The following is a 55,351-nucleotide window of genomic DNA, read 5'->3' as shown; positions in this document are numbered from 1 at the left end:
GCGCGGGCGCCGACGGGCCGGGGCGCCGGCGGACGGCGCCGCGGACGGGGGCGCGGCCGCTCCCGATGACGAACTGCCCGCGGCCGGGGGGCCCGAGGCCGGGACCCGGCCGCTGGCCGCCCTCGCCCTGCCCCTGGCCGCCGCCGTCGTCCTGGCCTCGGCCCCCGCCCCCACCCTGGGCTGGCCCTGGGACTGGCTCTTCCCGGGCGGCGGGGGCGAGGAGCAGCCCGCCGACGACCCCTCCGCCTCACCCTCCCCGTCACCGTCCCCCTCGCCCGGCGACCCGGGCGGCGACCCCGCCCCGGAGGAGCCCGGCACCGAGGACCCGGGGGAGGAGCCCGGCGAGGAGGAAGGGGAAGAGGAGGCCGGCGAGGAGACCGAAGCCGACCCGGCCGAGTGCGAGTTCCGCACCGGCGAGGGGGCGCTGGCCCGGAGCGAGGACGAGTTCGTCGAAGCGGTCCTGGCCTGCCAGGCCGCGCGGGAGGCCGACGAGCTCCCCGAGGTCCCCGCCGACGCCGACTACGACTGCTCCCGCGGCTCGGTCCGCACCTCCGGGCTGACCGCCGACGTGCTGACCATGAGCGGCGCCCGCTACGACGGCGTCGTGGAGTGCCCGACCGCGAACGGACCCCAGCGCTACATCCGGCTCACCATGGACCGGGCCGAGGTCACCGGCGGGGACCTGTGGTTCGAGGAGCACGGCACCCGGATGAGCCTGGGCCTGCCGTCCATGACCCTGGACGGCGACGTCGTCATGCACGTCACCCGGATGAAGGTCAACATCTTCGGGATCCCCCTCCCGATCACCTTCACCCCGGACTTCCCGCCGCCGCTGCTGCTGCCGTACATGTTCGTGACCGAGGTCGACGTCTCCAGCCCGATGGCGGGCACCGACCGGATGAACATCACCGGCCTGAACGGCCGGTTCGCGGGCTGACACCCGCACGACACGGCGGGGGCGCCGCGCGGACCGCGCGGCGCCCCCTGTCGTGTTCCGGGCCCGGGTCAGCGGCCCTCGGCGATCAGCCGGCTCGGCCGCCCCACGTGCGACACGTACAGGGCGTCGCGCGCCCGCGTGCAGGCGGTGAACAGCAGCGTCCGCTCCTGCTGGAAGGCGTGCTCCAGGGCGACCTGGTCGCCGTCGGCGGCCTCGATCGCGGCCTTGGGCGGCAGCAGGTGGTCGGCGACCCCCACCAGGGCCACGCAGCGGAACTCCTGGCCCTTGAGCCGGTGCAGCGTGCCCACGCGCACCGCCCCCGTGCCGCCGGACTCCTCCAGCGGCGCGGTCGGGATGCCCCGGGCCGTCAGCTCCTTGGCGATCCCGCGCACCACCCAGTGGTTGCGCCCGGCCACCGCGATCTCGGTCGGGTCGACCCCCGCCTCCAGCCACACCCGCACCCAGTCGCCCAGGGCGGCGAGCTCCTCGGCGCGGTCGGCGCAGCCGCGGACCACCGGCGCCGGGCCGCGCAGCAGCGAGCGGTAGCCGGCCAGGGTGTCGGCGTCGTCGTCCATGCCCAGCGCCGCCCTGCGGCCCAGGATGGGCATGCTCCAGTCGAGGATCTCCTGGGTGACCCGGTAGCCCACCCGGAGCCGGTGGCCGCGCCCGCGCACGTTGATGCCGAGCGAGGCCAGCGAGACCCGGTTGTCGGACACCCGCTGGTGCGGGTCGCCCACGATGAACAGGTCGTCGGGGCCCTCGGGGACGGCGGCGCGCAGCATCCGCCACTGGGCCGGGTGCAGGTCCTGCGCCTCGTCGACCACCGCGTGCCGGAACAGCGGCGCCCCGCGGCCCAGGACACGGGCGGCCTCCGCGGCCAGCTGCGGGTAGGACCACAGCCCCTCCACCCGCATGGCGCCGACGTAGCGCCGGATGGTCTCCCACACCTGGCGCCGGTGCTCGGGCGCCAGGTGCTGGACACGCCCGCTGCGCTCGCAGCGGATGTACTCGGGCAGCAGCTCCATCCCCTTGGCGAGGATGACCTGCTCCCACTCGTCGACCAGGAAGCGGCCGGAGAAGGGCAGCCCGTCGGCCAGCGCCAGCGCGCGCCAGCGGCGGGCCAGGTCGTCCTTGCCGATGAGGCGCGGCGGGACGCCGTGGGCCTGCACCACGGAACGGGCGAGGCTGTCGATGGTCGCCACCCGGACCCGGGCGCGCACCCCGGGATCGGGCAGCAGCTGGTCGAGGCGGTCGGACAGGGACTGGGCCAGGGCCCGGTTGTAGGTGGTCAGCAGGACCGACTCGCGGTGGTCCTCGGGGTGGGCGGCGGCGTCGCGCTCGGCCAGGTGGGCGGCCCGGTGCAGGGCGATGACGGTCTTGCCGGTTCCGGGGCCGCCGGTGATCTGCACGGCGCCGTTGTAGTGGGCCTCGGTGATCCGGTGCTGGTCGGGGTGGAGCGTGACCTGCCACTGCCGGAAGGGCGCGCGCAGGGCGCCGGCCAGCTCGGGCGGGCCGCTGGGGCGGGGGTCGGCCGGGGCGCCGCCGCCGAGCGGGACGATCTCCGGGGACGCCGGGACCAGGCGGCGGGCGAAGCGCAGCGCCTCCTCGCGCGGCAGCACGGTGAGCAGGCGGTAGCGGGTCCGCGGGTGCTCGGCGGGGTCGTCCCCGGACCCGTCGTCGGGCTCGTCGCCGGCGGGTGCCGGGACGACGACGCCGGACCAGTCGGGGTCGATGCCGACGATCCGGACCCGCGGGTCGGCGGCGTCCGCGACGGGCTCCAGGTCGGGCCGTTCCCCGGCCTGGTAGGCGCGCATCACGGCCAGGGTGTTGAGCTGGACGTCGGGCGTGAGGCGGGTGAAGTCGCTGAGGAAGGTCGGGGCGATCGCAAGGGCGGACACGTCGTGGGTCTCCTCCGGTCTTCGACCAGGTGATGGCTCGGGGTCTGAGGCGTTCGGAGCGGGCGGTGTCGGGGCGGAGGGGCCGGGCCGGCGATCCCTCTCACCTGTGAACATGCTCTCTGCGGAATTCCGGCAAACGCCGCTCGCGGGCCGATTCCCGTCAGGTTTCCGGGGCTTTTCGGGAGAGGCGTCGTCCCAGGTGGGAGGGGGTTCTACGGAAGCCTGTTCGAGTACCGTCCCGAACATTTCCGGGATGCGCGGAGACGCGTCCGCTGACCTGCGGTTCCGTGGCGTCCCGCAGTGTCCTCAAAGGTGTTTAGATGCTGTCCGAAACCCGGTGACGCAGGGCGACAATGCCTGATCCGGGCGGGGGGCATGGGAAGGCCGGTGCGGGATGGGCCGATGAGAACCGGCGGACCGAAAATCGAACGGAAGAACGGTCATCCGGTAACGCATGTGTACAGACGTGTCTTCTGGTGGCATTTCACGCAGTGGCCGGTTTCGGACACGCTCTGTGCAGAGCCGTCCGGGCACGAGATCGTGTAACGCACAGGGGAGACGGCCGCGTGCCATCCGTGCGGTCCAGGACTCTGCCGGGGTCCGTCCTACCCCGGCAGAGTCCTGACCACCCGCGGGCGTGCGCCGCGGGTGCCCACTCTGCGGCGCGGCGCCCTGGAGCGCCCGCCACCACCCTCACCGGTACCCCGGCCCCGCCCGCCCCAAAGCACGCAGGGCGGGGCATTCCCATTCCCTTCGCGAGGCGGCCGTGCTCTACGGTGGTGGTCACCAGGACGACGAAGGGAGCGGTGCGGTCGTGGTCTCCGACGAAAGCGCCCGTATGCGGGTCTCCGACGCCGAACGCCAGCAGGTGGCGGAGGTGCTCAGGGACGCCGCGGCCGAGGGGCGCATCACCCTCGACGAACTCGACGAGCGGCTCGAGGCCGCCTTCAACGCCAAGACCTACGCCGACTTCGAGCCCATCACCGCCGACCTGCCCGGCGCGCCCGGGGCGGCCACCGGCCCCGTCCCCGTCGCGGCGGACGACCGGCCGGCCGGCCGCGTCCACCCCGAGGACATCATGGTCGTCCGGTCCGACGGCGACACCGTCGTCCGCAAGGGCCGCTGGCAGGTGCCCCGCCGCATCGAGGTCCGCAACAAGTACGGGGGCACCCGGCTCGACTTCCGCGAGGCGGACATCCCCCACGACCGTATCGAGGTCCACCTGGAGGTGTCCTGGGGAGGCGCCGAGGTGATCCTGCCCGAGCGGGCCACCGCCGAGGTCGACGTGGACACCTCCTGGCTGGGCAGCCTGAAGGTGGACGCCGACGCCATCCCCCGCCCGCCCGCCCCGCACTTCGTCATCACCGGCACCTGCCACGGCGGAACCCTCCAGGTCGGCCACCGCCGCCCCTTCTCCTGGTCCTCCCTCTTCGGCGTGTGACCGCCCCGGCCCCCACGGGCCGCGGACCGCGGGGGCCCGCGGGCTGCCATCATGGGGTGCGCCCCCGCGCGGGGGCGCGGGAACGGACGGAGGGCCGACGGTGTCGGTGTGGATCGTGGCGGCCGGGGTGTGCGCGGCCGCGTTGAGCCCCTACATCTGGCTGACGGCCGCCTCCGTCGGCCGCCTCCGGACGGTGGAGACCGTCCCGGACCGGCCGGTGGCGGTCGTCCTGGGCGCGGCCGCCTGGGCCGACGGCCCCTCGCCCCTGCTGGCCCGCCGCCTGGACCTGGCCGTGCGCCTGTACCTCGGCGGCAGGGTGGAGCGCGTCATCGTCTCGGGCGACAACCGTGAGGTCTCGCGCCGCGAGACCGACACCATGGCCGCCTACCTCGTCGCCCACGGGGTCCCCGCGGACCGGATCGACGCCGACCCCCACGGCTACCGCACCTGGGACACCTGCGTGCGGGTCCGCGACCTGTTCGGGGTCCGCTCCGCGACCATGGTCACCCAGTCGTTCCACCTGCCCCGCACCGTCGCACTGGCCCGGGCCGCCGGGATCGACGCCGTGGGCGTGGGCGATCCCAGCATGGGGGCCCGCCGCCGCTCCACCGTCATCGGGTACGCCCGCGAGGCCGGGGCCGCGGTCAAGGCCCTGCGCGACGCCGTGCTGCGGCCCGCCCCCGCCCGGACCGGCCCCTGAACCCGGCGATACTGGGGGCATGAACGCGACCCCGAACGACGCGCACACCGGTCCCGAGAGCGTGGACTGGACGGCCCTGGCCCCGGAGGGCGGCGAGCGCATCGCCTCCCTGCTGGCCGAGGTCACCGGCAGCGACACGGCCCTGTCCGAACTGCACGACATCATCGAGTTCCCCGCCCCCGGCCACCGGGCGGCCCCCAGGGCGGTGGACTTCCTCGTCGACGCGGCCTGCTCCGAGCAGACCCCCGCCACCGACCGGTGGCGCCCCCTGAGCCTGCTGCTGGAGCTGGTCTCCGCGCACGCCGAGGACCACTTCCCCGAGCCCCGCGATCTGGCGCAGTGGCGCGACGAGGTGGCCTGGATCACCTCCACCGACACCGGGAAGGCCGTCGAGCAGTACCGGACCTGGGTGGAGGAGGCCCCCGACGAGCAGCAGCGGCGCAGGATGCGCAACCGGCTCGCCGTCCTGGAGCTGCCCGACGGCCCCGCCCTGCTCCAGGCCGAGCTGGACACCTTCGAGGCGATCCGCGCCCGCGTCCCCGACCTGCTGGAGCTGCTCAAGGGCGCGGCGAACCGCGGCGGCATGGACCGGGCCGGGGAGTGGGTCTCCTACCTGCTGGCCTTCCTCACCCCCGACGCCGACCGGATCGTCGCGGGCATCACCGGTGCCTCCCAGATCCTGCTCGCCAAGGACCTGCGCCCCACCCGCCAGGCGCCCTCCAGCCTGCGCGACATGATGGACCAGGCCCTGGCCGGGGGGTCCGAGCCGCTGCCCGCGGAACTGTTCGCGCTGGGCGCGCTGGCCGGGCCGGACGACATCGACCTCACCGTCGCCCTCACCCACCAGATGGCCGGCGGCAACCTGTACAACTCCTTCGCCGCGTCGGTGGCGCTGGTGATGATCCACGGCGGCAACACCCCGCGCGAGGCGCTGCGCCGGATCGGTCGCGGCGGCGGCACCACCAGCGGCTACGAGGGCCTGTTCAACGAGTCGTGGCCGCACTGCGGCGAGCGCTCGCCGCAGGTTCTGGGCTTCCTGGCCCTGGGACGGGCCGGGAGCCGCGCCCGCCGCCTGCGCCTGGACATCCTGCCCGGCCTGATCAAGGGCGAGGAGGACTCGCGCGCCCTGGTCACCGCGGCGGGGCTGGAGCTGGTCCTGGGGCCGCGCACCCAGGGGTTCACCCTCGAGGACCACCTCAACGCCGAGTACGACGAGGAGACCCTCAAGGTGATGTGGGCGATCGCCGAGCTGCCCGCCCAGGCCTGGGAGGACGCGGAGTTCCGGGAGGTCCTGGCCGCCTGGGGGCTTCCGGAGGACCCCGAGGAGTTCCGCACCTCGGTGGGCGTGGAGCTGGAGCCCGAGGTGGTGGAGCCGCAGGCCCCCGCCGCCCCCGAGCCGCCGCAGCAGCAGGGCGGGCTCTTCGGCCGCCTGTTCGGCGGCCGCTGACCTCCGCCGGACCCCGCGGGAACCGCGTCGCGGCGGCCCCCGTCGAAACCGGCACGGCCGGAGCGGGGACGCCCCGGCCGTCCGGCGGCCCCCCGCCGTCCGCCGCCGCCCCTCGGGGCCGCGGCCGACGGGTCCCCGCGGGGCCGCGGGCCCCCTCCGGACCGGAGCCGCGTCCGGCCCCGGGGGCGGCTGCCACCGCCCCCGGGATGGGGAGTCCCGCCCCGGGCGCTCAGCCCCGTTCGAGGGCGGTGCCGATCAGCCCCAGCGGCGGGGAGCCCAGGTCCAGCAGGGCCCGGTGGAACCGGCCCAGGGAGAACTCCGACCCCCACCGCTCGCGGGCCCGCTCGCGCAGCCGCAGGATCTCCAGCTTGCCCCACGTGTACCGGCCGTAGGTGGGGTCGAACGTGGCCCGCCGCGCCTCCGACAGCGCCGCCGGGCCCTGGAGCGGGGTGTCCTCGGAGAACAGCGCCGCCGCCTCCTCCACCGTCATGGTCCCGGTGTGCATGCCGATGGCCACCGACAGCCGGGTCACCCGGATGAGGGCCTCCACCCACACGCCCGCCTCGTAGTGGTCGGCGGTCCACCCCCCGACGCCGCAGCGCTCGGCGGCGTAGTCCCCGAAGCCCTCCTCCAGCATCATCTCCTCGGCGTAGTGCGCCCAGCCCTCGGCGAACGCCATCGAGTGCAGCGCCCGCCGCACCGGGCCGGGGGCGCGCCGCAGCGCCCGCCCGTGCGAGAAGTGCCCGGGGGCCACCTCGTGCACGCTCACCGCCGGCAGCGTGGTGTCGCTGAACATCTCCAGCCACTCGGCGGTCTCCGCCGCGTCCCAGGCGGGGTCGGGCGGGGTGATGTAGTAGAACGACGGGGTGTCGGCCTCCCACGGCCCGGACCAGGCCATCATCGCGGTGGCCCAGCGGTGGGCGGGCGGGGACAGGTCCACCCGGCACTCGCCGTCGCCGTAGGGGGCCAGGCCGCGCTCGGCGGTGAACTCCAGCGCCAGCTCCGTCCAGCGGCGGGCGGCGTCGAGCACCCCGTCGCCGTCCGGGCCCTGCGCGGTCAGCTTCCTGACCGCGGTCATGACGTCCTCGCCGGGGGCGATCCGGCCGACCGCCTCGGCCAGCCGCGCCCGCAGCCGGTCGCGTTCGGCCCGCGCCCGCTCCGCCAGCTCCGCGGGGTCGACCTCCAGGGCCTCCCCGGTGCCCATGAGCCGGGCCAGCCCCTCGGCGCCCAGCGAGGCGTCCTCGGGCCCCTCCTCGGCGGCCCGCTCCACATGGGCGACCAGGCGGGCGTGCGCGGCCAGCGCGGTCTCGCGCAGCGGGGCGGGCACGTCCTCGGGCAGCCCCTCGGCCAGCCCGCGGACGGCGCCGACCAGGGAGCGCGCCACCGGGGCGGGCATCCGGTCCAGAGCGGCGATCGCGTTGTCCACGCCGCGCGGCCACTGCGCCAGGTGGGCGTCCCGGGCCCTGCGGCGCTCGGCCTCGGGGGCGTAGTCCCGGTCGTAGCCGGAGACGTCGAGCTCGCCCAGGTGGTACAGGGGGTTGGCGCGGTACTGCAGCGCCTCGCCCAGCGCGTACCGGGCCTCGGCCTCGAACGCGGCCAGGTGCGCTTCGTCGTGGGGATCGTCCAGCGGCGCGCCGCCCAGCGCCGCCAGGGCGGCCTCGACGCCGGCGGGGGAGAGGTCGGCGATGCGGCCGTCGTACTCGTGCATGCCCGCTCCGTCGCGCATGGCGCCGGGCATGAGGTCGGCCAGGGCCCGCAGCCGGGCCGGGATTTCATGGTTCTCGGGGTGTGGCATGCCCCGACCTTAGAGCGCGGGCCGCGAAAGCACACCCCGCTGTGCGGAGGGCGGAACCCCGGGCCCCTCCCAGTCGTCTCCCCGGATGTGACGACCTCCGAAGAAGCCTCCGCCGAGTCCTCCGACGCAACGGCCGGGAAACGGCCGCGCCGCCGCCGGCTCCTCCTGCTTCCGCTGTTCGCGCTCGCCCTGGTGGCGGCGTTCGCCCCCTTCGTGTGGGTGGTCGCCGGGACCTCCGGGTACCGCCACGCCACCGTCGCCGACGTGCCCGAGCGGCCGGTGGCGCTGGTCCTGGGCGCCGGGGTGCGCGAGGACGGGCTCCCCACCCGGGTGCTGGCCCGGCGGCTGGAGCTGGCCGCCGACCTGTACTTCGCCGGCAAGGCCGAGGTGCTGCTGGTGAGCGGCGACAACAGCGTGGAGCACTACAACGAGACCGACACCATGCGCGACCACCTGGTGGCCGCCGGGGTCCCGGCCGAGCACATCGCGGCCGACTACGCCGGGTTCTCCACCTGGGAGTCGTGCGTGCGCGCCCGCGAGGTGTTCGGGGTGACCGAGGCGACGGTGGTCACCCAGGACTTCCACCTGCCCCGGGCGGTGCGCCTGTGCCGTGCGGCCGGCATCGACGCGGTCGGCGTCGCCGACGCCGCCGCCCGGGAGCGGGTCTGGGCCACCCGCTACGGCTGGGCGCGGGAGGTCCCCGCGGCGGTGGCGGCCCTGGGCACCGTGGTGTTCCGCCCCGACCCCACCTTCCTGGGCCGCTACGAGACCGCCGTCGACGACGCGCTCGCCGCCGCCCGGAAGGACGGGGAGTAGCCGGGGTCCGGGCCGCTCCCGGCGGATCGTTCCGGGGCGCGGCCGTCGGGCCGCCTCCCGCCGGCCGCCCGTGCCCGGCCGGCCGGCTCCGGGCCGGCCCCGCCGGGCGTCCCGCGAGAGATCGCCCGAGGGCCGCCCCCGGCGCCCGGCGCGAGCGCCGGGCGCCGGGGGCACCCGCCGAACACGCCTAGGACAGCCCGGCCAGGGCGTCGCGGACCCGGCCCCGGGCCCCGGCCAGCGCCTCCCGGGCCTCGGCGGCCGGCACCCCGGCCAGCAGCGACACCAGGGCCGTGCGGGTGTCGCCGCCGGCCTCGGTGAGCGCCCGCGCGCAGTCCTCCTCGCCGGCGCCGGAGGCCTGGGCCAGGATGGTCACCACCCGGCCGCGGAGCTTCCCGTTGCTGGCGTCCACTCCCACCATGAGGTTGGAGTAGGTGCGCCCCATCCGGACCATCACGGCGGTGGAGAACGCGTTCAGCGCCAGTTTCTGGGCGGTGCCCGCCTTCATCCGGGTCGACCCGGCGATCACCTCGGCACCGGTGTCCACGCCCACGTGCACGTCCACGTGCTCCGCCAGCGGGGCGTCCGGGTTGGCGCTGATGAGCACGGTCGCGGCGGACCGCTCCCGGGCCGCCTCCAGCGCGCCGCCCACGTACGGGGTGCGGCCGCTGGCCGCCAGCCCGACCGCCAGCGAACCGGGGGTCAGCCCCGAGGCGTCCGCGCGCCCGGACTCCCAGTCGTCCTCGATGCCCTCCACCGCGCGGACCAGGGCCGCCCCGCCGCCCGCGTGGTGGGACACCACCCATTCGGGGGGCACCCCGTAGGTGGGGGGCAGCTCGGCGGCGTCCTGGGCGGCGATGCGCCCGGAGGTCCCCGCGCCGAAGTAGTGGATGGCCGCCCCGCTCTCCAGGGCGGCCACCCCCAGCTCCACGGCCCGCGCCAGCTCCGGCAGCACCGCCTCCACCGCGGCGGGCACGGTGGCGTCCTCCGCGTTGATCCGCCGCAGGACGTCCAGGACCGACAACCGGTCGATGTCCAGGGTGCGGGGGTTGCGGGCCTCGGTGGGGGCGCGCACGATCACCGTCTCGCCCGGGGGCGCCCCGGGGTCCGACGGGCCGTCCGGGGTCCGTTCCCCGCCGTAGTGTTCCACAGCGCTCTCCTGTTCGGTCCGCACCCGCTGTCGTTCCTTTCCGGTCGGTCCCCGGTCCGCCGCCTCGGCCCCGCCCGTCATCCGCCGACCCCGGGCGTGTGCTCCGGGCCCGGGGAATCCCGCCCGCGCCTCACGGCCGGTCGTCGGCGGCCCTGTCGTCGGGCCGGCCCCGGCGACGCTTGCGGTCGTCGCTGATGCGCAGCCCCCGCACCGCCTCGGCGGTGGTCTCCAGGGCCGCCCTGCTGTCGGCGTACCGGCTCTGGGCCAGCCCCACGAACAGGCAGTCCACCACGGTCAGCTGGGCCAGCCTGCTGGCGGTCGCCCCGGACCGGAAGGTGGTCTCCCGGGCCGCCGTGGTCAGCACGTGGTCGGCGAACCCGATGGCGGAGCGCGGGAAGTTGGTGATGGCCACGGTGCGCGCGCCCCGGCGCCCGGCCTCGGTCAGGGCCTGCACGGTGTCGATGGTGGCGCCGCTGTGCGAGATGCCGATGGCCACGTCGCGCTCGTCCAGCAGGGCCGCGCTGGTGAGCATCACGTGCGCGTCCGACCAGGCGAACGACGTGAGCCCGATCCGGTGCAGCTTCTGCTGGAGGTCGGCGCCCACGAACGCGCTGGCCCCCACCCCGTAGACGTCGATCCGCCGGGCGGACGACATCGTGTCGATGACGGTGCGCAGCACGTCGACGTCCAGGGCCGCGCCGGTCTCCTCGACCGCCCGGGCGTCGGTGTAGGCGATCTTCTGGACCACCGTCACCAGGGTGTCGTCGGGGTTGATGTCCCCGTCGGGCTCGGGGGCCCCGGTGGTGCGGGCCCCGCGCGCCTGGCCGGCCTCGGTGGCCAGCGCCAGGCGCAGCTCCCGGTACCCGCTGAAGTCGATGGTCCGGCAGAAGCGGATGACCGTGGCTTCAGAGGTCGCGCAGTCCTTCGCCAGTTGTGTGATGGAGGAGGCCGCCGCCCGCTCCGGGTCGTCGATGATGCGCTGGGCGACCCGCCGCTCGGCCGGTGCCAGCGAGGGCAGCAGCGAGCGGATGCGGAGCACGGTGGTGGGGACCTGTGGGATCCCCGGTTCCACCCGGCCTTCCGTGGGCTTCGGAATGTGCGCCATGGAGGAAAGTTTCTTTCGGTCTCGGGGCAGAGTCAACGCGCGGAAGGGAAAAAGCGGGAGAATCCAGGATTCCAAGCGGTCGGCCCCGCGGCAAGTACCGAAGTCCCCGGACCTCGGGTTTCCCGGCTGAAGTGGGAGAAGGCGCCGGAAGGCGGCCGGCGCGGCCGGGGGAGCGGCGCGGGCGGACCCGGCACACGGCCCGTGCGCGGTGTCCACCGCGCACTCGCGCGCCGGGCCCGGGAGGGCCATCGCGGCCGCGGGGAAGTACCGGTCGTTCCGGCCCGCCGGTGACGAGTCTGGCGGCGGGCTCTTACGTTCGCCTTTCACCGGAGTGAACGGTCGCGGGGTCTTGTGATATCGCCCGAATTCGTTTGCAGCGGTGCTCATGGGTCACATGAGTCGCTAGTGTCGACCCCATGACACAGAACAACGATCCGAATCAGGACCCCGCCGGGGCCACACAGCACTTCCAGCGTTTCGTCGACGAGAACCCCGAACCTGAGGCGCCCGAGCGCCGCCCCGTCCTGCCGATCGTCCTCGCGGGCGTCGGCGTGATCGCGGCCGTCGCGGTCGTCGTCGCGCTGGTCCTGGCCTTCTCCTGACCCTCGCGGGCGACCGGACAAACGGTTCGCGACCACTCCGCGAGTCCTGCTAGAGTTAACGACGTCGCCGGGGAGCACGGCCCACAGGGCCCGGATCCCCGGGAACGACCGGCGTCATTAGCTCAATTGGCAGAGCAGCTGACTCTTAATCAGCGGGTTCGGGGTTCGAGTCCCTGATGACGCACGGCGAACGGCCCCGGCAGAAGGCTCGGCCTTCCACCGGGGTCGATCACGTGGCGGTCCTCCGACCGCTCCGCAGTGGCCCGTATCACGGGCCGGGCGGTGCGGCGGCCCCCGAGGGGTCGGGTAGGATCGACCGGGTCGCGGTGCGGACGTCGGTCCGCGCGACGACGGGCGTCATTAGCTCAATTGGCAGAGCAGCTGACTCTTAATCAGCGGGTTCGGGGTTCGAGTCCCTGATGACGCACACTGCGGGAAGGCCCCCGGTCGGGTACCGGGGGCCTTCCGCATCCCCGGGGTCCCGGACCCCGCTCCGGGGGGCACGGGAAATGTCGTGGCCCCGTGCTGTGCTGTACCGCATCCCCCACGCGCCCGAAGGAAGCAGGCCGGCCGGACCCCTCGGCCCCCCACCGCTTTCCGGGCATATCCCACAAACGGATTGACACCGGCCCCGACCTGGTGAAATGTTGTCTCGCCGCCGTTTCGGGCCGGCCCTTCCCCTGAACCACTTCCGGAGTATCCCCATGTCCCTGTCCCCCTTCCGCGCGCTGGCCCTGTCCGCTCTGGCCTGTGGCGCCGCCCTCTCCCTCACCGGCTGCGGCGCCATCGTGAACAACCTCCTGGGCGGCGCCCCCGCCGAGACCGCCCCGGACGGCGCCGCCGGCGGCTCCGAGGAGACCTCCCTCCTGCCGGAGAGCGACGACGTCTTCACCCTGGCCGTCGGCGACTGCTTCACCGAGGCCGAGTTCAACACCTCCTTCACCGGCGACGAGGTCAGCGAGGTCCCGACGCTCGACTGCGCCGAGGAGCACGACGCGGAGGTCTACCACATCGAGACGCTGCCCGAGGGCGCGTTCCCGGGTGAGACGGCCATCGAGTCCTCCGCCACGGAGGCCTGCGAGACCAACTTCGAGACGTTCATCGGCGTTCCCTACCTGGAGTCGGAGCTGTACTACAGCTACCTGACCCCGACCGAGGACGGCTGGAACACCATCGACGACCGCGAGATCGTCTGCTACATCGTCACCAGCGGCGAGATGGTCACCGGCACCCTCGCCGGCGCCGCCCGCTAGGTTCCCTACCGGTCCGCCCCTATCGGGCGGACCGGTATTTTTCCGTCCGGACCGGGAACCACGGCCGTTCTCCGCGCATCTGGATAAGTGTCGCCGGGTCCGTCGGCGACAGGTAACGAAGAACCCCTGTTGGAGTCGCCATGTTGTCGGAATTGCGCCGTTCGCCCTATGGGCGCCTCGTGCTCGGCCCCCTGGTCGTCGGCGCGGCACTGTCGCTGACGGCGTGCAGCCCCGAAATGCTGCTGCCTCCGGCGCTGCGCCCGGGAGCGGAGGTGGCGCCGTCCCCCGAAACGACCGAGACCCCCGCGGAGACTCCGGTGGAGACCCCCGCGGAGACCCCGGTGGAAACCCCCATGGACCCCGAGGACACCGATGTCTTCGACATCTACCTCGGCGACTGCCTGACCGAGTTCGGCTCGGACGAGGACTCGATCTCCTCGGTGCCCAAGATCGACTGCGCGGAGCCGCACGTCTACGAGGTCTACCACGTCGAGAACATCAACGAGTCCGGCGACTACCCCGGTGAGACCTCCGTCTCCGACTCGGCCAACGAGCTGTGCGAGGCGGCGTTCGAGCCCTTCGTCGGCACCGGGTACTACGACTCGGCCCTCTACTACACGCCGCTCTTCCCGACGGCGGACGGCTGGGCCGCGGGCGACCGCGAGGTCCTGTGCCTGATCTACGACCCCGCGGGCGACACCACCGGCACCCTGGCGGGCGCCAACCGGTAGGACACCCGTTCCGGCGTACGGCCCGCACCGCCCACCGGCGGTGCGGGCCGTTCCCGTGCGGGGGTCAGCCGATCCCGGGCAGCCGGGCCGCGAGCGGGTTACCGCGCTCGGACATGATCCCGGCGACGACCGCGCCGGCCGCCTCCGCCTCCTGTGTCCTCAGGGCCGACGGCGCGTCCTGCGGCCGGGGCAGCCCGGCGCAGGTCGCGTCCCGCGGGGCCGCGCCGTCCACCAGGTAGGCGTCCACGGCCGCGGTCACGCAGTCGTGGCCGGGCATCCCGTAGAACCCGTGCCCGCCCTCGTCGGTGACGGTGACCAGGGCGTTGCCGAGCCGGTCGGCCATCCGCGGCCCGCCCTCGTAGACGGTGTTGGCATCGAACTCCGCCGCGATCACCAGGCCGGGGGCGTAGCCCTCGCGCTCCAGCTCCACCAGAGGCTCGGCCGGCGCCCGCGAGGCGAACGCGCAGGGCTGCGGCGAGTCCCAGATCGCCCCGATGCCGTACGGGTTGTACTCGCGCGCCTCGCGCATGTCCCGGTAGTAGCCCGACAGGCGCGACGGCCACTCGGCCTCGCAGCTCACCGCCATGAGCAGGGAGTCGTTGGAGAGCTCCACCTCCGGGTCGGGGTACTCGGGGAGCTCGTACCCGGGGAAGGGCACGTCGTTCACGAAGAACCCGAGCTCGACCGAGATCAGGTCCCAGTACATCTGGTTCCGCGACGCCGAGCCGATGTAGAAGTCGAAGTCGTCGGCGGTGAAGGGCGTCCCCTCGGGCATGCCGGGGACGTCGTCGCGGGGCTCCTCCTCCAACCGGGCGCGGGTCTCCTCGACGGTGGCCAGCACCTCCTCGGGGGTGGACCCGAACCCGTACTCGTCGTGGCGCTCGGCGACCCACGCGGTGTACCGGTCCACGTTGGCCTTGTAGCCCCGGTTCTGGGTGCGGAAGAGCTCCCGCCACATGCCGTCGGGCAGGACCGAGGAGTCCAGCACGCTGAGGTCCAGCCTCTCGGGGAACAGGCTCCCGTACACCGCTCCCAGGTAGGTGCCGTAGGACACCCCGTAGTAGGAGGTCCGCTCCTCGCCCAGGGCGGCGCGGATCACGTCCATGTCGCGCGCGGTGTTCGCCGTGGTCATGAGCGGGATGAGGTCGCCGTGGGCGCTCTCACACGACCGCTGGACGGAGACGGCCGCCCGGGTGACGGCCGAGAACTCGTCGTCGTCGGGGCGCGAGGGCGGGAGGGGGAGGTCCGCGCCGCAGTCGAGGTAGGGGGTGGAGGCGCCGCTGCCGCGCGGGTCCATCCCGATGATGTCGTACACCTCGGCGATGCGCTGGGTGCCCAGCCCGTAGCCGAACCCGAGGTCGGGGCGGGGCTCGATGGGCATGTAGCGGCCCGAGCCCCCGGGCCCGCCGGGGTTGGTCAGCAGGATGCCGCGCCGCCGATCGGGGTCGGTGGCGCGGTGGCGGCTGATCGCGATGGACGCCCGCTCGCCGCCGGGGTCGGCGTAGTCGAGGGGCACCTCGATCCAGGCGCAGTCCAGCCCCTCCAGGAGCCGTTCCTCACAGGGGGCCCACTCGACCTCCTGCTCGTGGAACGCGGCCAAGGGGTCGGCGGGCTCGGCGGCGGCCGGGGCGGCCGCGGCGAGCGACAGGGTCAGAGCGGACACCAGGGTGCCCACGGCGATCGGTGGGTGTGCTCTGCGCACGGGGGTTCCCTTGCTGTTCCGGCCCGGGCCGCGGGGGCGGCGCCGAGGGAGCGTGCATCGGCCCGGTAACCGTATGTATTTCCGGTTCGCGTAGAACACCGACGAAAGTCATGTATCGCGGAACGTGGCCTGATCCGGCCATGAAGTGAACGGGGGTTCATCCCCATATGTACGTTTCGTGACTTTTGCGATGCCGATCACATCGCACAAAGGACGCCATTTGGTCACGGGGGTGGTATCCGCCACACCCCGCGGGCTACCTTGTCGTTCTATTAGGAAACTTTCCTAATAGAACAGGTCGGGCGCATTCCGCGCACCCCGGCCCTTCCCCCCGTATCTTCCGACCCCCGTTACCGACGAGCCCCCGCTCCCCTCCGACAGCCCCCCTCCCGCTCGAAGGAGACTCGTGGCCACCGAAATCGCGGCATCGCCACCGCCGCCGGAAGCCGGGACCACGGCGCCGCCCGGCGGCGCCCCCCTCTCCCTGCCCCTCCGGATCTGGCGCCACTACGCCCTGGTCAAGGTCCGCAAAGCGGTCGTCGTCGTCTTCGTCGTCGCCAACGTGACCTTCTTCCTCGGCCGCGCCATGCCCGGAGACCCCATCGACGTCATGGCCGGCCGCCTCACCCAGGGCGGGATGAGCCTGGAGGAGGCGCGGATCATCGCCGCCAACTCCCTGGCCTACGACCCCGACGCGCCCCTGTGGTCGCAGTGGTGGGACTTCATCGTCGGCCTGGTCACCTTCGACATGGGCATGACCATCAACCGGCCCGGGTTCACCGTCGCCGAGTCCATCGGCGCCTACCTGCCCTGGACCCTGTTCAGCATCGGCGTGGGCACCCTCGTCTCCATCACCCTGGGCCTGGCGCTGGGCATGGTGATGGCCTACCGCCGCAACCGCCTGCTGGACCACGTCCTCAGCGTCGTCGCCTCCGTGCTGGGCGCCATCCCCAACTACCTCATCGCGATGCTGCTGGTCGTCGGCGGCGGCATGTACCTGAGCTGGTTCAACCCCATCGCGCTGCGCGGCACCCTCAGCCCCGGGGTCGAGCCCGGTTTCAGCGCGGAGTTCGTCGGCGACGCCCTGTACCACGCCGGACTGCCGATCTTCACCTACGTGCTGGCCATCATCGGCACCTGGATGCTCGTCATGAAGGCCTCCACCACCGAGGTCCTGAGCGAGGACTACGTGACCGTCGCCCGGGCCCGGGGCCTGCGCGACCGCCGCATCGCGACGTCCTACGTCGGGCGCAACGCCATCCTGCCGCTGGTCGCGCAGATCGCCATCTCCTTCGGGACCCTCGTCGGCGGCGCGATCTTCGTCGAGCAGGTCCTGGTCTACAAGGGGGTCGGCGGCCTGCTGCTGGACGCGGTCAACTACCGCGACTACCCGCTCCTCCAGGGCCTCCTGGTCGTCCTCACCACCTGTGTGGTGGCCGCCAACCTCATCGCCGACCTGCTCTACAGCAGGCTCGACCCGCGCATCCGGAAGTAGGAGACCATGGCAGTCAGTACCGCCGCCCCCGGCGGAGCCGGGGTCTGGGGCGCCATCTGGCACGGCGTCACCCGCAGCACCAGCGGATTCGTCGGGCTGTGCATCGTCGTCGGCGTCCTCCTGTTCGCCTTCGTCGGCCCCTTCTTCGTCGACACCGACAACCCGACCGACGTCACCAAGATCTGGGGCCCGATCACCGCCGAGCACTGGCTCGGCACCAACCACGAGGGCAAGGACACCTTCGTCCAGCTGGTCCTGGGCGGCCGCGAACCCATCTGGGTGGGCATCGTCGCCGCGCTGATCACCGTCGCCATCGCCGTCGTCCTGGGCGGGATCGCCGGCTACGTGCGCGGCCGGATCGACCACTTCCTGCTCCAGCTCACCGACATCACGATGACCATCCCGTTCATCGTCCTGATGCTGGTCGTGGCGTCCTTCTACCGCACCGCCTCGCCGATGGTCGTCGCCTTCATCATCGGCCTGGTCACCTGGCCCTACCTCATGCGCTCCATCCGAGCCCAGGTGCTCACCCTGCGCGAACGCGAGTTCGTCGAGGCGGCCCGGCTCCAGGACCTGGGCACCGCGCGCATCCTCTTCGCCGAGGTGCTGCCCAACATGGCCGGCTACATCTTCGTCAACTTCATCATCGCGATCACCAACGCGATCTACGCCGTCGTCGGCATGTACCTGCTGGGGCTGCTGCCCAGCACCGCCGCCAACTGGGGGCTGATGATCCAGCAGGCCTGGGACAACAACGCCTTCCTGGTCCCCACGGCCGCGCCGTTCCTGGTCGCCCCGATGGTGATGATCATGCTCTTCCAGATCGGCCTGGTCACCATGACCCGGTCCCTGGAACAGGCCCTCAACCCACGACTCCGGGACAGGTGAGCCACGTGACCGCTTCCCACGCAGCGCCGGCCCCGGCCGAGGGGCCGCTGCTCTCCGTCCGCGGCGTCGACGTCGGCTACCGCACCGGTCGGCGCACACAGGTGACCGCCGTCCACGGCGTCTCCTTCGACCTCTACCCCGGCCAGTCCATGGCCCTGGTGGGGGAGTCCGGCTGCGGCAAGACCACCCTGGGCCTGGGGCTGCTGCGCCTGCTGCCGCGCACCGGCGTCGTCTCGGCCGGGGAGATCCTCTTCCGCCGCAAGGACGGGCGCACCGTCGACGTCCGCTCCCTGGCCAGGGAGGACCTGCGCCGGTTCCGCTGGAGCGAGGCCGCCATGGTCTTCCAGGGCGCGATGAACGCCTTCAACCCGGTGCTCAAGATCGAGGACCACTTCCTCGACACCTTCCGCGCGCACGAGACCGGCCGCGCCCGCCGCCGCTCCGCGGTCCGCGAGGAGTCGGCCGCCCTGCTGGAGATGGTCCGGCTGGACCCGGCCCGGGTCCTGGACGCCTTCCCGCACGAGCTGTCCGGCGGCATGCGCCAGCGCGCCCTCATCGCCCTGGCCCTGGCGCTGAAACCGCAGCTGCTCATCCTGGACGAGCCCACCACGGCCCTGGACCTGCTCACCCAGCGGGCCATCGTCGAGCGCCTGTCCGAACTGCGCGAGGAGCTGCGCTTCTCGATGGTCTTCATCACCCACGACCTGGGACTGGCCGCCGAACTCGCCGACCGCGTCGGGACGATGTACGCGGGCCGCCTCATCGAGACCGGCACCACGCGCGACATCTTCTACCGGCCGCGCCACCCCTACACCTCGGCGCTGATCAACTCCGTGCCCCCGGTCAGCGGCGACCTGGTCGTCCCCGAGTCCCTGCCCGGCGGCCCGCCCGGCCTCTCCTCCCTGCCCCCGGGCTGCTCCTTCGCCCCCCGCTGCAGGCACGCCGCCGAGCGGTGCCGCGAGACCCGCCCGGAGCTGGAGGTCCTGCACACCCGCGGCGACGGCCTCAGCCACGCCGCCGCCTGCCTGCGCACCCGCGAACTCGCCGCTGAGGGGGTCACCCGTGATTGACCGTTCCGTGCCCGCGCCCGCCCCGGCCGCCGGGGCGGCCGCCCCCGGCCCCGACCCCGCCCCGGTGCTGAGCCTGCGCGGCGTGCACCAGGTCTTCCCCAGCGCGCGCGGCGACGTGCCCGCCGTCGCGGGGGTCGACCTGGAGGTCCGCCCGGGCAAGGCCCTGTGCCTGGTGGGGGAGTCCGGCTGCGGCAAGACCACCACCGCCCGGATGGCCGCCGGGCTGGCCGACCCCACCGCCGGGTCGGTGCTGTTCCGCGGCCGCGACATCACCGCCATGGACAAGAAGGAGCGCTCGGGGTTCCGGCGCGCGGTCCAGTACATCCACCAGGACCCCTACGCCTCCCTCAACCCGGTGCGCACCGTCTACTCCACGGTCTCCGCCGGGCTGCGCCGCCACCGCATGGTCGCCGACCACAGGGAGGCCCGCAGGGTCACCGCCGAACTCCTGGAACGGGTCGACCTCACCCCGGCCGCGGACTTCATCGACAAGTACCCCCACCAGATGTCCGGCGGCCAGCGCCAGCGCGTCGCCATCGCCCGGGCCCTGGCGATGAACCCCGAGGTGATCATCGCCGACGAGTCCACCTCCATGCTCGACGTCTCCATCCGGGTCAGCCTGCTCAACACCCTGGGCCGGCTGCGCGACGACCTGGGCGTCGGCTTCCTGTTCATCACCCACGACCTGGCGGTGGCCAAGTACTTCGCCTGGGAGGGCGAGATCGCCGTCATGTACCTGGGCAAGGTCGTCGAACACGGCCCCACGCCCCGGGTGGTCAACGATCCGCGGCACCCCTACACCCGGGCGCTGATCTCGGCGGTCTGCGAACCCGACCCCGACCTGGCCCGGACCAAGGAGCGGATCCGGCTGCGCAGCGCGGACATCCCCGACCTGACGGCCCTGCCCCCCGGGTGCGACTTCCACCCGCGCTGCCCCCTCTACGCCCCGGGGGAGTGCGACACCCGCCGACCGCCACTGGTGCGCGGCCATGACCGACTGCTCGCCTGCCACGTGGCCGGCCAGGGGTGAGCGGATGCTCCTCATCGGCCGTTTCGGCCTCCTCGTCGGAGCCTTCCTCGCCCTGGCCGCCGGCCTCACGGCCCTGCTGAATCCCCCCGGCACAGCCGAGTTCGTGATCAGCGCCGTCACCGTCGTGATCGGCCTGACCGTGCTCTCCCTCGGACTGCTCGCCGTCCTCATCGAAAGGAAGCGCCAGGAATGACCCCCACCCCCGACCGCAACACACTCCTACAGGACCTCAGCCGCAGGAGACTCCTCAAGGCCGTCGGCTTCGGCGCGGTCGGCGTCGCCGGAGCCAACGTCCTGGCGGCCTGCGCCGGCGGAGACAACGCGTCCAACGCCGTCCCGGGCCAGTTCACCGGCGTCTACGACTACGACATCGACGCACAGACCCGCAACGTCGCCGTGGAGGACGGCGCGCTGCTCATGAACTCGGTCTACGCCGACCTGTTCCTGCCCGCGGGCGGGTTCTACAACTGGAAGACCCACGAGTGGGACTACCTGCTCATGGAGAACGCGGTCTGGGAGGGCGACGACCTCATCGTCAGCCTGCGCCCCGGCCTGAAGTGGAGCGACGGCACCGACCTGAACGCCGACGACCTGCACCAGAACTTCGCCATCCGCGTTCTGGAGGCCCCGGCCTGGTCCATCGGCTTCCCGCAGATCACCGAGCTGGAGAAGCTGGACGACCTCAGCGTCCGGGCCCGCTTCGACAACCCGTTCCCCGGTATCGAGCTCCAGGTCATCGACCACCGCCTCTTCTCCAAGTCCACCTACGGCGACTTCGGCGAGCGCGCCATCGCGATGGTCGCCGACGGGGTCCGCCAGGGCGACGACGAGCACAACGAGTTCAACGCCGAGTTCATCGCGTTCAACCCCACCGACGTCATCTGCAGCGGCCCGTACAAGTTCGACCCGGCCCAGACCGCCGACGCGCGCATCACCCTGGTGCGCAACGAGGACGGGTACCAGGGCACCGAGGTCGCCTTCGACGAGGTCGTCATCCACAAGGGGGACAACCGGCAGGCCTCGCTGCTCATCCAGCAGGGCGAGGTGGACTACTCCACCCTGGCGACCTCCGCCGCGGACCAGCAGGCGTTCCAGAGCGTGGAGGGCCTGCGCTGGATCGAGCACCCCGGCTACGACGGCTGCGGCCTGATGTTCAACTACCAGAAGAAGCCGGAGCTGAAGGACGTGCGCGTCCGCAAGGCGCTGGCCCACCTGCTGGACAGCGACCAGATCGGCCAGGTCGCGCGCGGCGAGGCCTACACCCGCGTCAACTACTACGCCGGCCTGGTGGACATGCAGGCCGAGCAGGTCTTCAGCCAGGAGGAGCTGGCCGGGTTCGCGACCTACGACCTGGACCACGACAAGGCCACCGAGCTGCTGGAGGAGGCGGGCTGGACCAAGCAGGACGGGATCTGGCACCTGCCGGACGGCGAGCCGGCCTCCTTCGAGGTCGTCGGCGTGGTCGGCTGGGGCGACTTCGAGCTCACCGCCACCCAGGTCGAGGAGGCGTGGAACGACTTCGGCATCCAGACCACGGCGTCCAACGTCCCCGCCGACAACCCCTGGGGCATCTGGGCCGCCGGCGACTTCGAGGTGGCCGTGCGCCACTGGGGCAACCCGGAGATCCCGTCCTACTGGGGCGCCTTCCAGATGAACTTCCTGGTGGAGAACGCGCGCACCGGGGACACCCCGGGCCAGGACTTCGACCTCAAGGTGGACAGCCCCAGCCAGGGCGAGGTGGACCTGGAGGCCCTGGTGGAGGTCGCCAAGACCGCGCCCACCGAGGAGGAGCAGATCGAGGCGGTGAGGACGATGGCGATCGTCTTCAACGAGCTGCTGCCGCGCATCCCCGTCTGGACCTACAAGTACCTGGCCCCCGCCCTGGAGGGGGTCCGTGTGGCGAAGTTCGACGACGACCACCCGGCGTCGCAGAACCAGATCTACATGGACAACCACGTCATCCTGTCGCTCATCCAGGGCGACCTGAAGCCGGTCGAGTAGCCGCCCGCCGGAGGTGGGAGTGACCTCCGGGGCACCCGGGGCGGGCCCTGCGCGGGCCCGCCCCGTTTTCGCTCCGATGTCGGGACCAAAGTCCCGACCTTGGACACGGAAAGGGGTGTCATGTCCGCAGTGGGGCTTTTGTGGATGTAGTCTCCGAAGACACCGGGAAGTCACGGCGTTCCCGGCGTCCCCCGCAGCCCCCGGCCCCCGGATGTGGAAGGTCCCCAGCCATGGACGCAGTTCCGTCCGCCCCGGCGCGACACCCTCCGCGGAACATGCGCGCCCGCCGGGAACGCGGATCCGAAGGGGAATGCGGCCCGGGGCCGTGTCCGGAGGGCGACCCTGGTCCATCGTCGGTCATAACCTGACATAAGTGGCCAAAGGGTCGCCTGAGCAGTTCTCCGCTCTCCCCTGTCGTCCCTGGTCAAGAGGGATGATGGAAGCCCTTTTCCGATGCTTCTCCGATTCTTCTGCCAAGCCGGTCCGCCTTTGTTAGTCTGGCGAACCGAACGACGATTACCGGTGGAAGTGCAGGAATTGTGCGGGCCGTGGGTGCTTGTCCCCCGTCAAGCGGGCCCCATCCCCGCCCCGCGCGAGCGGGGCCGGACCGCCCCCGAGCCGAGGAGACGAGACAGTGGCACAGGCGCCGCCGCCGGCAGAGGGCTCCGTCCCCCGATCCCCCGAGGGCGGGGCGAAGGCGTCGGCGCAGGAGCCCGCAGACAGGCGTGAGGGGCGTTTCCGCCGGGCCATCTACCGTATGGTCCGTATCCAGGAAACCCGCTCCATGGAGACCGAGCAAGGAAATCCCGTGCATCAGCCCGTGCATCCGCACTCGCAGGAACCCGGCCGCCCCGCGGACCGGGACGGCGGCCGGCACACCGCCTCCCCCCGTGCGGGGGAGACGACGGCGGGCGGAGGCGAGAGCGCCCCCGCGGACGTCCCCTCGGTGGAACGACCCGTCGGCCCCTTCTCCGGCTCCGCCGAGAACGGCTACCGGCCGAGCCCGCGCGCCGGCGCCCCCAACCCCTACACTTCGGTCCGACGCGTCGAGGTCGACGACGTCGCACCCGATGCCGTTCCCGTCGGCCAATGGCGCGGCGCCGGCCTCGACGAGCCCGAGCCGCGCACACCCGAAGTCACCGCTCCGCCGGAGCACACCGCGTCCGAGGAGGAGGCCCCGGTGCACCAGACCCCGCCCGCGTCCGAGGAACCGGGACCGCCCCCCGCCGCCGCCGCGTCGGAGCCCCCCCACACGGAGCAATTCGAGGCCCCTGTGTCATTCACCCCTGCATCCTCCTCCGCGGAGTCACCGCTGCCCGAGCCCGCGCGCCGGGACTCCCCCCGGGGCGACCGCCGCGGCCACCGGCCCGAGGGCGGCACCCCCTACCGCGAGCCCCGCGCCGCGGCCGAGCCCGCCACCGACGGGCGGCACCGCCAGGAGGCCTGGCGCGACCAGCGCGCCGAACCCGACCGCTACGAGGAGCCCCGCCGCGCCCCGCGCGGCAACCCCTACGACCCCGGTTACGCCGACCGGGTCTCCGGCCGCGCCGACTACGCGTCCCGGCCGGAGCCGGAGTACGGCGCGCCCCGGCCGGAGTACGGCGCGGACGGGCACCGCTACGAGGACCCCCGCCGCGCCCCGCGCGGCAACCCCTACCGCGAGCCCTACCCGGTGCACGACCACCGCGGGGCCCCGCACGACCCCTACGGCGACGACCACCGGTACGGGCCCGACCCCCGCGCGCCGCGGCCGGAGGCCTACCGGAACCCGCCGCCCGCCCACCCGCGGGGCGAGTACCCCTACCCGCAGCCGCACATGGCCTACCCGTACCCGGTGTACCCGGCCCCGGTGCCGCCGCCGATGGCCTACCCCAACGTGTACCCGGCGCCCTTCCAGCCGCCCGGCTACATGGTCCAGGGCCAGCCGGTGTTCTACCCGGGGCAGGCCAACCCCTACGGCCAGCCGGTCCAGCACGTCATCGTGTTCACCGCGGGGCAGCCGCCGCAGGTGATCACCGCCGACACCGCCGCCACCCTGTTCGCCGAGCAGGCGTCGGCCGCCGAGGTCCGCGAGGAGGACAAGGCGCTGACCCGCGCCGAGCCGCGGCAGGAGGAGCCCGCCGAGGAGGAGGACACCGCCGCCGCGCCGGCCGCCGAGCCCGAGGCCGAGGCCGCCTCCGTCACCGAGCCGGTCGCCGAGGTCGCGCCCGCCCCGGCCCCCACGGTCCCTGCCGCCGGGCCGGAGCCCGAGGCGGCCGCGCCGCCGGCGCCGGACACCCCGCTGGTGCGGGAGGACGGCAAGGGCCTGCTCAACGAGGCGCTGGCGGGCCTGGCCATGCGCGACCTCTCCCTCGTCGACGCGCTGCTGGAGATGGTCGAGGAGCTGGAGTCCGACGCACAGGACCCCGACCTGCTCGACAAGCTCTTCCAGATCGACAACTTCGCGACCCGGATGCGGCGCAACGGGGAGAACTTCCTGGTGCTCACCGGACATGACGGCGGCGAGTCCGACGCCCACGACGAGATCGTCCCCCTGCTCGACGTGGCCCGCGCCGCGGTGTCGGAGATCAAGGACTACCCCCGCGTCAAGCTGGGCAAGCTCCCGCAGACCTCCATCACCGGTATGGCGGCCGACGACATCAGCCACCTGCTGGCCGAACTCCTCGACAACGCCACAGCCAACTCCCCGGAGCACTCCCAGGTCGTCATCAGCGGCCAGACCCTGGACGGCGACGACCTCATGATCGTCGTCGAGGACGAGGGCGTGGGCATCCCGGACAAGCAGCTGGCCGAGCTCAACGAGCGGCTGTCCGGCGAGCCGGTGCTGGACGAGGAGGCGCCCCGGCACATGGGCCTGTACGTCGCCAGCCGCATCGCCAAGAAGCACGGCCTGTCGGCCAAGCTCGAATCCCGCGCCTTCCGCGGGGTGAGCGCCTACGTGATCGTCCCCAAGGAGCTGCTGCGGGTGGCCACGCCGCGGACCCCGGGACAGGCGCGCACCTCCACGGTCCCCGCCTCGACGGTCCCCGCCGTCCGCCCGGCCCCGGCCGCCGCGCCCCCGGCCGCCGCGCCGGCCCAGGGCTCGCCCAACGGCACTCCCAAGAGCGCCTCCGGCGCGTCGGGCGGCACCTCCGCGGTCACCGCCGCGGGACTGCCCCGGCGCAGCGCCACCCCGCACGGCTCCCCGCTGCGCATGATGCCGCGCCCCGACCCCGGCGCGACCCCCCCGGCGCGCGGGGACACGCCCCCCAAGCTCACCGGAGAGGCCCGGGCCGAACAGATCCGGGACGAACTGGGTGACTTCCTCGAAGGCGAACGCGCCGCCCTTGAGGGTGAGGAACTGGACGCGACCACGGACGACACGGGCGGGAAGGCCGACGAATGACCGGCCGCACCCCCGGCGCGCGCACCCCGGTGTCCGCGCAGATCCCCCGAACCCCTAAGACACTCGGCCGAGGCAGGTAGAGCATGACTGAACCCGTGAACGACAGTGTTGAGAACTTCTCGTGGCTCATCGACCGGTTCGTCCGCGACGTGCGCGGTGTCGAGCACGCCGTCGTGGTCTCCTCCGACGGCCTGGTCCTCACCCACTCCAGCGACTTCCCCGAGGAGCACGCCGAGCAGCTCGCCGCCATCGCCAGCGGGCTGCACAGCCTGGCCGTGGGCGGGGCGAGCCTGTTCCAGCGCGGGGAGTGCGAGCAGCTGCTCGTGCGCTTCAACCACGGACACCTGTTCATCATGGCGATCAGCGACGGCTCCTGCATGGCGGTGCTCACCGCCCCCGGGACCGAGCTGAAGATCGTGGGCTTCCAGATGGCCAAGCTCGTCGAGAACGTCGCCCACGTCCTCACGCCGCAGCTGCGCTCGCAGCTGCGCGAAGTCATCCAGAACTGACGACGGTGACCCGTTACGGTTCAGCAGGAATGAGGTTGCCACGTCAATGAGCTTCCGCAGGCGAAGGAGTAACCGCGTTCGCCCGTTCACCTTCACCGGTGGGCGGACGCGGTCTCGGCATCCGCTGATGGTGCAGACCCTGGTCTCGACCTCCGAGCCCGGGCAGGAGCCCCCTGGCACCCTCATGCCGGAGTCGATCAGTATTTACAAGCTGTGCCGGGAGACCCGGTCGCTGGCCGAGATCTCGGCCGAGTTGGGCATCCCCCTGGGCGTCACCCAGGTCCTGGTCAGTGACCTGGCCGAGCAGGATCTGGTGTACATCCACCCGACCATCACCGGCAGCAGTCCATCGGAAAACCAGGTTCTGGAGAGGGCTCTTCGTGGTCTCGAACGACTTTTCCAGTGACAAGCGGTCCAATCGCAAGAAGATGTCGAGCAAGATCGTCATCGCCGGCGGCTTCGGCGCCGGCAAGACGACTCTGGTGCGCTCGGTGTCGGAGATCCCGCCCGTCACAACCGAGGCGATCATGACCGAGGCGAGCATCGGTCACGACGACACCTCGATCACCCCCGACAAGACGACCACCACCGTCGCGATGGACTTCGGCCGCATCACCATCGACGACGAACTCGTCATGTACATGTTCGGCACACCGGGCCAGGCGCGGTTCTGGTTCATGTGGGACGATCTCGTCAGGGGCGCCGTGGGCGCCGTCGTCGTGGTCGACTGCCGTCGGCTGGCGGACTCCTTCGACGCCGTCGACTACTTCGAGACGAACAAGCGCATCCCCTACATCGTGGCGCTGAACCGGTTCGAGGGGCAGCTGGACTACACGGCCGAACAGGTCCGGGAGGCCCTGGAGGTCAGCCCGGAGGTCCCCATCATCGACTTCGACGCCCGCCAGCGGCTGTCCGGGGGAGAGGTCCTCAAGGCCCTCCTGCGGTACGCCCTGGAGCACAACCGCGCCAGCGAGCCCGTCGCCTGACGGGCGGGGAGCCGTGACGCACGGGTCCCCACCGACCCCGTTGGTCCCCCAGGAAAGTTAGCGACAGATGCGCAAGATCCTCATCATCGGTGCAGGCCATGCCGGCCTGCACTTGGCTCACGGCCTGCTGACCGAAGGCTACGACGTCACGGTGATCACGGGGCAGTCCTCCATGGAGATCCGCACCGGAAGGGCGTCGATCTCGCAGTTCACGCTTCCGACGGCGCTGAACTACGAACGCGGCCATAATCTCGACTTCTGGAGTGCCCTGTCGCCGCAGATCAGGGACCAGCGGGTGCACCTGTACCCGGGGGCGGACCGCCCGGTCCTGTCTTTCGCCGGCCGGACCGGCAAGGACAACGACTACATGGTCTCGGTCGACCGCCGTGTGAAGATGGCGGACTGGCTGGAGTACTTCGAGGACCGGGGCGGCAAGGTCGTCATCCACGGTGTCACCGTCACCGACCTCGACTACTTCTCCCGGATGTTCGACCTGATCATCGTGGCCGTCGGCCACGGCGAGCTGGGACAGCTCTTCGACCGGGACGAGAGCCGGTTCAGCGGGGCCCGGCCGCGCTCCATCGCCCAGGCGTACATCTACGACGTCTGGCCCGAGGACGGCGCGGACGAGAACATCGGCTGGGCGGCGTCGGCGGCGGAGGCCGGCAACATCGGTTTCCTGCCGATCCTCAGTCAGGAGGGTCCCTGCCATGCCATGTTCATGGTGGACAAGCGCGGCGGGCCGATGGACGCCTGGCCCGACCGTCCGGGGCCTGAGGAACAGCTGCGCCGGATGAAGGACCTGACGCGCCAGTACACACCCGAGTACTTCGAGCGGATCAAGGACGCCGTCCTGATCGACGGCAAGAACAGCGCCCTGATCGAGGATCTGACCCCGCAGGTCCGCAACCCGGTGGGCACCCTGCCCTCCGGGGGCAAGGTGCTGGGCATGGCCGACGTGGTCGTCACGATGGACCCGTACGTGGGGCAGAGCTGGAACAACTCCACCCGGTGCGCCAAGGCCTACCTGGAGAGCATCATCGAGCACGGCGACCGGGAGTTCGACGAGGAGTTCCTCGTGCGGACCTTCGACCGGTTCTGGGAGTTCGGTCTGCACAACCAGCTCTGGTCCGAAATGAATTCCACCATGTGGGATGCCGGTGACCTCCCGCCGCACTTCTACGAGCTCATCGACGGGGCACAGAAGTTCCCAGAGGTGGCGGACCGGTGGATCCAGGGGTGGGACTACCCGCCGGACTACGGGGAATGGCTGCTCGACCCGGAGAAGGCCCTGGCCTATCTCGCGGAGGTCCGAGCGCGGCACGGGGCTTGACCCCGCGCGTGGCGCTCCCGCCCGATGCCCTTGCCGGCATCGGGCTTTTCCTGTTTCGGACGGGTCTTCGGGTTACGCCGTCAACACAATGACCATCTTGCCTGACCGAAATGGGGAGATTCATTGGCATGCATCGTGAGCAGCGGTTATGATCCCTGATCTAGAGGTCTGTAGCTGTAAGTGACATGTGTATATGATTGGGTTTTATGTGCCTTTTTAGTCATATTGCGCATGTCGCATGCGCATTTGCCTGTACCTGTTCGGCTTCTTCCGGCGGAGCGACCACACCCGACCCTCTCTTCCCATTCGTGTCCGCCGCGCCCCTCTTCCTCGCTGAGCCCCTGGCGATTTGATCCACCCGCTCTCCGAACAACCACCCTGACCTGTGAAAACTTACAACTGCCCGTGCATGTGCGCATTACATGCACTGTGTGCCCCCGCACGATCCCATGCACGGGCAGGACGAGAACGTGAAGCGTGATCGGAGCGAACGAGATGAGCAGTGACGGTCCGTCCGGTCGGCTGAGGGATTCCGACTCCCCGATCGCAGTGGTGGGACTCGCGCTCCGCCTCCCCGGCGCCTCCACCCCCGAAGCGTTCTGGCGGATGCTGTGCGAAGGACGCGAGTCGATCACCGCACCCCCGGAACGCCTGGGCGTGTCCTCCGCGAACCGCGACCACTACTGGGGCGGCTATCTCGACCGGCCGGAGGAGTTCGACGCCGCCTTCTTCGGGATCTCCCCCCGTGAGGCCCTGGCGATGGACCCCCAGCAGCGCATCATGCTCGAGCTGAGCTGGGAGGCCCTGGAGAGCGCCCGGACGGCGCCGGACTCCCTGCGCGGCTCCGAGACGGGTGTGTTCACCGGCGCCATCTCCTCCGACTACTCGCTCCTGCGGAGCCGGTCCGACGGCGGCGCCCATCACACGATGACCGGCACCCAGCGCGGCATGATCGCGAACCGGGTCTCCTACACCCTCGGCCTGTCCGGCCCCAGCCTCACGGTGGACAGCGGCCAGTCGTCGTCCCTGGTCGCCGTGCACATGGCCGCGGAGAGCCTGCGCCGGGGCGAATGCTCCCTGGCACTGGCCGGAGGCGTCAACCTCATTCTGGCCCCGGAGAGCACCGAGGACGCGGCCCTGTTCGGCGCACTGTCCCCGGACGCCCGGTGCTACACCTTCGACGCGCGTGCCAACGGCTACGCCCGGGGTGAGGGCGGGGCAGTGGTCGTGCTCAAACCGTTGGAGCGGGCCCTGGCCGACGGCGACCCCGTCCACGCCGTCCTGCGCGGCGGCGCCGTCAACAACTCGGGCCAGACCTCCTACCTGGCGCGCCCCGAGGCGCCCGGGCAGGAGGCGGTCCTGCGCGCGGCCCTGCGGCGGGCGCAGGCCGAACCGTCGCAGGTGGGCTACGTCGAGCTGCACGGCACGGGCACCCCCGCGGGGGACCCCGTGGAGGCCCGGGCCCTGGGCTCGGTGTTCTCCCCCGGCCGTGAGGACCCCCTGCACGTGGGATCGGCCAAGACCAATGTCGGCCACCTGGAGGGCGCCGCGGGCATCGTCGGCCTGGTCAAGACGGTGCTGAGCCTGTCCCACGGTCAACTGCCGCCCACCCGGAACTTCTCCGAACCCCACCCCGACATCGACCTGGAGGCCCTGCGGCTCAGCCCTCAGACCCGGCGTGAGCCCTGGCCGGTGGACGCCCCGCTCGCGGGTGTGTCCTCCTTCGGTGTGGGAGGCACCAACTGCCACCTGGTCCTCGGACCGCCCCCGCCGGCCAAGTCCGACCGCTCCGGCCCGGCCGCGGGGGAGGGGGCGCTGTCCCCTGTTCCCTGGGTGCTGTCCGCCCGTTCGGAGGAGGCGCTGCGCGCGCAGGCTTCGGCACTGCACTTCTTCGTCTCGTCCCGGCCCGGACTGCGGGCGCAGGACGTGGGCCTGTCCCTGGCCACGACCCGCACCGTGTTCGAGCACCGCGCCGTCATCTTCGCCCCGGTGGACGACGGATCGCGCGAACCGGAATCGATCCCGCCCGCACCGGTACCGGTCGAAGGCTCACATTCCCGGCCGGTACTGGTCTTCCCCGGACAGGGCGGGCAATGGGAGGGGATGGCCCGCGACCTGCTGGACGGCGACGGTGTCCTCGCGGCGGGGTTCACACGGCGGCTGCAGGAGTGCGAGAGGGCCCTGGAGCCCTTCGTGGACTGGTCGGTGGCGCAGGTGCTGCGCGGAGACCCCCAGTCCCCGGCGCTCACCGGTCCGGAAGCCCGGGTGGACGTGGTGCAGCCGGTGCTGTGGGCGGTGATGGTGTCCCTGGCCGGGGTGTGGTCCGACCTGGGAGTCGAGCCCGCCGCGGTGATCGGGCACTCGCAGGGCGAGATCGCGGCCGCGTGCGTGGCCGGGATCCTGTCGCCGGAGGACGGGGCGCGTGTGGTGGCCCTGCGCAGCCGTGCGCTGCGGGCCCTGGCCGGGAGCGGCGGCATGGCCTCGCTCGGGGTGTCCCCCGAACGCGCGGCCCGCCTGGTCGAGAGCGTGCCGGACCTGTACCTGGCCGCCGTCAACGGCCCCTCGTCGGTCGTCGTCTCGGGCGGCCGGGAGGCGGTCCGCCGGGCCGTGGAGCACTGCGTCGACGCCGGGGCGCACGGCTCCCTGGTCGACGTCGACTACGCCTCCCACTCCGCCCACGTGGAGCGGATCCGCCGAGACCTGGCCGAACTGCTCGGAGAGGTCGAGACCCGGCCGGCGCGGGTGCCGTTCTTCTCCACTCTGACGGGTCGCGCCCTGGACCCGCAGGCGCCGGCCCTGGACGCCGGGTACTGGTACCGGAACCTGCGCGGTACCGTCCGCTTCGCCGACGCCGTGCGGGCGGCGGTGGAGGACGGACACAGGGCCTTCCTGGAGGTCGGGCCGCATCCGGTCCTGTCCTTCGGCATCACGAGCACCCTGGCGGAGGCGGGGGTCGAAGGGGTGGCCCTCAAGACCTTGAAGCGCGACCGCGGGGACCAGGCACAGATGCTCGCGTCCGCCGCCCTGGCCTTCACCGCCGGAGTGGACGTGGACTGGGGGGGCCTGTTCCGCGGGACCGGCGCGCGCCCGATCGACCTGCCCACCTACCCTTTCCAGCGCACCCGCTTCTGGCCGGGGGAGGCGGTGCCCGGGACCGGGGCCGCCTCCCGCGGAGGAGCCGCACGCGCGGGGAACAGTACCGCGGAGCTGGTCACGGCGCTCACGGCGCGCGTGCTGGAACGGGCTTCCCTGGCCGCCGACGACGAGCGCAGGGCCTTCCGCGACCTCGGCTTCGACTCGATCATGCTGCGCGAGCTCGCGGCCCTGATCACCGCTGAGACCGGAGTCCACCTCCACGACACCGTCCTGTTCGACCTGCCCACTCCCGCGGCCCTGACGGAGTTCCTGGTCACAGAGATCGGGGACCGGGCACCCGAGCCGTCCGGAGACGGGGGCGCGCAGCCCGCCCCCGCCGACCCCGTGCCCGCGCCCTCCGCGATCCCGGCTCCCGCGCTCTCCGCCGCCCCGGAGCCGGAGGACGACCCGATCGCCATCACCGCCATGTCCTGCCGGCTGCCGGGAGGCGTGCGCTCCCCCGAACAGCTGTGGCGGCTCGTCGAGGAAGGGGTGGACGCCATCGGCGACTTCCCCGACGACCGGGGATGGGATCTGGAGGGTATCTACCATCCCGACCCGGGGACCCCCGGCCGCACGTACACGCGGTCGGGCGGGTTCCTCTACGACGCGCCCCTGTTCGACCCCGGCTTCTTCGGTATCAGCCCGCGCGAGGCCGACGCCATGGACCCGCAGCAGCGCCTGCTGCTCGAGGTCTCCTGGGAGGCGGTCCGCCGGTCCGGGCTGAGCACGGACGACCTGCGCGACCGGCAGGTCGGAGTGTTCGTCGGCGCCATGCCCGGGGACTACGGGCCGCGCCTGGCGGACCCGGGCGCCGGCACCGACGGCGGTTACCGCCTGACGGGCAGCACCCTGAGCGTGGCATCGGGACGCATCGCCTACTACCTCGGACTGCACGGCCCGGCGCTGACCATCGACACCGCCTGCTCCTCCTCGCTCGTCGCGCTGCACCAGGCGGCGGGGGCGATCCGCCGGGGCGAGTGCGAGATGGCCCTGGCCGGGGGCGTCACCGTGATGTCCACCCCCGGCATGTTCCTCGAGTTCTCCGCGCAGCGCGGCCTGTCCCCGGACGGCCGCTGCCGCGCCTTCGGAGCCGGGGCGGACGGCACCGCCTGGGCCGAGGGGGCCGGCATGCTCCTGCTGGAGCGCGCCTCCAGCGCCCGCCGGGCGGGCCGTCCCGTCCTGGCCCTGGTCAGGGGTAGCGCGGTCAACTCCGACGGGGCGAGCAACGGGCTCACCGCACCCTCTCGGGAGGCCCAGGAGAGTGTGATCCGCAGCGCGCTGGCGGCGGCCGGAGTGGCGCCGGAGGAGGTCGACGCCGTAGAGGCGCACGGCACCGGTACACGGTTGGGGGACCCGATCGAGGCCAAGGCGCTGATCGCGGTGTACGGGCGGGCGCGCGGTGACTCCGGCGAGGACCTGCGGCTGGGTTCGCTCAAGTCCAACATCGGGCACGCCCAGGCCGCGGCCGGTGTGGCCGGGGTGATCAAGATGGTGGAGGCGTTGCGGCACGGGCGGCTGCCCCGCACCCTGCACGCCGACCGGCCCACCGACAAGGTGGAGTGGGACGGCAGCGGTGTGCGTCTGCTGCGCGAGGCCGAGGAATGGCCGGACACGGGCAGGCCCCGTAGAGCGGCGGTGTCCTCCTTCGGTATCAGCGGCACCAACGCGCACGTGGTGCTGGAGGGCGTCGCCGACGAGGGAGCGCCCGTCGTCGCGCCCGAGGACCCCTTCCGGCGCGAACGCCATTGGGCGGGCACGGAGCCGTCGGCGGCTCCGGCCGGGCCGCCGACCGCGTCCGGGGCCCTGCTCGACGGAGGGCTCGAGCTGGCCGACGGGCGGACGGTGTTCGGCGGGCGCCTCGTCCTCGCCGAACACCCGTGGGCCCGTGACCACGGTCTGTGGGGACGGACGGTCCTCCCGGGCACAGCGTTGGTAGGGCTGGTCGCGCACGCGGCCGCGCACACCGGCGCCGCGACCGTGGCCGAACTGGCCCTGGAGGCACCGCTGGTCCTGTACGGGGGCACGGGCCTCCGAATCCAGGTCACAGTGGACGGGGAAAAGGACGGGCTGCGCCGGGTGAGCGTCCACGCGCGCCCGGACGGTGCCGCGAACGCCCCGTGGACCCGGCACGCCTCCGGGGCCCTGGAGTCCGGCGGCGAGCCCGCCTCCGAGCCCGTCGATACCGCCCCGTGGCCCCCCGCCGACGCCGAACCCGCGGCCGCCCGTCCCGACTACGCGCTCCTGGCAGGACGGGGACACTTCTACGGTCCCTCCTTCCGGGGGCTGCGGGAGGTGTGGCGGCACGGCGGCGACATCCTGGCCTCGGTGGCTCCGCCCGGGGCCGACGCCGCGGGCTTCCCCGGCCCCCACCCGGCCCTGCTGGACGCCGCGCTGCACGCCGTCCTGCTGTACGGGCGGACGGGCGGGGAAGTCCCGCTGGTCCCCTTCTCCTGGTCGGGGGTGCGCGTCCACTCCCCGGGTGGGAAGGGGACTCCGGGAGCCCCCCTGCGCGCCCGCATCTCCGAGATCGGCCCCGACCGCTACCGCGTGCGCCTGAGCGAGGGGGACGGCACCCCCGTGGTGACCGTCGACGAGCTCACCCTGAGGCCGCTGCACGAGGGCGCCCTGCCGCCGCGCGATCCCTCCGAGGTCCCCGGCCTGTACGAGACGGTGTGGGAGAAGGCCCCCGTCCCGACCCCCGGTACGACGGTCCCCGCCGACACCCCGGGCCTGGACGCGCTGGACCCGGACCTGCCCGTACCGCCTGTGGTCTACACCGAACTGCCCGCGGGTCTCGTCTACTCCGGCGACCCGGTCCCCGACGCCGTCCGCAGGGGACTGGAATCGGCCCTGGAAGCCGTCCGGTCCTGGCTGGCCGACCCCCGGACCGAGCACGCGCGCCTGGCCGTGGTGACCTGGCGGGCGGTGGCCACCGACCCCGGGAACCGGATCGCGGGTCTGGCCGCGTCCCCGGTGTGGGGGCTGCTGCGGGCGGCCCAGCGCGAGCATCCGGGGCGCCTGGTCATCGTGGACTCCGACGGCTCCGAGGAGTCCCACCGTGTCATGGCGGAGGCCGTCGGTTCGGGCGAGCCCCAGTTGGCCCTGCGCACGGGCACCGTACTGGTGCCCAGGCTGGTGAAGGCGGCGGACGCCGGACGGGACCCGGCTCCGCCGGGAGCGCCGTGGCGCTTGGACACCCGGGGGCCGGGGTCCCTGGAGGACCTGGTGCCGGTACAGGCACACGAGGCCGCCCGGCGCCTCGGACCGCATGAGGTCCGGATCGCCGTGCGCGCCGCGGGAGCGAACTTCAAGGACGTGGTGGTCGCCCTCGGCCTGGTCGAGGGCGAGACGGGTATGGGCATCGAGGGGGCCGGGATCGTCCTGGAGACCGGTTCCGAGGTGGCGGACCTGGAGCCGGGGGACCGTGTGACCGGCCTCTTCGACGGCGCGTTCGGTCCTGTGGCGGTCGCCGACGCCCGCAGGCTCGCCCGCTTCCCCGACGACTGGACGTTCGAGCAGGCCGCGGCCGTCCCCGTCGTCTTCCTGACCGCCTACTACGCGCTGGTGGACCTCGCCGGTGTGCGCCCCGGGGACAACGTCCTGGTGCACGCGGCGGCGGGCGGCGTGGGAACGGCCGCCGTGCAGCTCGCCCGGCACATGGGCGCGCGCGTGTTCGGGACGGCCAGCCCGCACAAGTGGGCGGGCCTGGCCCCCTACGGACTCACCGAGGACCGGCTGGCCTCCTCCCGCGACCTGGATTTCGAACGGCTCCTGCGCGCGGCCAGCGGCGGGCGCGGCATGGACGTGGTCCTCAACTCCCTCAGCGGAGAGTTCGTGGACGCCTCCCTGAGGCTGCTGCGCTCCCCGGCCGACGGCGGCGGGCCCGGCGGCCGCTTCGTGGAGATGGGTCTGACCGACGTCCGCGAGGTGGAGGACGTCGCCGCCGCCTATCCCGGCCGCGAGTACCAGTCGTTCAAGCTGACGGAAGTCGATCCCGAACGGATCGGTCAGATGCTGAGGCGGATCCTGGAGCTCTTGGCGGGCGGCACCGTCGCGCCGCCGCCCGTGACCGTTCACGAACTGAGCGAGGCCCAGGACGCCCTGCGCTCCCTGCAGCGCGGCGACAACATCGGCAAGCTGGTGCTGACCGTGCCCGCTCCCTTCCCCCAGGAGCGCACGGTCCTGATCACCGGCGGCACCGGCACACTGGGACACCGGATCGCCCGTCACCTGGTCACCGGCTACGGGGTGCGCTACCTGCTGCTGACCAGCCGCAGCGGTCCGCGGGCCGAGGGACAGGACGAGCGCACCGCGGAGCTGGAGGAACTGGGCGCACGCGTCCGGGTCGAGGCCTGCGACGCCGCCGACCGGAAGGCGCTGGCCGACCTGCTCGGCGGTATCCCGGGGGACCGCCCCCTGGGCGCGGTGGTGCACGCCGCCGGTGCGCTCGACGACGCCACCGTCACCTCGCTCACCCCGGAGGGGCTCGAACGGGTGCTCCGTCCCAAGGTCGACGCCGCCTGGAATCTGCACGAACTGACCGCCGGCACCGATCTGGCCTCGTTCGTGCTGTTCTCCTCCGCCGCCGGAGTGCTGGGCAACCCCGGCCAGGGCAACTACGCCGCCGCCAACGTCTTCTGTGACGCGCTGGCCCACCACCGCCGGGAACGCGGTCTGCCCGGGGTCTCCCTGGCCTGGGGCCTGTGGGCCGGAGGGAGCGGTATGACGGACCACCTGGACGGGGCCGACCTGGCGACCCTGGGGCGCGGAGGTCTGCTGCCGATGGCGCCCGAGGACGCGCTGGCCGCGTTCGATACCGTGCTGGCGTGGAACCTGGCCAACAGCGTTCCCGCACTGTTGGACCCGGCCGGGGCCGCCGGCATCGGCGTCCTGCGCGGCCTGGTCGAATCCGTGGAGGAGAACGGAGCGGACCACGACGGGGCCCCCGGCCGGTCCGGCGGGCCGTCCGGGGAGGCCGACCCCGCCGCCCGCTTCCGAGGGATGGACCCGGAGGAACGCGAGCGCGCCCTGCTCAAGGAGGTGTCCGTGCACACGGCCGTCGTGCTCGGCCACGGCCCGGGGGCCGACGCCTCGCGCGTCGCGGTCGACCGGCCCTTCAGCGCGCTGGGCCTGGACTCGCTCACAGGCCTGGAGCTGCGCAACCGGCTCGCGTCCTCGGCCGGGGTACGGATACCGGCCACCGCGGTCTTCGACCATCCGACCCCCCGCGCCCTGGCGCGGTTCCTCGACGGCCTGTTGGTGCCCGCGCCGACGGCGCCGGACGGTGGGGGACAGCACGCCACCCGCCCCCCCGAACCCCGGGACGGCGCCGGCACCCCCGAGGGCGGTATCGACGCCATGGGGGTCGACGAACTCGTGAATCTCGCTTTGCAGGGGGAGACCCCCTCACTCGTACGCGGACAGGAGAGGGCAGATGGCTTCCGGTGACGACCGCCTGATCGAGGCACTCCGGTCGGCTCTGAAGGAGAACGCCCGACTGCGGCAGGAACTCGACCGGGCGGCCCCCGGCGAGCCGATCGCCATCGTGGGGATGGGGTGCCGCCTTCCCGGAGGCATCGACTCCCCGGGAGAGCTGTGGGAACTGGTCGAGGAGGGCCGTGAGACGGTCGGCCCGTTGCCCGACGACCGCGGGTGGGACCTCCCCGGTCTGCTGGGCGAGGAGGGAACGGAACCGCGGTCGAGGATGCGGCAGGGCTCCTTCCTCCAGGCGGCGGCCGACTTCGACCCCGGGCTCTTCGGCATCTCCCCCCGTGAGGCCGAGGCCATGGATCCGCAGCAGCGGCTGCTGTTGGAGGTGGCGTGGGAGACCCTGGAGAACTCCGGGATCGCCCCTCTCTCGCTGGCGGGCGGTGACACGGGTGTCTACGTCGGCACCCTCACCCCGGAGTACGGCCCCCGGCTGTCCGAGGCCCCGGACGACGGGCTGACCATGACGGGGACCGCGCTCAGCGTGGCCTCCGGGCGGATCTCCTACAGCCTGGGGCTCACCGGCCCCGCGATCACCGTGGACACCGCCTGCTCCTCCTCCCTGGTGGCCGTGCACCTGGCCGTGCGTGCGCTCCGGTCGGGGGAGTGCTCACTGGCCCTGGCCGGCGGGGCGACGGTGATGTCGTCCCCGGGCCCGCTCACGGAGTTCACCCACCTGCAAGGGCTGGCGGCCGACGGCCGCTGCAAGGCGTTCGGGGCGGACGCGGACGGCGCCGGCTTCTCGGAGGGCGTGGGCCTGGTGGCGCTGGAACGCCTGTCCGACGCGCGCCGCCGCGGCCACCGGGTCCTGGCGGTCATCCGGGGCGGGGCCGTCAACCAGGACGGCGCCTCCAACGGGCTCACCGCACCCAACGGACCCTCGCAGGTCAAGGTGATCCGCGCGGCGCTCGAGGACGCCGGGCTGACCCCCGGGGACATCGACCTCGCGGAGGCACACGGTACCGGCACCCGGCTCGGCGACCCCATCGAGGCACAGGCACTCCTGGAGGCCTACGGGCAGCGCCCGGCGGACCGGCCCCTGTGGCTGGGCTCCCTCAAGTCCAACCTGGGCCACACTCAGGCGGCGGCCGGCGTCGCGGGCCTGATCAAACTGGTCCAGGCCCTGCGTTACGGCGTGCTGCCCAAGACCCTGCACGCCGACGAGCCGACCCCGTACGTGGACTGGAGTTCGGGTGCGGTGCGCCTGCTGACCGGCGCGCGGCCCTGGCCGAGCACCGGAGCCCCCCGCCGGGCGGGCATCTCCTCCTTCGGAGTGAGCGGTACCAACGCCCACCTGATCGTCGAGCAGGCCCCGGCGGACGACGGGGACCGGGAGCCGGGCGAACGGCGCGACAGGCCCGGACGGATCCTGCCCTGGGTGCTGTCGGCCCGTGACGGCGAGGCTCTGCGGGGGCAGGCGGCCCGGTTGCGCGACCACCTGCGCGGCGACCCGGGGGCCGACCCCGTCGACGTCGGCTGGACCCTGGCCACCGCCCGGTCCGCTCTGGAGCACCGGGCCGCGATCGTGGCCGGGGAGCGGACCGGGTTCCTCGACGCCTTGGACGCCTTGGCGGAGGGAAGGCCGCACCCCCGCGCTGTGACGGGACGCGCCTCGGGCGACCGCAGGCCCGTCCTCGTCTTCCCCGGACAGGGCGGCCAATGGGCCGGCATGGCCGTCGAACTCCTGGAGACCTCGCCGGTGTTCGCCGGGCGGATGGCCGAGTGCGAGAAGGCCCTGGCCCCCTATATCGACCGGCCGCTGTCGGAGACACTGCGGCGCTACGGGGACGGCACGGAGGCCCTGGACCGCGTGGACGTCGTCCAGCCGGTGCTGTGGGCCGTCATGGTCTCCCTGGCCGAGCTGTGGCGCTCCCACGGGCTGCGCCCGGCCGCCGTGGTGGGCCACTCCCAGGGGGAGATCGCCGCCGCCTGCGTGGCGGGCGCGCTGTCCCTCGAGGACGCCGCCAAGGTCGTGGCAACGCGCAGCAGGGCGCTGCTGGAACTGTCGGGCACCGGGGCGATGGCATCGGTCTCCCTGCCCGTGGACACCGTCCGGGAGCGCGTCGCCGGAGCGGCCGGCGTGTACGTCGCGGTCGTCAACGGCCCCGGTACCACGGTCGTCGCGGGCGACCCCGGGGCGGTGCGCTCCCTGGTCGCGGAGTACGAGGCGGCAGGGGTCCGGGCCCGGATGATCGCGGTGGACTACGCCTCGCACACGCCGCACGTGGCGGCCCTGCGCGGCTCCCTGGAAACCGCCCTGGCGGGTATCGCCTCCCGCGAACCCGAGATCCCGATGTACTCCGCCGTCACCGGTGGGCGGTTGGTGGGCGCCCCTCTCGACGCCGGGCACTGGTACCGCAACCTGGCGGAACCGGTCGAGTTCGACAAGGTGACGCGCGCCCTGCTGGAGGACGGGTACGACGTTTTCATCGAGGCGGGTCCGCACCCCGTGCTGGCCGAAGCCCTTCAGGACACCGTGGACTCCGCCGATGCACCGGGTGCAGCCGTGCTGGGCACCCTCCGCCGCGGCGAGGGCGGTGCCGACCGGTTCCTGGCCGCGGTGGCCCAGGCGTGGACCCACGGGGTCGACCCGGACTGGGCCGGGGTGTTCGGCGACGATGCCCGTGTCGTCGACCTGCCCACCTACGCCTTCCACCGACAGCGTTTCTGGCGGTCGGGAGGGGGCGACGGTTCCCGGGCCGGGGTCCGCCCCGCCCGCGACGGATCCGGCACCGGTGCCCCTCCCGCGCGGGGATGGACCTACCGAGAGGAGTGGCGGCCCGCCGGGGCCTTCGGCGGAGAGTCCGTGCCGACCGGGGCGTGGTTGCTGTTCGGCCGCGGGACCCCTCCCCGCGAGGTCATGGACTGCGTCGCGGCCCTGGAACGCCGGGGCCACCACGTCCGTATCGTGGACGTCCCCCCGTCCGCCGACCGCCGGGCCCTGGCGTCGATCGCGGCCCGGGCGGGAGAGGGTGCCGCACCCGTGGTCGGCGTCGTATCGGCCTTCCTGCATCCTCCCGGTACCCCGGGGGCCGCCCTGCCCACGGAGGCGGTCGGGCAACGGGACACGGTCGCGCTGATCCAGGCCCTGGGCGACGCCGGTGTGGACGCGCCCCTGTGGTGCCTGACACGGGGCGCCGTACCCGCCTCCGGGCCGGTGACCGACCCCTCCGGCGCACTCGTCTGGGGACTCGGCCGGGTCGCGGCCCAGGAGCACACGGATCGGTGGGGCGGCCTCGTCGATCTGCCCGCCGAGTGGGAGCCGGACACGGGGGAGGCGCTCGCCGCCGTCCTGGCGGGAGAGACGGCCGCGGGGGAGGACCAGCTCGCGGTCCGCTCCGGCGGTGTCCTGGCCCGCCGGATCGTTCGGGCGCCGATGGACCGGATCCAGGCCGTGCGCCGCTGGGAACCACGCGGAACCGTGCTGATCACCGGCGGGACCGGGGCTCTGGGCGCGCACACCGCGCGCCGTCTCGCCCGGCGCGGCGCCGAGCACCTGCTCCTGGTGAGCCGGAGCGGACCGCAGGCCCCGGGCGCGGCGGAACTGGAGGAGGAACTGCGCGGATCGGGGGCACGCGTGACGATCGCCGCGTGCGATGTCGCCGACCGGTCCGCTCTGGAACGGCTTCTCGACCGGATCCCCGACGAGTACCCCCTGCGGGCGGTGGTGCACACCGCGGCCGCCTTGGACGACGCCGCGATCGCGGACCTGCGCCCCGGCCAGGTGGCCGCCGCCCTGCGCGCCAAAGCCGACGCAGCCGTGCACCTGCACGAACTGACGCGCGGGCGCGACCTGTCGGCGTTCGTGTTGTACTCCTCGGTCTCCTCGGTGTTCGGGGTGGCCGGGCAGGGCAACTACGCACCGGGCAACGCCTTCTGCGAGGCCCTCGCCCATCACCGCCGCTCGCTCGGACTGCCCGCAACGTCGGTGGCGTGGGGCGCCTGGTCCGGGAACGGGATGGCCCAGGACACGGTCGTCTCCGAACTCCTGAACCGCCACGGGCTGCCGGGCATGGACCCCGAGGACGCCCTCGCCGTTCTGGAGCAGGCGCTCGACCGGGACCTGACCGCGCTCGCCGTCGCCGACATCGACTGGCCGCGGTTCCGCACCGCGTTCACCGCGAACCGGCCGAGCCCGCTGATCGGGGAACTGGGCGCACCTTCCACCGGGGCCGAGCCCGGCACCGCCGGGCTCGCGGAGCGGTTGGCCGGCCTCGACCGGGCCCGACGGCGCGCGGTGCTCACCGAGCACGTGTGCGAAGAGGCGGCCGTCCTCCTGGGACACCCCTCCGGTGCCGCGATCGACGCCGATCGCGGACTGCGGGACCTGGGGATGGACTCGGTCACGGCGGTCGGACTCCGCAACCGGCTCGCCGTGCTCACCGGGCTGAAGCTGCCCTCCGGGCTGGCCTTCGCCCACCCGACGTGCGCGGCGCTCGCCCGCCATCTGGAGGAGAGGATGTTCGGCGGCACCGAGCAGGCCATCATGACTCGGATCGACGGCATCGAGGCCGCCCTGGCCGAGCACGAGGGTCCCGACCTGGACCGCGACGCCGTCGCCCGGCGGCTGCGCGTCCTGTTGGACCGGCTGTCGCCCCCGGCGCCCGGCACCGCGGACGACCGGGATCTGGAATCCGCGAGCCGGGAGGAGCTCTTCGCGTTCATCGACGATGCGCTGCGCGACTGATCGGCGCACCCCGGCACCCGGAACCCGGCCCCTCCCGTGTCCGGCCACGGACACGGACAACGTGAATCGGTGAGGCAAGACCTATGACGGACGACGCCCGACTCCTCGACTACCTCAAACGGGTGACAGCCGACCTGCGCCGCACGCGCGCCGAACTGGACGGCCTGCGCTCTCGTGGGACCGAGCCGATCGCGATCGTGGGCATGGGGTGCCGTTTCCCCGGCGGCACCGACACCCCCGAGGCGCTGTGGCGCCTGGTGGAGGGCCGGGGGGACGCGATCGGCGGCATACCGGACGACCGGGGGTGGGACGTCGCGTCGCTGACCGCCCTCCCCGGAGGGACGGGCGCGGGAGGCTTCCTGGACGACGTGACCGGATTCGACGCGGAGTTCTTCGGCATCTCGGCGCGCGAGGCCGCGGCCATGGACCCCCAGCACCGGCTCATGCTCGAAGTGTCATGGGAAGCGCTGGAACGGGCGGGGATCGACCCGACCTCCCTGGCGGACAGCTCCACTGGTGTGTTCACGGGGATCAGCGTGAGCGACTACGGAGGCGCCGCCACCGCCGGCGCGCTCCCGGTTCCGGAGGAGGCGCAGGGGTACCTGTTGACGGGGACCTCCACCGGCGTCGCCTCCGGGCGGGTGGCGTACACGCTGGGACTGTCAGGGCCCGCCCTGACGGTCGACACGGCCTGTTCCTCCTCACTGGTGGCCGTACACCTGGCGGTCCGGTCGCTGCGCAGCGGCGAGTGCGACCTGGCCCTGGCCGGGGGAGCCACGGTGATGTCGGGCCCGGCCCTGTTCACGGAGTTCGCCCGTCAGGGCGGTCTGGCCGCGGACGGCCGCTGCAAGGCGTTCGGCGCGGCCGCGGACGGCGCGGGCTTCTCAGAGGGGGCCGGGGCCGTGGTCCTGGAGCGGCTTTCGGACGCCCGTCGCAACGGACACCGCGTACTGGCGCTGATCCGGGGGACCGCGATCAACCAGGACGGAGCCTCCAACGGGCTGACCGCCCCCAGCGGTCCGGCCCAGGTGCGGGTGGTGAGGTCGGCACTGGCCGACGCGGGACTGGACGGCGCGGACATCGACGCGGTGGAGGCGCACGGGACGGGGACGCGGCTGGGAGACCCGATCGAGGCCCAGGCGCTGATCGAGGTGTTCGGTTCCACGGGGGGCCGGGAGGTCGGCATCGGCTCGCTGAAGTCGAACATCGGCCACACCCAGGCGGCCTCCGGGGTGGCCGGACTCATGAAGATGGTGCTGGCACTGGGCCGTGGTGTCCTCCCGGCGTCGCTGCACGCCGACACCCCCACTCCCCTGGTGGACTGGTCCGCGGGACGGGTGCGGGTGCTGTCCCGCGCGCGCGACTGGCCCCGGGGCGAGCGGCCGCGGCGGGCCGGGGTGTCCTCCTTCGGGATCAGCGGGACCAACGCGCACGTGGTCCTCGAAGAAGCCCCGCAGGACACCTCCGACCAGGAGGGGGAGGCGCCCGCTCTCGTGTCCGGTCCCGTGCCCTGGGTGCTGTCGGCCCGTACGGGCGGGGCCCTGGCCGACCAGGCGGCACGGCTGGGCCCCCATTTGGAGGAGACGGGCGCGGACGACCCGGCCGACGTCGCCCGGGCCCTGGCCACGACCAGGAGTGTCTTCGCCCACCGCGCGGTGGTGCTGGGGGGTGACACCGCGGAACTCGCAGAGGGTCTGCGCGCGCTCGCGGACGGCCGGAGCGCCGAGAACGTCGTGGCCGGAGCGGCGCCCCGGGGCGGCCGGGCCTCCGCCCCCGTGTTCGTCTTCCCCGGACAAGGGGGACAGTGGGAGGGGATGGCCGCCGGACTGATGGCCTCCTCGCCCCGGTTCGCCGCGTCGGTGGCCGAGTGTGCGAGGGCCCTGGACCCCTTCGTCGACTGGTCCCTGGAAGAGGTGCTGCGCGGCGCGCCTGGGGCCCCCGCCGTCACCGGGGGGGACGCCCGTGTGGACGTGGTGCAGCCGGCACTGTGGGCGGTCATGGTGTCACTGGCGCGACTGTGGCGGGAGGCAGGGGTGGAGCCCGCCGCGGTGGTGGGCCACTCCCAGGGGGAGATCGCCGCCGCCTGCGTGGCGGGCGCGCTCTCCCTGGAGGACGGGGCCCGGATCGTGGCGGTGCGCAGTCGCATCCTGCGGTCCCTGGCCGGGCTCGGCGGTATGGCTGCGGTCGCGGTCGGACCCGAGCGGGCGGCGGCCCTCGCCTCCCGCTGGGCGGGCCGGATCGGAGTGGCCGCGGTGAACGGCCCCGAGTCGACCGTCGTGTCCGGCGACCAGGACGCGATCACCGAGCTGGTCGCCGCCTGTGAGGGGTCGGGGGTGCACGTGCGTCGGGTCGACGTGGACTACGCCTCGCACTCCGCACACGTCGAACGGGTCCGGGAGGAGCTGCTCGCGGACCTCGCGGGCATCCGCCCCGGGCCGACGCGAGTGCCGTTCCACTCCACGGTCTCTCCCCACCCCGGCTGGTCGACGGACTCCCCGCCCGCAGCGGAGCCCGTGCGGGGGGAGCGGCTCGACGCCGAGTACTGGTACCGCAACCTCCGCAACCCCGTTCTCCTGGCCCCCGTGGTCGACCGGCTCGCCGAGCGGTCCGGGGCGTTCGTCGAGGTCGGTCCGCATCCGGTGCTCTCCTCGGCGGTCGAACGCACACTGGAGTCCGGGAGCGGACCCGAACCGGCGGTCCTGACGACGCTGCGGCGGGGCGAGGACTCCGCCGTGCGCTTCATCACCGCACTGGCGGAGGCCCACTGCCGGGGGGTGGGTGTCGACTGGGCGCGCGTCACCGGCGGCGGCCGGGCCCGCATCGTCCTGCCGACCTACCCCTTCCAGCACCGCCCCCACCGGCTGCCCGACCTCCGCCCGGCCGCCGAGCCCGCCGCCCTGGGGGTGGCGGACACCGGGCACCCCCTCCTGCGCGCGCACACGCCCATCGCCGGCACCGGCCAGACGCTGTTCACCGGAGTGCTCGACACCGACCGGCACCCCTGGCTCACCGAACACGTCGTCGGCGGGCGCCCCCTGCTGCCCGGGACCACGATCCTGGAGCTGCTGCTCCACACGGGGCACGTGTGCGGCTGCCCCGAGATCGCCGACCTCACCGTGACGGCACCCGTCGAGATCCCCGGAGACGGGCCGGCGACACGGTTGCAGGTGCTGGTCGACGCTCCCGACGAGCAGGGGCGCCGGGCCGTCCGGCTGAGCACGCTCGCCCCGGACGGCGGCGCATGGACCGTGCACGCCCGGGGGGAGCTGGCACCGGAGGGCGGACGGGACGCCGCCCCGGTCACCGCGGCCGGGACCGACGCGGTCCCGCTGCCCGTCGCGGATGCCTACGAACTGTTCGCAGCGCACGGATACCACTACGGTCCGGCCTTCCGGGGACTGGCCGCCGCCTGGGTGGACCGGGACGGCATCGGGGCCGAGGCGGCGGTGGCGCCGCAGCCGGGTACCGTGCCGGGACCGCATCCGGCGTCGGTCGACGCGGCGCTCCACGCGCTGCTCCTGCACCACCTGTCGGGGGAGGGCACGGCGCGCCCGGTCCTGCCGTTCGCCTGGAACGGGGTCCGCCGCCACGGGACCGGGACGCCGTCGCGCCTGCGCGTGCGGATGAGCCGGACCGGTTCCGACACCTGGGCCGTGGCCTTCGGCGACTCCGACGGGACACCGGTCCTGTCCATCGACCGACTCACCGTGCGCGAGGCCGCGCCCGTGCCCGGCACCGAGCCCGGGGCCCTGTTCCACCAGGAGTGGACGGAGGCTCCCGCGCCCGGGGACGCGGCACCCACCGCCCTCTCCTGGGCCGCCGTCGGCGGAGGCGGCCCCGAGGGCGTTCCCGGGTACACCGACCCGGTGGCTCTGACGGCCGCGCTGGACGAGGGCGCACCTGTACCGGAGCTGCTGGTGGTCCCCGCCGGGGGAGGGAGCGAACCGGAGAGGGTCCACGCCGAACTCCGCCGGATCCTGCAGACCGTCCACGGACTTCAGGACGACGTGCGGCTCAGGGACTCCCGTGTCGCCGTCGTCACCACGGGCGCCGTACGGGTTCCGGAACACCCCGGTGATCCGGACCGCCTGGACCTGGCGGGCGCCGCCGTCTGGGGCCTGGTCTCCTCCGCCGAGAGCGAGGACCCCGGACGCTTCCTGTTGGTGGACACGGACCGTCCCGGCACGGACGCCCTCGCCGCGGCGCTGCGAACGGGGGAGCCCCGGGTGGCCGTCCGGGACGGACGACCGTACGCCCCCCGCCTGGCCGGGGCCGCGGCCCCGGCCTCCGGCCTGCACGCCCCGCAGCGGCATACCGCCTGGCGGCTGGACGCGGTCCGGCCCGGGCGGGTCGACGGCCTGGCCCTGGTGCCCGACCCCGGGCAGGACCGCCCGCTGGAGCCCGGCGAGATCCGGATCGCGGTGCGCGCCGCGGGCGTCAATTTCCGCGACGTGCTCATCACCGTCGGCATGTACCCCGAGCCGGGGATGATCGGCAACGAGGGAGCAGGCGTCGTCATCGAGACCGGGCCGGGCGTGACCGACCTCGCGCCGGGGGACCGGGTCATGGGGATTTTCCCCGGCGCCTTCGCTCCGACCGCCGTCGCCCGCCGCGAGCTGGTCGCCCGTGTGCCCGCCGACTGGGACGACGCCGCGGCCGCGGCGGTGCCCGCCGCCTACCTGACCGCCTACCTCGCGCTCGTGGAGGAGGCGGACCTGCGTCGCGGCCAACGGGTGCTCGTCCACTCGGCCGCGGGCGGAGTCGGCCAGGCCGCCGTGCACCTGGCCCGTTACCTGGGAGCGGAGGTGCTGGCCACCGCCAGCCCGGAGAAGTGGGGGCTGCTCCGCGGTCTGGGGATCGCGGAAGAGCACCTCGCCCATTCCCGGGACCTCGGTTTCGAGGACCGGTTCCGCAAGGTCTCACCCCCGGTCGACGTCGTCCTCAACTCCCTCACCGGAAAGGCGATCGACGCCTCGCTGCGTTTGACGGCGCCCGGCGGGCGCTTCGTGGAGCTGGGCCGCAACGACATCCGCGACCCCGATCACGTCCGCACCGGCCAGGGAGTGGAATACCGTCCGTTCGACCTCTCGACCGTCGGCCCGGAGAGGATCCGGCACGCCTTCTCCGTTCTCGTCCCCCTCCTGGAGAAGGGGGAACTGCCCGGCATCGGTGTCACCCGGTTCCCCGTCGAACGGGCGGAGGAGGCATTCCGCCTCATGCAACAGGGGCGCAACGTCGGCAAGGTGGTCCTCGACACGGCCTCGAGGTACCGCCGCGACGGCACCGTCCTCATCACCGGAGGCACCGGGACCCTGGGAGCCCTGATCGCACGCCACCTGGTCGTGCGGCACGGTGTCACCGGGATCCTGCTCGCGGGCCGCAGGGGAGCCGGCCCCCGGACGGTCGGGCTCGCGGCGGAGCTGTCCGCCCTGGGGGCCGAGGTGCGCGTCGCCGCCTGCGACGTCGCCGACCCGGACGAGGTGGACGAACTCCTGCGCCAAGTGCCCGACGAGCGGCCGCTCGTCGGTGTCGTCCACGCGGCCGGAGTGACGGACGACGCCACCGTCGCCGGTCTCGACTCCCGGACCCTGGACCGGGTCCTGCGCCCCAAGGTCGACGGGGCATGGAACCTGCACACGGCCACCGCCGGCCTCGATCTGGACTTCTTCGTGCTGTTCTCCTCCGCGGCGGGGGTGTTCGGCGCATCGGGCCAGGGCGGCTACGCCGCGGCCAACTCCTATCTGGACGCCCTCGCCCACTACCGCCGCTCCTCGGGTCTGCCCGCGCAGTCCCTGTCCTGGGGCCTGTGGGCGGACGAGAGTGCGATGACCGCCCGCCTCGGGGACGCGGAGAAGGCCCGCATGGCCCGGGACTGGGGGTTGGCGGAGGCCATCGGGGCCGACGAGGGGTGCGCGCTCATGGACGCGGCCGCGGCCCTGGACGCCCCCCACCTCATCCCTGTTCCTTTGGACCTGGCCGGACTGCGGACGCGTGCCATGCGGTCCGAGACGGTGCCCGCACTGCTGCGCGGCCTGGCCGGCGCACCGTCCGGGGCCGGCCGCTCCTCCGTCCCGGACCCGGCGGCCCGTGTCCGGGCGGCCGAGCCGGGGGCCCGGCGGCGTGCCCTGCTCGTGGAACTGATCCGCACCAGGGCGTCGGAGATCCTCGGCCGCCCCGCCGGATCCGGGGTGGGGGAGGACGAGGACTTCCTGGAGTCGGGCTTCGACTCGCTCACCGCGGTCGAGCTCCGCAACCACCTGCGGGAGATCGCGGGGGTGCGGCTGCCCCCCGCGGTCGTCTTCTCCCATCGGACCCCGCGGGAACTGGCGGCCCATGTGGACGACGTTCTGGCGGGGGAAGGAACCGGGGACCCCGGGCCCTCCGCAGCGAGGGAGCCCTCGGGAGGGCTCGTCGACCTGTTCCGTGAGGCATGCCGGGCCGGACGGCCCGAAGCCGCGGTCGATCTCGCCCGCGCCGCCGCACGTACCAGGCAGGCCCCGCCCCCCGGGTGGTCCTGGCCGACCGGGCCGACCTCGCTCGCCACGGGCGCGCGGACACCCCTCCTGGTCTGCGTCCCCTCGCTCGTCATGATCTCCGGGGCGCAGGAGTTCTCCCGGTTCGCCGCGCACTTCCGTGGCAGTCGTTCGGTCCGGGCGCTGGCCCTGCCGGGTTTCCTCGACGGTGAGGAGCTCCCCGACGACCTCTCGGAGTTCTCCCGGGCGCTGGCCGACGCGGTACTCGCCGCGGCGGACGGTTCCCCGTTCTCCCTCGTCGGGCGCTCGTCCGGAGGGTGGGCGGCGCACGCGGCCGCCGAGGAGCTGAGCCGCCGAGGACACGCCCCGTCGGACCTGGTCCTGCTCGATACCCCGCTGCCGGACGCTCCCGGTGTGCTGCCCATCGTCACGGAGGCGGTCACCGCGCGCGCCGGTGAGTTCGAACTGCTGGACACGGCCGGGCTGAGCGCGATGGGCGGTTATCTGGAGCTGTTCGCCCGCTGGAGGCCCGGTCCCCTGGACGTTCCGACCTTCCAGATACGGCCGACCGACCCGGTCCGCGTCTCCACGGGAGAGGGCGCGGGGCTGGGCTGGACCTGGCCGGGTGATCACCGCCGCATCGAAGTGCCCGGCGACCACCTCTCCATGATGGAAGCGCACGCGTCCACCACGGCCGAGGCCGTCGACGCGGCCGTGACCGACGGTCCGGAGCGGAGCGGCCGCCGCCGGTGGTGGGCAGCCGGGCTCAGGAGGAGGTGACGTGGTAGACCTTGCGCAGGGTCTCGTGGACCGTCCAGCGGGTCCGGTCGCCCGCGCGCAGCAGGCACACGTCGCCCGGGCCGACCTCCAGGACCGGGCCGCCCTCCACCTCCACGGTCGCGCGCCCGCTCAGCACCACGAACACCTCGTCGGCCTCGGTGTCGGTGACCGTGCCCGGGGTGATCTGCCAGACGCCGCGGCTCTGGGAGCCGTCGGCCGACTCCCACAGGGTGCGGGAGGAGACGCGCGGGTCGCCCGCCTCGATCTGCTCGGGGTCCAGGGGCTCGGGTTCCAGCTCCACGTCGGCGACGCGGGCGGCGAAGGGGGCGGTGCCTGAGAAGGGGTCCATACCCCGATGATGGACGCGAGGGCCCCCGTCGGGAACGTTCACGGTGTTCCCGCCGGGGGCCGGATCCTGACAGGGTGACCGGTCCGGCTGCGCTCCCTAGCGGGTGGAGCGCAGCAGGTCCAGCAGGTCGTCGACGATGGCGTCCGGTTCGGTCCCGGAGGTGAGGTGTCCGGCCAGCTGCAGCTGGACGGCGCCGTGCACCGCGGCCAGCAGCAGGCAGGTGCACCGCTGGGGGTCCCGGCCGGGCATCTCGCCGCTGTTCTGGCACCGGCGCACCACGTCCGACATCAGCTCGGCCGTGCGCTCGGCCGCCTTCTCCAGTTCGGGCCGGGGGCAGGTCCACGGCCCCCCGTAGATCAGCCGGAACCGCACCGGGTGCTCCAGGGCCCAGGAGACGTAGGCGTGCAGGACGGACCGGAGCGTCCCGCCGGGGTCGTAGGGGGTGTCGGCGGCGCGGTCGATCATGTCCGCCAGCCGGTCGAGCTCCCGGGTGGCGATCACCGCCAGCAGGGACTCCTTGTCCTGGAAGTGTTTGTAGGGGGCCATGTGGGACACTCCGCTCAGGCGACCGACCTCCCGGAGTGTCACCGCCTCGACGCCGCCGCCGTCCAGGAGGGCGGTGGCCGAGGCCAACAGCACGGTACGTGTGTCGTGGGGCATCCCTCCATGCTAGGCCGTGAGGCGGTACAGACCGCGGCCGTTACCCGACGGAGACCGGAACAACGGGGACCGCCCGGGTGTTGAGCCGAGGGGCCGCGAGGACCCCGTCCGCGCCCGTTTCCGTGCGGCCCCCGGGAAAACCGGTTGCCGCCCCTCCTACCCTTGACTATTGATGAGCACCACCACGCCCGCGCCCACCGCGGACCATCTCCGTTCCCGGCTCCGCGACCTCATGCCCGTGGACCGGCACCGGCTGCGCCGCCGTATCGACGGCCTCGCCAAGATGCGCGACGAGCGCCGCCGCGCCTCGGTCCTGGCCCAGATCGCCAGGGACGTCGACGAGGCGCGCCTGCGCGTGGACCTGCGCCGCGAGGCCGTCCCCGAGCTGACCTACCCGGAGTCGCTGCCGGTCAGCGCCCGGCGCGACGACATCGCCGAGGCCATCCGCGACAACCAGGTCGTCATCGTCGCGGGCGAGACCGGTTCGGGCAAGACCACCCAGCTGCCCAAGATCTGCCTGGAGCTGGGCCGCGGCGTCATGGGCACCATCGGCCACACCCAGCCCCGCCGGCTGGCCGCCCGCACCGTCGCCGAGCGCATCGCCGAGGAGGTCGGCACCCCGCTGGGCGCCACCGTCGGCTACAAGGTGCGCTTCACCGACACCTCCGGCGAGGACACCCTCGTCAAGCTGATGACCGACGGCATCCTGCTGGCCGAGATCCAGCACGACCGGATGCTGCGCGCCTACGACACGCTCATCATCGACGAGGCCCACGAGCGCAGCCTCAACGTCGACTTCCTGCTGGGCTACCTCAAGCAGCTGCTGCCCAAGCGCCCCGACCTGAAGGTCGTCATCACCTCGGCGACCATCGACCCCGAGCGGTTCTCGCGCCACTTCGACGACGCCCCCATCGTCGAGGTCTCCGGCCGCACCTACCCGGTCGAGGTCCGCTACCGGCCCATCTCCGAGGACATCCTCGACCCCGAGGAGAAGAACCCGGGGGGCGGGACCGACCGCGACCAGACCCAGGCCATCCTCGACGCCGTCGACGAGCTCTCCCGCGAGGAGCCCGGCGACGTCCTGGTCTTCCTCAGCGGCGAGCGCGAGATCCGCGACACCGCCGAGGCGCTGGAGAAGCAGAAGCTCCGCAACACCGAGATCCTGCCGCTGTACGCCCGGCTCTCGGTCGCCGAGCAGAAGCGGGTGTGGTCCTCCCACTCCGGCCGCCGCATCGTCCTGGCCACCAACGTCGCCGAGACCTCCCTGACGGTCCCCGGCATCAAGTACGTCATCGACCCGGGCACCGCGCGCATCTCCCGCTACTCGCACCGCACCAAGGTGCAGCGCCTGCCCATCGAGGCGATCTCCCAGGCCTCCGCCAACCAGCGCAAGGGCCGCTCCGGCCGCGTCTCCGAGGGCATCTGCATCCGGCTGTACTCCGAAGAGGACTTCCTGTCCCGCCCCGAGTACACCGACCCCGAGATCCTGCGCACCAACCTCGCCTCGGTCATCCTCCAGATGGCCGCCCTGGGCCTGGGCGACGTCGCCGCCTTCCCGTTCGTGGACGGCCCCGACCACCGCCAGATCAAGGACGGCGTCAACCTCCTCACCGAGCTGGGCGCCCTGCACCCGGACCCCTCCGGGGCCAAGCGCCGCCTCACCCCGCTGGGCCGCCGGCTGGCCCAGCTGCCGGTCGACCCGCGCCTGGGCCGCATGGTCCTGGAGGCCGAGAAGCGCGACTGCCTGGCCGAGGTCCTGGTCATCACCTCCGCGCTGTCCATCCAGGACCCGCGCGAGCGCCCCACGGACAAGCAGCAGCAGGCCCAGCAGATGCACGCCCGGTTCACCGACAAGGAGTCGGACTTCCTGGCGTACCTGAACCTGTGGAACCACCTGCGCGACAGACAGAAGGAGCTGTCGGGCAACCAGTTCCGCCGCATGTGCCGGGAGGAGTTCCTCAACTACCTGCGCGTGCGCGAGTGGCAGGACATCCACGGGCAGCTCAAGCAGGTGCTGCGGCAGATGGACGTGGAGGTCCCGCCGCTGCGGCCCGAGGCCGCCGACCCGCGCGCCGTCCACATGTCCCTGCTGTCCGGGCTGCTGTCCCACGTCGGCCTCAAGGACCCCGAGAAGCACGAGTACCTCGGCGGCCGCGGCGCCCGGTTCGCGATCTTCCCCGGTTCGGCGCTGTTCAAGAAGCAGCCCCGGTTCGTCATGGCCGGCGAGCTGGTCGAGACCTCCAAGCTGTGGGGGCGCATGGTCGCCCGCATCGAGCCGGAGTGGGCCGAGGAGCTGGCCGGGGACATCGTCAAGCGCACTTACAGCGAGCCCCACTGGGAGCGCAAGCGCGGCGCCGTCATGGCCTACGAGCGGGTCACCCTCTACGGGGTGCCCATCGTCGTGCAGCGCAAGGTGTCCTACGGGAGGATCGACCCGGAGATGTCCCGGGACCTGTTCATCCGCCGCGCCCTGGTGGAGGGCGACTGGGACACCCGCCACCACTTCTTCCGCGACAACCGCGCCCTGCTGGACGAGGTCGAGGACCTGGAGCACCGGGCCCGCCGCCGCGACATCGTGGTGGACGACGAGACCCTGTTCCGGTTCTACGACGCGCGCGTCCCCGCGGACGTCGTCTCGGCCGCCCACTTCGACGCCTGGTGGAAGAAGGCCCGGCACGAGCAGCCGGAGCTCCTCGACTTCACCCGCGAGGACCTCATCAACGACGGGGTCGCCGCCGTCAGCGAGGACGACTACCCCGACACCTGGCGGCAGGGGGCGCTGGTCTTCCCGCTCACCTACCAGTTCGAGCCGGGCAGCGACTCCGACGGCGTCACCGCGCACATCCCGCTCAAGGTCCTCAACCAGGTGGAGGCCGACGGCTTCGACTGGCAGATCCCGGGCCTGCGCGCCGAGCTGGTCACCGCGCTCATCCGGTCGCTGCCCAAGCCGCTGCGCCGCAACTTCGTACCCGTGCCGGACAACGCCGACCGCGCCCTGGGCGGGCTCACCCCCTACGAGGGGGCGCTCACCGCGGCGCTGGCCGCCGAGCTGACCCGCATGTCGGGGGAGCGGATCCCGGCCGACGCCTTCGACCTGAGCCGCGTGCCCGACCACCTGCGCATCACCTTCCGCGCGGTGGACGACCGGCAGCGTTCCCTGGCCGAGGACAAGGACCTGGAGCGGCTCCGGGCCAAGCTCAAGCCGCGCCTGCGCGAGGCCATCTCCGCCGAGGCCAAGGGCGTGGAGAAGAAGGGGCTGACCGCCTGGGACTTCGGGCCGCTGGAGCGCACCCTGGAGCGCAAGGCGCTGGGCCCCAAGGTCAAGGGGTACCCGGCGCTGGTCGACGAGGGCGACAGCGTCGCCGTGCGCATCTTCGACACCGAGGCCGAACAGCGGGCCGCCATGCGGCTCGGCACCCGCAGGCTCCTGCTGCTCAACCTGCCCTCCCCGGCGGCCGCGGTCAGCAAGGGGCTCAACAACCCCGACAAGCTGGCCCTGGCCGACAGCCCGTACGGGTCCGTCAAGAAGCTCCTCGCCGACGCCGAGGCGGCCGCCGTCGACCACCTGCTCGTCCGCGAGGGCGGGCCGGTGTGGAACGGCGACGACTTCGCGGCCCTGGCCGAGCGCGTCCGCGCCGACCTGGGGGACACCGTCGCGGAGATCCTGCCCAGGGCGGCCCGGGTCCTGGCGCTGTGGCGCAAGGTCACCAAGAAGGTCAAGGGCACCACGTCGCTGGCGGTGCTGCCCTCGCTCAACGACGTCCAGGGGCAGCTGGGCTCGCTGGTCGGCGACGGGTTCATCAGCGCCGCCGGGGTCGGGCGCCTCGACGACCTGCACCGCTACCTGCGCGGGGTCGAGTACCGGCTGGAGAAGCTGCCGGAGAACCCGCGCCGCGATCAGGTCGGCATGTCCAAGGTCGAGCAGATGCGCCAGGCCGTCGCCCGGGCCACGGGGGCGCTCAAGCCCGGCCGTGCCGCCGACCCCGATGTGGCCGAGCTGCGCTGGATGCTGGAGGAGTACCGGGTGAGCCTGTTCGCGCAGGGGGCGATCCGCACCGCCTACCCGGTGTCCGACAAGCGGATCATGAAGGCCGTCGAGGCGGTCAAGGCCGCCTAGGTGTACTGACCATGGAGGTCGGTGACACCGGCCCCGCCTGACACGAACCGGGAGGGCCTCCGGTACCGGTGTGGATCGGCGACGTCCCACCGGCCGCCGGGAGGCCCTCGATGCCTCGCACCACCCGCGTCGACGCCCGCCTCACACCCGCGGGCAGCCTCCCGCGGCGCCGCCTCCGCCCGGACGGCCCCGGGCCGCTCCGCGCCCGACGCCTTGCGGGAGGCCGCCCGTGTTCGTCGTCCCGCAGGAGGTCGCCGGGAGGCCGCCCGTGCTCCTTCGGCGCGAGCGCCGGACCGCACGGGAGCATCCGCCGAGCACGTCCCGGGAGGGGCCGTCCGGGGGCCGCGACACGGCCCCCCGGACGGGCGGCCCGGCGCCCGGCTCAGATCCCGAGGACGTCCCCGCCGCGCCGCGCGTCGTTCTCCTGCTTGGCGCGGAAGAAGTCCCCGCCCTTGCGCAGGGTGTCGTCGGTGCCCCAGTCCTCCTCCGGACCGACCTTGCGCAGGTGGGGGATGTGCTTGCGGCAGTGGATGTAGGCCTCCTCGACCTGCACCAGCAGCCACATCTGCGCCCGCTGGCCCGGGACCTGCGGCAGGGGCAGGTCCCGCACGTGCGCGCGCAGGCGGTCGTCCTCCATGATCTTCACGCGGCCGTTCACGTGCAGGCCGATCCGGTCGCGCTGGAAGTCGAGGAACATCAGCCCGATGTGCGGGTTCTCGGCGATGTTGCCCGCGCTGGCGAACACGCCGTTGCCGCGGTACTCGGGGAAGGCCAGGGTGCGCTCGTCGATGACGTGCACGAACCCGGGGGGCCCGGCCCGGAAGCTGGAGTCGCACTCGCCCCGGTCGTCGGCCGTGGCGATGAAGAGCATCTCCTGGCGGGCGATGAAGGCCCGCATGTCGCTGTTGAGGTGGTTCAGCATCTGGTCGCGGTAGAAGCGCGCCGCGCGATCGGACGTCCCCATGACCTGCTGGACGTACCGTTCGCCCTCGGTGCCGGTCGCGGTGTTGTGGCTGGTCTGAGTCATGAAACCGGGCTTTCGACGGTGGACGTGCGTGCGTTCGGGGAGGGGTCGGGCGAGCGCCCCGTCAGCGTGAGTGCCGGCCCGGGGTCCCGGCCGGAGCCCGCCCCGGAACCTGGTACTGGGGTCCGTTCGGGATCCGGTCCTCGCCCAGGCCCCGGGCGCGGGGCGGCGCGGGCGGCGTGTCATCGCCCTCGGCCCCGGCGATCATCTGGGCGGTGATCCACTGGTAGACCAGCACCCAGGCGGAGCTCATGGAGGAGGTCCAGGTGGGCGAGACCTCGCTGACGGCGCGGACCAGGGCGCGCCCGACGTACGGGTAGTGCTCGGGCACCACGCCCAGCTCCCGGTGGTGCTGGCGGCCCAGC

Annotated in this window: 31 protein-coding genes, 2 tRNA genes and 1 pseudogene (1 of these 34 only partly in view); 25 read left to right on the top strand and 9 right to left on the bottom strand. The window is 73.3% G+C overall.

Annotated features, from left to right (window positions below; all coding sequences use genetic code 11):
- Positions 1–937 (top strand): annotated as a pseudogene (locus ABZ249_RS21435) (hypothetical protein); the annotation flags it as partial.
- A gap of 68 nt (positions 938–1,005) precedes the next feature.
- Here ABZ249_RS21435 and ABZ249_RS21430 read toward each other — a convergent pair.
- Positions 1,006–2,835 carry a UvrD-helicase domain-containing protein gene (locus ABZ249_RS21430; protein WP_355265672.1) on the bottom strand — a complete coding sequence of 610 codons (1,830 nt, stop codon included), beginning with the start codon at positions 2,833–2,835 and terminating at the stop codon, positions 1,006–1,008.
- A gap of 814 nt (positions 2,836–3,649) precedes the next feature.
- Between ABZ249_RS21430 and ABZ249_RS21425 the strand changes: the two genes are divergently transcribed.
- From ABZ249_RS21425 to ABZ249_RS21415, 3 genes are all read left to right on the top strand, one after another.
- On the top strand, positions 3,650–4,276 hold the full coding sequence (locus ABZ249_RS21425) for a DUF1707 domain-containing protein (protein WP_355265669.1): 627 nt from the start codon (positions 3,650–3,652) through the stop codon (positions 4,274–4,276).
- Positions 4,277–4,376: 100 nt separating this feature from the next.
- Positions 4,377–4,976: an ElyC/SanA/YdcF family protein gene (locus ABZ249_RS21420; RefSeq protein ID WP_220562865.1), complete on the top strand. Its 600-nt coding sequence runs from the start codon at positions 4,377–4,379 to the stop codon at positions 4,974–4,976.
- A 19-nt stretch (positions 4,977–4,995) separates the two neighbouring features.
- Positions 4,996–6,423 carry a hypothetical protein gene (locus ABZ249_RS21415; RefSeq protein ID WP_355265666.1) on the top strand — a complete coding sequence of 476 codons (1,428 nt, stop codon included), beginning with the start codon at positions 4,996–4,998 and terminating at the stop codon, positions 6,421–6,423.
- Between the two features lie 229 nt (positions 6,424–6,652).
- Here ABZ249_RS21415 and ABZ249_RS21410 read toward each other — a convergent pair whose 3' ends face one another.
- A complete protein-coding gene (locus tag ABZ249_RS21410; protein ID WP_355265663.1) occupies positions 6,653–8,218 on the bottom strand; it encodes a DUF885 family protein in 1,566 nt (521 codons plus the stop codon).
- 87 nt (positions 8,219–8,305) lie between these two features.
- Here ABZ249_RS21410 and ABZ249_RS21405 point away from each other — a divergent pair, with 87 nt between their 5' ends.
- Positions 8,306–9,034: an ElyC/SanA/YdcF family protein gene (locus tag ABZ249_RS21405; protein WP_355265660.1), complete on the top strand. Its 729-nt coding sequence runs from the start codon at positions 8,306–8,308 to the stop codon at positions 9,032–9,034.
- Between the two features lie 187 nt (positions 9,035–9,221).
- Here ABZ249_RS21405 and ABZ249_RS21400 read toward each other — a convergent pair whose 3' ends face one another.
- Entirely contained in the window at positions 9,222–10,205 is a 984-nt protein-coding gene (locus ABZ249_RS21400) for an N-acetylmuramic acid 6-phosphate etherase (RefSeq protein WP_355265657.1), read from the bottom strand.
- A gap of 106 nt (positions 10,206–10,311) precedes the next feature.
- Positions 10,312–11,286 (bottom strand): MurR/RpiR family transcriptional regulator, encoded by a 975-nt coding sequence (locus ABZ249_RS21395; RefSeq protein ID WP_220562861.1) that lies wholly within the window; start codon positions 11,284–11,286, stop codon positions 10,312–10,314.
- A 416-nt stretch (positions 11,287–11,702) separates the two neighbouring features.
- Between ABZ249_RS21395 and ABZ249_RS21390 the strand changes: the two genes are divergently transcribed.
- The 5 genes from ABZ249_RS21390 to ABZ249_RS21370 all read left to right on the top strand — a co-directional run bounded on the left by ABZ249_RS21390 (position 11,703) and on the right by ABZ249_RS21370 (position 13,872).
- Positions 11,703–11,888 carry a hypothetical protein gene (locus ABZ249_RS21390; RefSeq protein ID WP_220562860.1) on the top strand — a complete coding sequence of 62 codons (186 nt, stop codon included), beginning with the start codon at positions 11,703–11,705 and terminating at the stop codon, positions 11,886–11,888.
- Between the two features lie 111 nt (positions 11,889–11,999).
- Positions 12,000–12,072 (top strand) — tRNA-Lys (locus ABZ249_RS21385).
- Positions 12,073–12,242: 170 nt separating this feature from the next.
- A tRNA-Lys gene (locus ABZ249_RS21380) sits at positions 12,243–12,315 on the top strand.
- A gap of 277 nt (positions 12,316–12,592) precedes the next feature.
- Positions 12,593–13,141, top strand: coding sequence for a septum formation family protein (locus ABZ249_RS21375; RefSeq protein WP_355265653.1), 549 nt, complete (start codon positions 12,593–12,595; stop codon positions 13,139–13,141).
- Between the two features lie 140 nt (positions 13,142–13,281).
- Complete coding sequence (locus ABZ249_RS21370; protein ID WP_355265650.1) at positions 13,282–13,872, top strand: septum formation family protein; 591 nt, start codon at positions 13,282–13,284, stop codon at positions 13,870–13,872.
- Positions 13,873–13,936: 64 nt separating this feature from the next.
- Here ABZ249_RS21370 and ABZ249_RS21365 read toward each other — a convergent pair whose 3' ends face one another.
- Entirely contained in the window at positions 13,937–15,574 is a 1,638-nt protein-coding gene (locus tag ABZ249_RS21365) for an alpha/beta hydrolase (protein WP_355265647.1), read from the bottom strand.
- 406 nt (positions 15,575–15,980) lie between these two features.
- Here ABZ249_RS21365 and ABZ249_RS21360 point away from each other — a divergent pair, with 406 nt between their 5' ends.
- The 14 genes from ABZ249_RS21360 to ABZ249_RS21295 all read left to right on the top strand — a co-directional run bounded on the left by ABZ249_RS21360 (position 15,981) and on the right by ABZ249_RS21295 (position 48,836).
- Positions 15,981–17,069 carry an ABC transporter permease gene (locus ABZ249_RS21360; protein ID WP_355265644.1) on the top strand — a complete coding sequence of 363 codons (1,089 nt, stop codon included), beginning with the start codon at positions 15,981–15,983 and terminating at the stop codon, positions 17,067–17,069.
- Positions 17,070–17,075: 6 nt separating this feature from the next.
- Positions 17,076–17,957, top strand: coding sequence for an ABC transporter permease (locus ABZ249_RS21355; protein ID WP_355265641.1), 882 nt, complete (start codon positions 17,076–17,078; stop codon positions 17,955–17,957).
- 5 nt (positions 17,958–17,962) lie between these two features.
- Positions 17,963–19,027 (top strand): ABC transporter ATP-binding protein, encoded by a 1,065-nt coding sequence (locus ABZ249_RS21350; RefSeq protein WP_355265638.1) that lies wholly within the window; start codon positions 17,963–17,965, stop codon positions 19,025–19,027.
- Between the two features lie 7 nt (positions 19,028–19,034).
- Positions 19,035–20,057, top strand: a complete 1,023-nt coding sequence (locus ABZ249_RS21345) for an ABC transporter ATP-binding protein (RefSeq protein WP_355265690.1) — start codon at positions 19,035–19,037, stop codon at positions 20,055–20,057.
- 4 nt (positions 20,058–20,061) lie between these two features.
- A complete protein-coding gene (locus tag ABZ249_RS21340; RefSeq protein WP_355265635.1) occupies positions 20,062–20,250 on the top strand; it encodes a hypothetical protein in 189 nt (62 codons plus the stop codon).
- A complete protein-coding gene (locus ABZ249_RS21335) occupies positions 20,247–22,058 on the top strand; it encodes an ABC transporter substrate-binding protein (protein ID WP_355265632.1) in 1,812 nt (603 codons plus the stop codon). The genes ABZ249_RS21340 and ABZ249_RS21335 overlap by 4 nt, the downstream gene beginning before the upstream one ends.
- Positions 22,059–22,866: 808 nt before the next feature.
- Positions 22,867–25,443 (top strand): ATP-binding protein, encoded by a 2,577-nt coding sequence (locus tag ABZ249_RS21330; RefSeq protein ID WP_355265629.1) that lies wholly within the window; start codon positions 22,867–22,869, stop codon positions 25,441–25,443.
- Between the two features lie 83 nt (positions 25,444–25,526).
- Entirely contained in the window at positions 25,527–25,952 is a 426-nt protein-coding gene (locus ABZ249_RS21325; protein ID WP_073375556.1) for a roadblock/LC7 domain-containing protein, read from the top strand.
- 46 nt (positions 25,953–25,998) lie between these two features.
- Positions 25,999–26,358, top strand: a complete 360-nt coding sequence (locus ABZ249_RS21320; RefSeq protein ID WP_220562849.1) for a DUF742 domain-containing protein — start codon at positions 25,999–26,001, stop codon at positions 26,356–26,358.
- Between the two features lie 22 nt (positions 26,359–26,380).
- The gene (locus ABZ249_RS21315; RefSeq protein ID WP_260697157.1) at positions 26,381–26,938 is read left to right on the top strand and encodes an ATP/GTP-binding protein; all 558 of its coding nucleotides are present in this window, start codon (positions 26,381–26,383) and stop codon (positions 26,936–26,938) included.
- Positions 26,939–27,005: 67 nt separating this feature from the next.
- A complete protein-coding gene (locus tag ABZ249_RS21310) occupies positions 27,006–28,271 on the top strand; it encodes a styrene monooxygenase/indole monooxygenase family protein (RefSeq protein ID WP_355265624.1) in 1,266 nt (421 codons plus the stop codon).
- Positions 28,272–28,766: 495 nt separating this feature from the next.
- The gene (locus ABZ249_RS21305; protein ID WP_355265687.1) at positions 28,767–36,857 is read left to right on the top strand and encodes an SDR family NAD(P)-dependent oxidoreductase; all 8,091 of its coding nucleotides are present in this window, start codon (positions 28,767–28,769) and stop codon (positions 36,855–36,857) included.
- The gene (locus ABZ249_RS21300) at positions 36,844–41,583 is read left to right on the top strand and encodes a type I polyketide synthase (RefSeq protein ID WP_355265621.1); all 4,740 of its coding nucleotides are present in this window, start codon (positions 36,844–36,846) and stop codon (positions 41,581–41,583) included. The genes ABZ249_RS21305 and ABZ249_RS21300 overlap by 14 nt, the downstream gene beginning before the upstream one ends.
- 83 nt (positions 41,584–41,666) lie before the next feature.
- Positions 41,667–48,836, top strand: a complete 7,170-nt coding sequence (locus tag ABZ249_RS21295) for an SDR family NAD(P)-dependent oxidoreductase (RefSeq protein ID WP_355265618.1) — start codon at positions 41,667–41,669, stop codon at positions 48,834–48,836.
- Here the strand turns inward: ABZ249_RS21295 and ABZ249_RS21290 are convergent.
- Together ABZ249_RS21290 and ABZ249_RS21285 are read right to left on the bottom strand one after the other, a co-directional pair.
- Entirely contained in the window at positions 48,823–49,185 is a 363-nt protein-coding gene (locus ABZ249_RS21290; protein WP_355265615.1) for a cupin domain-containing protein, read from the bottom strand. The two genes, ABZ249_RS21295 and ABZ249_RS21290, sit on opposite strands and share 14 nt — an antisense overlap.
- A 96-nt stretch (positions 49,186–49,281) precedes the next feature.
- A complete protein-coding gene (locus tag ABZ249_RS21285; protein WP_355265612.1) occupies positions 49,282–49,845 on the bottom strand; it encodes a TetR/AcrR family transcriptional regulator in 564 nt (187 codons plus the stop codon).
- 172 nt (positions 49,846–50,017) lie between these two features.
- On the opposite strand from ABZ249_RS21285, the gene hrpA reads away from it, so the two are divergent.
- On the top strand, positions 50,018–53,962 hold the full coding sequence (hrpA, locus tag ABZ249_RS21280) for an ATP-dependent RNA helicase HrpA (protein WP_355265609.1): 3,945 nt from the start codon (positions 50,018–50,020) through the stop codon (positions 53,960–53,962).
- Between the two features lie 382 nt (positions 53,963–54,344).
- Here hrpA and ABZ249_RS21275 read toward each other — a convergent pair whose 3' ends face one another.
- A complete protein-coding gene (locus ABZ249_RS21275; RefSeq protein WP_355265606.1) occupies positions 54,345–54,989 on the bottom strand; it encodes a pyridoxamine 5'-phosphate oxidase family protein in 645 nt (214 codons plus the stop codon).
- A 61-nt stretch (positions 54,990–55,050) separates the two neighbouring features.
- Positions 55,051–55,351 carry the 3' portion of a globin domain-containing protein gene (locus ABZ249_RS21270; protein WP_355265603.1) on the bottom strand. It continues 260 nt past the right edge of the window, so only the last 301 of its 561 coding nucleotides appear in the window; the start codon falls outside the window, past its right edge; its stop codon occupies positions 55,051–55,053.

This window comes from Nocardiopsis sp. NPDC006139 (genome assembly GCF_040614155.1).
Taxonomy (GTDB): Bacteria; Actinomycetota; Actinomycetes; order Streptosporangiales; family Streptosporangiaceae; genus Nocardiopsis; species Nocardiopsis changdeensis.
Note: the sequence above shows the minus strand (reverse complement) of the source record. Positions and strands in the feature narration are given on the sequence as shown.

Bases quoted from the DNA above. Each gene is read 5' to 3' on its own strand.
- ABZ249_RS21335 (WP_355265632.1), top strand. From the start codon at position 20,247: ATGACCCCCACCCCCGACCGCAACACACTCCTACAGGACCTCAGCCGC.
- ABZ249_RS21285 (WP_355265612.1), bottom strand. From the start codon at position 49,845: ATGCCCCACGACACACGTACCGTGCTGTTGGCCTCGGCCACCGCCCTC.
- ABZ249_RS21315 (WP_260697157.1), top strand. From the start codon at position 26,381: ATGTCGAGCAAGATCGTCATCGCCGGCGGCTTCGGCGCCGGCAAGACG.
- ABZ249_RS21375 (WP_355265653.1), top strand. From the start codon at position 12,593: ATGTCCCTGTCCCCCTTCCGCGCGCTGGCCCTGTCCGCTCTGGCCTGT.
- ABZ249_RS21410 (WP_355265663.1), bottom strand. From the start codon at position 8,218: ATGCCACACCCCGAGAACCATGAAATCCCGGCCCGGCTGCGGGCCCTG.
- ABZ249_RS21305 (WP_355265687.1), top strand. From the start codon at position 28,767: ATGAGCAGTGACGGTCCGTCCGGTCGGCTGAGGGATTCCGACTCCCCG.
- ABZ249_RS21310 (WP_355265624.1), top strand. From the start codon at position 27,006: ATGCGCAAGATCCTCATCATCGGTGCAGGCCATGCCGGCCTGCACTTG.
- ABZ249_RS21370 (WP_355265650.1), top strand. From the start codon at position 13,282: ATGTTGTCGGAATTGCGCCGTTCGCCCTATGGGCGCCTCGTGCTCGGC.
- ABZ249_RS21415 (WP_355265666.1), top strand. From the start codon at position 4,996: ATGAACGCGACCCCGAACGACGCGCACACCGGTCCCGAGAGCGTGGAC.
- ABZ249_RS21390 (WP_220562860.1), top strand. From the start codon at position 11,703: ATGACACAGAACAACGATCCGAATCAGGACCCCGCCGGGGCCACACAG.
- ABZ249_RS21395 (WP_220562861.1), bottom strand. From the start codon at position 11,286: ATGGCGCACATTCCGAAGCCCACGGAAGGCCGGGTGGAACCGGGGATC.
- ABZ249_RS21295 (WP_355265618.1), top strand. From the start codon at position 41,667: ATGACGGACGACGCCCGACTCCTCGACTACCTCAAACGGGTGACAGCC.
- ABZ249_RS21340 (WP_355265635.1), top strand. From the start codon at position 20,062: ATGCTCCTCATCGGCCGTTTCGGCCTCCTCGTCGGAGCCTTCCTCGCC.
- ABZ249_RS21275 (WP_355265606.1), bottom strand. From the start codon at position 54,989: ATGACTCAGACCAGCCACAACACCGCGACCGGCACCGAGGGCGAACGG.
- ABZ249_RS21355 (WP_355265641.1), top strand. From the start codon at position 17,076: ATGGCAGTCAGTACCGCCGCCCCCGGCGGAGCCGGGGTCTGGGGCGCC.
- hrpA (WP_355265609.1), top strand. From the start codon at position 50,018: ATGAGCACCACCACGCCCGCGCCCACCGCGGACCATCTCCGTTCCCGG.
- ABZ249_RS21325 (WP_073375556.1), top strand. From the start codon at position 25,527: ATGACTGAACCCGTGAACGACAGTGTTGAGAACTTCTCGTGGCTCATC.
- ABZ249_RS21290 (WP_355265615.1), bottom strand. From the start codon at position 49,185: ATGGACCCCTTCTCAGGCACCGCCCCCTTCGCCGCCCGCGTCGCCGAC.
- ABZ249_RS21300 (WP_355265621.1), top strand. From the start codon at position 36,844: ATGGCTTCCGGTGACGACCGCCTGATCGAGGCACTCCGGTCGGCTCTG.
- ABZ249_RS21320 (WP_220562849.1), top strand. From the start codon at position 25,999: ATGAGCTTCCGCAGGCGAAGGAGTAACCGCGTTCGCCCGTTCACCTTC.